The organism is Pseudocolwellia sp. AS88 (assembly GCF_030551755.1).
In the GTDB taxonomy this organism is placed as follows: domain Bacteria; phylum Pseudomonadota; class Gammaproteobacteria; order Enterobacterales; family Alteromonadaceae; genus Pseudocolwellia.
Genome location: NZ_JAUPEC010000009.1, coordinates 115344 through 155745, shown reverse-complemented (window position 1 = coordinate 155745; position 40402 = coordinate 115344). Strand labels below are relative to the sequence as shown.

The window sequence follows — 40402 nt, the reverse complement described above, 5'->3', positions numbered from 1 at the left end:
CAGGTGTGTAAGGGTTGTGAGGCCTTGAGCTAACTGATACTAATTGCCCGTGAGGCTTAACCATACAACACCTAAATGGTTTTGTATGAAGTTTGACACACTCTATGAGTGACACGTACACATGTGCGAATAAGAGATTAAATGTATTAAACAGCTTTCTAAGATTTTAAATCTTGTTAATTATTTACGTAGGTAAATAACATAATGACAAAGCCGCAATAGAGCGAGAAGTGGATTTGAGTTTACTCAATGAGCATCGCAGAGATTGCAGCAATGACGTCAGTATGAATTTAACAAGTACAATTTTTGTCTAGCGACAATAGCGCTGTGGCCCCACCTGATCCCATTCCGAACTCAGAAGTGAAACGCAGTAGCGCCGATGGTAGTGTGGGAGTTCCCATGTGAGAGTAGGACATTGCTAGGCTTCTATTTAAAGAAACCCGTAGCTTATGCTACGGGTTTTTTGCTATCTGGCGTTTGAAAATCCAAACATTCTATACGCGAAGATAGAACGCGTTTACTATTCGTATTCACCGAAAAGCCGTTCATTGATGCAGCATAGTCGGACGCCACTCCTGCACATCTCGACAACTGCTCCTGCGTTGTTCTAATTATTTACATCCATGTAAATCCATGCACACGCGGCATTCGTACATCCATGCATGTCATAAACCCGTAGGTTTTTCTAAAGGGGGGCTTTCTTATATTTAAGAAAGTTAGATGTTAGGTTAAATTTATAGTCTTAATTATACTGAAGAATAAAATTTGTTTTTATGGGATATATAATAGGTAATCAAGAGGTGTTTATTTTTTATCTCACGAGACCAAAAAAATGATATTTTGAATAGTGAATAGGTACAAAAATGGTTATTAATACGAGCTGACGTTTGATTCTGCAACCCTTACTCCTCTATTCTTTTGAATTAATCGCTGTGCTCACACTTTTAGTTTATTTATTTCATGATTTTTAAGGCTTTTGAATAATAAAGGGTAGTACGAACTAATTTTGTTCTTATCCGTTCTTAACTGGGAATGTTGTTTGATTTATTTAACACATGAAAATTAATGTAATAATGTATTAATTTTACCGGAAGGCAGGTGCTACTTATCCATTATCCTCATCATTATTAATAAAGATGGATAACCTTGTACTCTTTTTTACGTAACTCTCATATCTTTTTATTAAATAGCTAGGAAGCTTATCTGACTTTTCTTCAATAAAACCATTACTAATATATATACATTCCAGTTCTCTTTCAGCAAAACAAATAATATGCTTATGCTCTCTTATTACATTTTTTATTAGTAAGTTAGCGCAGCCTTTATTTCTAAAACTTGGTTCTATAAATAATCCATGTAGCAAAGCGTAGCGGTTATTTTCAGATTGATAAGAAATAATAACAGCACCTATTATTTTATCTTCTAATGTAAGTATGTAGGCGTGATCGTAACCTATAAAACTAGCCGAATAACTATTTTGTTTATAGAAACTTTTGATATCTTTTTTTCGATCTTTATTTAGTTTTTGTATTGTGAATTTTGAAAGAGGCATGAAGACTTTGGTCGTTAATAAGTTAAGTACATTTTACAGAGAAAATTAATAATATAAATATATCAATTATTTTTAATCTCGGCCGATACAAGTATTAAGAATATTTAAAGAGTATATTAATTGCTTGTAGATGATATAAAAAACGACATCTTAATAAATGAATTACAGTTAGGCGATAAGCTTAACCAATGTATTCATCATAAAGAGCGATCTCAATTCTCTTTGCTTTTAGCTATGTTAACTGATGATGTACGAGCACACTCTCAATTTACATTACCAATAACAGAAGATGTATCCTTCGCATCTGATGAAGAGAACTTAAGAAAGTTATTTAAATTACCTTTAGAACAAGCTTTAGCATTAGATGGCGTTGATAACATTCAAGCATTTAATCAAGCTGATCTTATCCAAGGTAATACCTTATCAGACCTTTATTTAACCAACGCACTTAAACCTGTTCCTTTAGCTTTTAGAAACGATATTAAATTTATATCTAGAGATGTTCTTGATAATACAAGTTTGTATTGCCAGAAAAAACATGAGAACAAAGATGAAGGTGATAAAAAAGTTAATTCAAGATTAAGTTTTAAAGCGGAAGAGTGGTTAAACACAGTGAACGAAAGCATGAAACACACTGTAGAGTTGAGAGTTTAGTTTTACTTATTAGTGATGACATCTTCTTGGAAAGGATTTGTAAACTATTTAAGGTATTTACTCGTTACCTATTAGATCCTGATCTGAGGCTTTATATATCCCATTTATATATGAAAATGTAAATAATCATAAATTATGGATATTCACTCACTAGATTTAAATTATATCTGTAATGTACATTAAACCTATTTACCACAACACTTTTTATATTTTTTTCCACTAGAGCAAAAACAAACATCATTTCTTTTAGGAGTGTTGAGTTCGTCAAAGGTGAGGTCACTTCCATCTACGTATCGCCAATGATCATTTTCTTTAACAAATAATGATTTCTCTCTCATTTTATAAAAGCTGCCATTATTTTTATAGATAGCTTCAAATGTAACTGTTGGCCTAGCGTTGTTTATATATTCACTACCGCCCAATACATATAAGTTTAACCATTGAGTATCTTTTGCCCAAGTATCTATCTCTTGTAAAGATTGCTTTTTCTGAGATGCGCTTGAATATGTGTTAAATATATACTGGCTATTTTTAATTGCATACGCAGTGTACCTTGAACGCATTAACTGCTCAGGCGATCTTGCCTTTTTTGCATTTGAAATAATTGTTTCACAACATTTATTGTATTCAATATTAGTTCCGCAAGGACAAAGCATATTTCGATTCGATAATATATTTAACAGGTATTTACTCAGTATTTTAGCCGTTAAACTATGTAATTAAAATCTGTGTTTGTCTCTAATGTATCAATTTTTTGTTATTCAAAATAATACACTGTGTATTACCTTCCTTCGCAGATGAATATAATTGGGCTAATTCAATATCTGTGAATGATGCATTGTTGATAATAACTGCTGAACAGTTTCCTTTGCGTAAGGCCGTTTCTATATTTTCTAGTCTTACATTAACTTTATTTGAATTAACTCTTAATATTTTAGAGAAAGATTTTTTGGAAATGTTTTCCATACTTTCTAATGAGCTGTTTTCAGGGTTTATCATTAATATCCATTTATTATTTACATGATGCTTTTGATAAATTGTTGAGTACTGCTCTGTTAATGAATCTACATTATTTATATCTTTTATGCTTAACCATTGCTTCGAATCATTAACTGCTTCTAATGTGGTTATATTTAACTTACTGATATTGTTGTTGTTTAGTGCAAACATATTTATAAACCTCGGTGTACTGTGTTTATATACAGTATATCGATAATGGTTATAGATCAAGCACTATTTTCATTTCTTTTATTGTGAGTGTTTTACATTAAAGAGGGAGTTAGACTTTGATTCAATAATCACATTTATCGGTCATGTGAGCCTTTGATATTGCGATCGATAAGGATGTTTATGTATTGGTGACTAATAGATAAGACTTAATAAATGATACAAATTTAAGTGTTTAATAATCGGCAGTCATGGGTTTGATATGTAAAATGGATGAACGTGACTTAAGGAATATGGTTAAGATAAACTAGTTTTAATAGCTAGTTTGTTCATGAGTTAACATTACATAAGATTTAGAAAATTTAAATGTATTGAGAAGTAGAAGCTGTGTGGCTATAAAATTAGATATGATTTAGAAGGTAACATGGTGGTGAATGGTAATCATTGTAGTTAAAACTTATCACTTAATTTTTAGCTAATACATGAGTGATAAGTCATAACTTAGGAAGATGTTCTATAATGAAATGTGTGTTTAGCTCTATTAGTTTATGGGTTATTTATTTAGTCTACTAAGTTCATTTATTCTATCTTTCGTCGTTAGAATGTAACATTCTTTAAAAGCTGGAGCTGAGTCATTTGATGGTAATTGAGCTAGAAATTGCCATTTACAATTGTTATCTCTGTAGGTTATGAAGTTTTTTTGTGCACGTTTAAACATGTTATACGCTGACTGCCTACCTGTAGTTTTCGCGATATCTTCTAATATAAATAATTGATTGTTTTCCCAAGTTTCTAATTCGCGATCTATTTTAATTTTTACAAGATCCAAGCATTGAGAATATTCGGCTCTTTCTGAGTTTTTGTCATCACACTGGCTGATAATAGAAGAGCTTTTGGCTGTACTGTTAAAAGATGAGAATAAAATGCACATAGAGCTAACGATTACTAATTTTTTCATAAGGTTTTATTCTCTTATTCAGTACTAAGTATTGATGATTATGCAGGAAGAACTTTTTTATATGGTTTAACAATTACCTTTTTATAAACACCTGCGTCTATATAAGGATCTACATCAGCCCAATCTTTCGCTTCTTTTAAGCTGTTAAATTCTGCCACAACTAGTGAGCCGGTAAATCCAGCATCTCCAGGGTTATCGCTATCAATTGCAGGGCATGGGCCTGCTACTAATAAACGACCTTCATCTTGTAAAGCTCTTAAGCGGTCTAAATGCTTTTCACGAACACTCATGCGCAAAGATAAACTGTTATCTACATCTTCACTATAGATTAAATAATACATTTTCACTCTCTATTTTAATTTGTTTTAAATTATTTTTCTTCATTCTCTTCTTTTGGTAAGTATTTATAAAGTGCGAATATCGACCCAATAGAAAAGGCTATCATTAAACCCGTTAAACCAAATACTTTGAAATTAACCCAAATTTCTTGTTCAAAGTTAAAAGCGATGTAAAGGTTTAACGCACCACAAAGTGCAAAGAATGTTGCCCAACTTAAATTTAAGTTATTCCAAATATGTTCAGGTAAGGTGAGTGATTCACCTAAAAATTGCTTGATAATATTCTTTTTGAAAACATATTGGCTAACAACAAGTGCTATAGCAAAAACACCGTTGATGACAGTAACCTTCCATTTCAAAAATGTATCATCATGCATGAATATTGTTAAACCACCAAAGACACTGATTAAGGCAAAAAAGATCCATGTTTTTGTAGGTACTTTTTTACCGCGTACAATATAAAATAACACTTGTAGTGCTGACATAGCGATGAGTGCGCCAGTTGCCCAATATATATCTGAAAACTTCCAAACAATATAAAATACAACGAGCGGGAGGAATTCTAAAAAAGATTGCATATACAGCCATTAAAAATTAAATAATAACTAATTCTAACGAATAGCCATTAATACGCCAACGTTAATCTGCGTTCTTTATATATTAAAATGTAGTCAGTTATGTATAAAACTCATCAGTGGTTAGCTAAAGCTACATTATTTAGATAACCTAAACTCGGGATCAGTGGGTTATGCCAAATATTGTTATTTAACCGCTTACCATCGTTGTTTGCATTGATGTAGGTATTTAGCTTCTATCAGGAATAATACGTCTTGCTATACAGAGTAAATAGCAACATTGGGAAAGTATGAAATCATTTAGATAAGTTAAATCCCCATTACTTTATGGCTAAGGTATTATAAACCAATGATTTAGAAAGCAGTTATCGAGTGTTCAGGTTTGATAGTATGATATCTGCTTAAAGTAATTGTTCCGACTTTAACTTTGCCTTTTCATATAGTTCAGGTGCTGTTGTAGCAAAGTGTTCTACTCTTTTAATCGCTTGTGAAAGTTCAAGATTAGCTGCGTTTATTAACCATGCTAAGCCTGTACATTGATCCTCATCAATTCCTTCACCTAGAAAGTATGATCTCCCCATAGCACCCATAGATTTTGCATGTCCAAGTTTTGCTGCTTTTTCGAAAAGCATAAAAGCTTGGCTATATTCACTTTCATTTCTTTTTTGTATCGCTTGATCAAAGAGTAAATCAGGGGTTAATTCATTATTAATAGTCTTTTCATCAGACACAATGCTAGTTGGTTCAAATTGTGTTTTAGTATTTTCATAGGTTATTTCAGAGGTGTTTGTACTTTTATAATCAATATCATCTGTAATTTCTTCATCGATAGGGCTGAGAAAGTCATGTTCTGAAAAAATATCTTTAATATTATTCGGTTGTTTGTTTGGTAGCATACATCTTAATACCGTATCGTAACGTGTATTAAGATCATCTATTGTTTGTTGTTGTTTTTCCAACTGTTGACGGTAGTAGTTAACGTCTTTATGGAGTTGTTCTATTTGTTTATTGTATAGAGCAGATTGCTTCTCATTCATGTTTTTTAAATGTTCAATTTCTGCTTTGTGCGAAGTATCTATTCGATCTTGTTGTTGTGAACTATAAGACTCAAACTTTGTTAACGTATTTTGAATAGATTGATCATAGCTTTCTTTCATACGCTCAAACCATCTAAATATTTGACTTGGTACCTTACGTGCTTCTTCCGACATGTTTCAATTCCTTTATTACTCACCTCATTAATCATAGACGAACAATTGATAATTTGTAGTTGCAAATTGTTTAATTCTGACCACCTTCTGTTTGTAACAATCATGACGTTTTTGTTAAAAAATAGTTAAATTATTAATAAATATAATTTTTTTATTAAAAACTTGCAGTATAGAGAATTTGTCCTAAATTTTAATTAGTCAATAACATTAACTTTAATCGAAGAGTCTTTATGTTTACGTTGCCAAAACAATTAACCATAACTCAGATAGAAGAGTGTAAAGCTTCTTTACTTTCTTATATCGATGACAACGCTACGGTATCAATCAATTCAGATGAAATTGAGAAAATAGACACTCTAGGTATTCAACTTTTACTCGCCACTATTATTTATATCTCAGCGCAGAATAAAGAATTGACCTGGTCTTCTAACTCTTCAGTTATTCAAAACAGTGTTAAGCAATTAGGGCTTAACGAAGCACTCTTAAATCAATACATAAATGTTTAACATTTGTAGTTTGTTGTTCACATAGATAAGGAAAGAAATATGACCAAAATATTGGTAGTTGATGACTCTAATTCAATTCGAGATATGGTGTGTTTTACATTAAAAAGTGCAGGTTATGACACAGTTGAAGCAAATGACGGACAACAAGGCTTAAACAAAGCCAAAATGGGATCGTTTGATTTAGTTATTTCTGATGTAAATATGCCAAACATGGACGGAATAACACTTTGTTCAGAATTACGAAAACTACCTAGTTTCAAATTTACACCTATTTTAATGCTAACCACAGAAAGTTCAGGTGATATGAAACAACGTGGCAAAGCGGCTGGCGCAACAGGTTGGTTAGTTAAACCTTTTAATCCTGAAAAATTAATAGCAACCATTAAACGTGTTGTGTAGGTAACTTACAATGAGCATAGATCTGTCTCAATTCATTCCCAGTTTTTTAGAAGAAAGCTTTGAAGGTCTTGAATTAATGGAATCAAGTTTACTCAGCTTAGAGCAAGGTGACACTGAAACTATTAATTCAATTTTTAGAGCCGCACATTCAATTAAAGGTGGGGCCGGTACATTTGGTTTTGATGCTGTAACTGAGTTTACTCACTTAGTTGAAACATTGCTTGATGAAATGCGAGATGGGCGAAGAGACATAGCTCAAGGCGATATTGAAATACTACTAGACTCTGTCGACTGTATGAGACTGCTTGTGATGTCGATTAAAGAAGACACAACATGCGAAGACGAAAAAATAATTGAAGTTACGGCTCAATTAGAAGCAACACTAAAAGGTAGTGATATTTCTAGCATTGCTGAAACATCAAATATTCAGGTAAATAATGAGACTGCATCAGATCAAACTACATGGTTAATAGAGTTTATTCCTGAGCATCATTTAGTTAAAACAGGTAACGACCCTCAATTTTTGTTTAATGCGTTAGCTGATTTAGGAGAAGTTAGCATTGAAGCTAATTCATCAGAATTGCCCGCTTTAAATGATATGGATCCTGAAGAGTTATATTTAAGTTGGAGTATAACTTTAGTTGCTGATATTGATATTGAGGAAATAAAAGAAGTTTTTGAATGGGTAGAAGATGAATGTCAGTTAACGATAACTAAAAAGCAAATTCCATCTTCGCAAGACAACAATAATACTCCTCAAGTAAAAACAGATAACCCTCTACTAATTAATGAACCGTCAACTGCTGAAAGCACCAATAACAAACAAAACAATGTTCAAGCAGACGAATCAGCTCCTCCAATAGCTAAAACAACTGAACCAGAGCTAAAAGTTAAACCAGCAGCCGCTACAGTTAAAACTACTAAGCCTAAAGCTGATGTAGGTTCTATAAGAGTTGGTGTAGACAAGGTTGATAGCTTAATTAACCTAATGGGTGAACTGGTTATTACACAATCTATGTTGTCAGAACTTGGTAATGATTTTGACTTATCAAAAGTTGAAAGGCTTAACCGAGGCTTAGAGCAACTATTACAAAACACGAAAGAATTACAAGAAAGCGTAATGCGCATACGTATGTTGCCTATTAGTTTTGCTTTTAATCGTTTTCCTCGTTTGATCCATGATTTATCGAAAAAAACGGGAAAACAGATTGAGCTCATCTTAAAAGGTGAACAAACCGAGCTTGATAAAACTGTTATGGAACAAATTGGTGATCCTTTGGTTCACTTAGTGAGAAATGCAGTTGATCACGGCATAGAATCTACAGATGTTCGTTTAGCCAACGGTAAACCAGAGCAAGGCACGATCATTCTTAATGCATATCATCAAGGTGGAAGTATTGTTATTGAAATTAGTGATGATGGTGGTGGGATTAATCGAGAAGCTGTATTCAACAAAGCTATAGAAAAAGGCATTGTTGATGGAAATACCTCATTAACCGATTCACAAGTATTTGATCTGATATTAGAACCTGGCTTTTCAACGGCTAAAGAGCTTAGTGATATTTCTGGGCGAGGCGTTGGTATGGATGTTGTTAAGAAGAACATTCAATCCCTCGGCGGACGTATACAAATAGAATCTACGGAAGGTAAAGGAAGTACCTTTAAAGTTCATCTCCCTTTAACGCTCGCTATTTTGGACGGACAACTCGTCAGAGTCGGTAGTGAAATATACATAATTCCACTTATTACTATTGTTGAATCGTTACAAGCACAAAGTGAATTAATCAATCGTGTTTCAGGTGACATGGTTGTTTATCGATTACGTGAAGATAACGTACCTGTTTTACCTATTTATCAGTTATTTAATCTGGAAGCAGAAACTAAAGAGGTTGAAGGTTCATTATTAGTTGTGGTTGAAGCCGAAGATCAAAAAATTGGTTTAATGGTTGATGACTTATTAGCCCAGCAACAAGTTGTGATCAAAAGCTTAAACGAAAACTATCAGCAAGTGGAAGGGATCTCAGGAGCCACAATACTAGGTGATGGCTCAGTTGCCATGATTTTGGATATTCCCGGTATTATCCAAATGGCTCAAAATAATGCACTAAAAAGCTTTAATCATAAAACCGATAAGCTTACGTATTCTGAAGAGGTAACACACTAATGGATATTCAATCTTTAGTTGATGAAATTCCTGTAGAAGGCGAGTACTCATTAGAAGGCATAGATTTTATAAGTAGTGGTGAACAATATTTAACTTTTCAATTAGGTAGTGAACAGTACGCCGTTAATATTTTGAGTGTAGAAGAGATAAGAAGCTGGGAAACACCAACAATCATTCCCAATTCACCCATAGATGTTAAAGGCGTTATCAACATGCGAGGCATCATAGTTCCCATTGTTGATTTACGTATTAAATTTAGTATTGGTGAAGTTAATTACTTAGAAACAACCGTAGTTGTTGTACTAAAAGTAGAGCTTGAAGATTCCACCCGCACCATAGGCTTTGTTGTAGATGCTGTGTCTGATGTATTAAATACAGAAGATGATGAAATTAAAAAATCTCCAGCTTTTGGAGGCTCTGTACCTCATTATTATATTGATGGCTTAGTTAATGTTGGAGACAACGTTGTTACCTTGTTAAACGTGCAAGCCCTTCAATCAATAAAACCTCACGAATAATATAAGAGAGATACTATGGAACAGGAACAAGAATATCTTACTTTTGTATTAAATGACCAAGAGTTTGGCGTAGATATTTTATGTGTACAGGAAATACGAGTATGTAGCTCAGTAACTCCATTACCTAATAAACCTAGTTATATCAAAGGGGTTATTAATTTACGTGGCATCATTATTCCAATAGTTGATCTTAGACAGCGTTTTGGTTTGGCTCCTTTAGAATACAACAAACAAACGGTTACGATAATTTTACGCACTCAAGATATACAAAAACCTATGGTGGTTGGCATTGTTGTTGATGCGGTATCAGAAGTTTATAAATTCAATAAAAAATCTGTTCGCAAAGCACCTGATTTTGGTAACGAAATTGATAACTGTTTCGTAAAAGGTTTAGTTGATGTTGATAACAAACTGATTATTTTGTTAGAGACGCAAACATTATTAAATCAAGATGAACTTTATAACTTTAAGCAGGCACAACCTTCCTCAGTTGTTTAGGTATTAAGTGTTTAAGTGTGAAATTAAGAGAATGATTCTATGACTGTAAAGCAATCAATTTTGGTGCAAGAAAGTTGGGCTAAATTAGAACCTCGTGCATGCGAAGCCATTAAAGTCTTCTATCAAAAATTAGCAGAAACAAACCTCTCATTTTTTTCTGCTATTGAACTAGCTAATAATACAACTTATTCAGCCTTGGTGTTGAGCCTTAATGAGGTTATTGATCTTTTATCTGAACCAGAAGTGCTCAAAGTTAAGATTGATAATCTACATTTTCAACATAGTAAATCGCAATTAGAACCAAGGTATTACGAAATAGTACAAGATGCTTTTATTCAGTCTATAGAAGTTTCTTCTGATAAAAAATTCACAATCACGCTTCGTAAAGCGTGGATTTCAGTGATTAAGAAATCATTAACTCATGTTCTTATAAATCCGTTTATCGACGAATCTATTGTAAACGATACAGTTCAAAGCAAAGGGGATACAGACAAAATGAACCAAGATAAAAATTCAACAGAAATTCAAGTTAACGAAGCTGAATATAAAGAGTTGTTAGCGAAGATTGATGCAATAGGTAAATCACAGGCGGTCATTGAATTTAACATGGACGGTACCATCATCACCGCTAATGATAATTTTTTGAACGCAATGGGCTATTCACTTGAAGAAATTCAAGGGCAACATCATAGTCTTTTCGTTGAACCTAATTATAAAACGAGCTCTGAGTATAAGGCTTTTTGGGAAGGTTTAAACAGAGGTCAGTATGAGACTGCTGAATACAAGCGTCTTGGTAAAGGTGGGCAAGAAATATGGATACAGGCTTCTTACAATCCTATTTTAGATGAAGATGGTAAACCCGTTAAAGTTATCAAGTACGCAACAGATGTCACAGAACAAAAGTTAACAAATGCTGATTTTGCAGGCCAAATAAGCGCAATCAGTAAATCACAAGCTGTTATCGAATTTAACATGGATGGAACAATCATTACCGCTAATGATAATTTCTTAAATGCTGTTGGTTATACACTTCAAGAAGTACAAGGCCAACATCATAGTATGTTTATAGAGCATGAATACAAAGCCAGCCATGAGTATTCTGCTTTTTGGGAAAGCCTGAACCGAGGTCAGTACGACAGTAATGAATACAAACGAATAGGTAAAGCAGGTAAGGAAGTATGGATACAAGCTTCATACAATCCTATTTTAGATTTAAATGGTAAACCTTTTAAAGTTGTGAAATATGCCACTGATATAACCGGTAGAAAAAATGCAATCGCTCAAATTAAAGAAACACTAATAACTATTTCTAAAGGTGATTTATCGCAAGGGATAGATACAGAACTTGTGGGTGAATTTAATATTATCGGTGGTTCTATTAATGAAGTGATTGATGTACTTAATTCAATGGTGGATGAAATTAGAAAAGCTTCTACTAATGTATTTGATTCAGCAAGAGAAATTGCGGCAGGAAACAATGAATTAAGTCATAGAACAGAGTCACAAGCTTCTAGTCTTGAAGAAACAGCATCTGCCATGGAAGAATTAACCAGTACGGTTCAACAGAATGCTGAAAATGCGACGGAAGCGAGTAAATTATCTACTTCCGTTATGCTTAAGGCAACTAATGGCGGTGAAGTAGTTAAAAATGCAATAACCGCCATGAGTGATATAAACAAATCGAGTAAGAAAATTGCCGATATTATCAGTGTTATTGACGAAATAGCTTTTCAAACCAATTTACTTGCATTAAATGCGGCTGTTGAAGCTGCTCGAGCAGGAGAACAAGGTCGTGGTTTTGCGGTTGTTGCAGCAGAGGTGCGTAATTTAGCTCAACGTTCAGCAGGAGCTGCAAAAGAAATAAAAGGATTGATTAATGATAGTGTGGAAGCTGTAGGGCAAGGTACTAAACTTGTTGATGAAACAGGTCAAACATTCTCCGAACTTGTTAGCTCGATTGAAGAAGTTAGTAAGATGATCAGCGATATTGATAGTGCAGGTAAAGAGCAATCAGCAGGAATAGGTGAAGTAAGCGCAGCTGTTAGCCAAATGGACGAAATGACTCAGCAAAATGCGGCTCTTGTTGAAGAAGCTGCAGCTTCAAGTAAATCAATGGAAGAACAATCACAATCTTTATTAGATCAAGTTGCTTTCTTCAATACAGGAGAAGGACAGTCATATAATTCAAATCCTAATCAAGTCGTAAATCTTCAGTCAGTAAGAGGAGGTTCACCACAAAATAAAGCAAGATCTCAGGCTCCATCGGCTTCTCGAGTAAACTCATCACGTGTGACAACACCTTCAGATCAAGAGTGGGAAGAGTTTTAGGCCATCACGATGACTGATTCAAGAGAGACTAAGCAAAAGCTCAGTGATGATGATTTTGATTTTGTTTGTAATTATGTTTATAAGAAATCTCGAATTGTCCTAAGCGATACAAAAAGGGAAATGGTGTACCGCCGTTTTACGCGAATAATACGAGACCGTCATCTTGAGTCATTTTCTGACTATTGTCAGTTATTGAGATCTGATCCAGATGGAGAAGAACGTTATTTTATTAATGCTGTTACGACTAATTTAACCAGTTTTTTTCGAGAGGAACACCATTTTGATTATTTAGCTCAGCATGAGTTGCCTAATTTAATCAAAAAAGGTTCAAAACGAATGCGCATTTGGTGCAGTGCTAGCTCTACAGGCGAAGAACCATACAGTATTGCAATGACTGTAAAAGAATCTTTAAAGTCATTGCTCAACAGCTGGGACGTTAAAATATTAGCAACAGATATAGACAGTAATGTTCTAAACACCGGTAAGGAAGGTATTTATGAATACAAAGGTGTTGAAGATATTCCAGAGCACCTTGTGAAAAAATACTTTTCGAGAGGTATGGGAATTAACAGTAATAAAGTTAAAACAACGCCAGATATTCAAAGTTTAATCACTTTTAAAGAACTCAACTTAATGAATGAATGGCCAATGAAAGGTCCATTTGATGTGATTTTCTGTCGTAATGTTCTCATTTATTTTGATAAGAAGACGCAACTCGAGCTTTTTGAGAGATTTCATAATTTGTTGGCGCCTAATGGATTGTTAATACTAGGTCATAGTGAAAATCTTGGAGTCTTTCAACAGCATTTTGAAAATGTTGGTCGTACAATTTTCAGAAAGTTAAATTAAAAAGTTCAGCAGAGTATATGTGATGAATATTTATAAAAAAACTAATGCTCAAGTAGATGAATGTATAAAAAGATGCTTACCCGAGTTTAAGCATATTAATCATTACTGGGACAAAGATAGAGAAATGGTTGTTGCTAAAATATTACCTGGAGAATTTTACATTACTCGAGAAAATGTTGGGATTGCAACAACTTTAGGCTCATGTGTTTCGGCATGTATTTGGGATAACAGAACGGGTATTGGTGGTATGAATCATTTTATGTTGCCATTAACTACACAGCAGGCACATGAAGTTGATTGGGGGCAAAGAGGTTTAACATCGGACGCAACGCGTTACGGTAATTTTGCCATGGAACATTTAATTAATCTTATTTTAAAAAATGGTGGCCGGCGCTTCAATTTACGCGCAAAGGTGTTTGGTGGTGGAAAGGTTTTAAAAGGAATGTCTGACGTTGGAGAGCGAAACATTGACTTTGTACTTTCGTACTTAGCAACAGAAAATATACTTATCGAAAGTTCTAACTTAGGCGAATTTCACCCACGTAAAGTCATGTTTTTCCCTGAAACAGGCCGTGCATTTGTTAAAGCAATCGAAAATATGCACAACGATACCATTGTAAATCGCGAAACAGCATACAGCAGTAGCCTCAATAAAGATGATGTTTCTGGTGATGTAGAATTATTTTAATTCATAATAAGGATTTTGAATTGGATAAAAGTAAAGTACTTATTATTGATGATTCATCAGTTATACGTAGCATTATAAAAGAAGTGCTCTTAGATGAAACAGAAATAGAAGTAGTAGGCGAAGCAAAAGATCCCTTTGTAGCGAGAGATTTAATCAAGAAATTAAATCCTGACGTGCTTACTTTAGATGTGGAAATGCCAAAAATGGACGGGATCACCTTTTTAGCAAATTTAATGCGCTTAAGGCCAATGCCCGTATTAATGCTATCTACATTAACAACTAAAGGTGCTGAAGTTACTCTTAAAGCTTTAGAGTTAGGCGCAATAGACTTTATTGCTAAGCCAAGTTTTCAAGAGCTACTTTCAACAAAAGGAAGCTTTAAAGAAACTCTAATCAGCAAAATTAAACACGCAGCCCAAATAAATCATAAAACTAGTCTATCCTCTAATGTATCAAGTGAGCAATTACCGTTTTCAGGTTGTGTACGTAGAAATCATTTAGTGGCAATAGGGGCTTCAACTGGTGGCACTGAAGCAATTAAAAAAGTGTTATCAGGGTTACCCCAAAATTGTCCGCCTATTTTGATTACTCTTCATATACCTAAAGTCTTTAGCGCGCATTTTGCCGCAAGAATGGATAAGAGTTGTAAAATGCAGGTGCAAGAGGCCAAACATGGACAAAAAATTAAAGAGGGGAATGTTTACATAGCTCCCGGAGATTTACACCTAAAAGTTGAGAGTAAAGGAGGGAGTCTGTTTTGCATTTTGGAGGATTCACCAGAGGTTAATCGACATAAACCTGCAGTAGATGTTTTATTTAATTCATTAATTCCTATAGCTGAAAATACTCATGCCATTTTATTAACTGGAATGGGGAGGGATGGTGCTAAGGGCTTACTTAACCTGAAAGAAAATAAAGGTATGACAACTATTCAAACAGAACAAAGTAGTTTGATTTGGGGGATGCCTGGCGCTGCATTTAAGTTAAACGCACATACAAGACAAACTGATTTATCCAATATAGCTACCGAGTTACTGAGTTATGCCTTATTAGATAGAACAGGGATGAAGGAATTAAAGAATGAAAATTAAAGCCATGACACTTTTATTGATAGGTTTTGTTATTTCGATTTGCCAATTAGCTCACGTATTATATAGTGGATTTGGTGTCATAAGCTTCTTGATGGCACTTACTGTCTCGTTAGTTTTATTATATTTTATTTTTGTATCGAGAAAAACTGCAATTTTTACCCGTATAAAAGATGAAAATGTTCCTAAATATACGGAAAGATCACAAAGTGATAGTGATAAACTTATCCACACAACCTTGGAACAGATCAGCGAATTAGTAGATCAGCAGGTATCTGTGATTGATAATGAGATAAACCGTACCAATACTCTTGTAAGGGATGCCACAGAGGGTTTATCACAAAGTTTTAAACATTTACAAAGCTTGAGTTGTGAACAACAGCAAATGATGAACCGCGTTATTAATAATCACCGGAATATTGGTGATGAAAAGGAAACTTCATTAGAAGACTTTGTTAATGATTCAAGTCGAACACTAGAAGAATTTGTAAATGTTATTATAACCACCAGTAAACAGAGCTTACAAGCTATGTCTTTCACTGAAGAAATGTCTAAACAACTTGATGGTATTTTTAATTTATTAGCAGAGGTTGAAAACCTAGCCAGTCAAACAAATTTATTAGCGTTGAATGCCGCTATTGAGGCAGCAAGAGCTGGCGATGCTGGGCGTGGCTTTGCTGTAGTAGCTTCTGAAGTAAGGTCTTTATCTGTTAATTCTACTGAATTAAATAACGATATTCGAAAAGAAATATTTAAGACACAAACTATAATAGGAAATCTGCGAGATTCTGTAGAAGTTATGGCCTCTGCTGATATGACTTCAACCTTAGAATCTAAAGAAAACGTTAGCAATATGGTCGTTAATGTAGCAAGAATTAATAAAGAAAGTAGTGAAATAATTGATAATCTAGCAGGGTTAACTCCTCAAATAAATGACACAGTATCAATAGGTGTGAGGTCATTACAATTTGAAGACCTGACGAATCAAACACTTACCTCATTAAAATATAATTTGGATAATTTAACTTCAATCAGTCATAAACTCTCAATGATTAATTTATCAGATAAAAATATTACTAATACCTTGCAAGACATTCTGTTAAATTGCCATGATGTAACTGATAAGACTAATAAAATTAATAATCAACGTTCTGTATCACAATCATCAATGGATGAAGGTGATATTGATCTTTTTTAAATAAATTTATAAATATTAAGGAATAAGAAATGGCTATAAAAGTTAATTTGTCAAAAGAAAATAATCAATTGATTATTAGGATAGAAGAGCGCTTTGACTTTTCATTACATCAAGCCTTTAGAGATGCCTACATTAATGTAAAAACTAATAATACAGAGTTTGTTCTAGATTTGTCATCAACATCATATATGGATAGCTCGGCTCTAGGCATGATTTTGCTATTGAAAGATCACGCGGAAGTACTTTCAGGTACTGTAACCATAAGAAAACCTAGCGATACAGTGAACAAAATACTAGAAATAGCTCAATTTCATCGGTTATTAAAGATAGAGTATTAAGCATGCCAAATGTTTCTACTATTCAAGAAACAAGAGTAGCGTTAGTTGTTGATGACTCTAAAATGCAATGTCGTGTATTGCAGAAGTATTTAGAAGAGGAAAGTTATCGCGTAATAATAGCTAATGATGGTTCTGAAGCTGTAAATATGTATATCCAACATAAGCCAGATTTGGTTTTAATGGATATTAACATGCCTGTCATGAATGGCTATGAAGCAACACTTAAGATAAAAAGTTTATCGAGTGATGCATTATGCCCATTAATATTTATAACCAGTGATGATACCGAAAAAGCTTTTATTGAGAGTGTTAAAGTCGGAGGCGATGGTATTCTTGTTAGACCATTTTCACCTGAGGTATTTAAAGCAAAGATACAATCTATACAAAGGATTATCGATTTATACGGCAATGTAAAATCACTTCAACAAGAACAGCAAAAAGATGCTGAATTAGCAGAGCAACTAATGTCTGGTGTGATTGAAGCTAGGAATTTTGCGTTAGATAAAATAGGTATTGTAAAGAAACCTGCTGCTTTATTTAGTGGTGATATTCAACTCACCGCATTATGTCCAAATGGCAATCTTAACGTCATGTTAGGTGATTTTACCGGTCATGGTCTTCGATCTTCTATTGGAGCTATTCCTTTAGCTTCGACTTTTAGAGCGATGACGCAGAAAGGTTTTTCTTTAATCGATATTATTACCCAAATTAATAAACAGCTTTATGATTTATTACCCTCAGACTTATTTCTTGGTGCAGTATTTGTCACTGTATCGGAACATGATAAATCTGTTTATATATTTAATGGTGGTCTTCCAGACGCTTATATATTATCTACTGAAGGTGAAATAAAACATAAGATCCCGTCATCACATCCTCCAATGGGAGTTATGCCCAGTTTATTACCTGATACAGGTTTAACTGTATTATCTGTAGATCCGACAGACAGAATTGAATTGATCAGTGACGGTATTGTAGAAGCGAGAAATATCGACGGCGAAATGTTCGAATTTGATCGTTTTGAACGCTCGTTAATTAAAGGTATCAAAGCAAAAAATGTCAGTAAGACGGTTTTAAAAGATGTTATGGACTTCTGTGAGGATATGCCTCAAGAAGATGACATCTCATTAATAGATATACCTTGTTCAAATTGGGATACAACAAAGAACGTTGAAGAGACTGCAACCACAGTTAATGTTGACGAAAAAATATTACCAGAGAAGGATTTAACTGAGTCGCTAAGCGCTTGGGATTGGCAATTAAAATTAGCCGGTTCAAGGTTAGGTAAAATAAATCCAATACCTATGGCGCTAAATCAAATTACTGAAATTGAAGGTCAATCTGAACATTGGCAGAATTTGTTTACTATACTAACTGAATTGTTTATTAATTCTTTAGACCACGGTGTTTTAGGATTAAGTTCTGATTTGAAAAGTACCGCTGAAGGTTTTGTTCTATATTTTAATGAACGAGAGTCAAGGTTATCTCAATTAAAAGACGGCTTTGTAGATATTAAGTTGAGCTTTCATCCACTTCCAAGTGGAGGTCGAATTAAAATTATTGTAAAAGATAGCGGTAGTGGTTTTGATGTTGAACTTTATAGAGAAAAGCTAAAAACTCGAGATGCTAGAAATCAATTAAGCGGGCGTGGAATATACTTATTAGAGCAGCTTTGTGAAACCTTAGTTTATAAAAATAATGGCACACTAGTGGAAGTGACTTACGCTTGGTAGACGAGCAAAGTTCAAAGTGCGATCTTAATACCCATAATACTTTGTTGATAAGGTTAAATTATGAGTTTTAAACTTGTTAGGAATATGAGTGAAAACCGAAAGTAACTATAAAATTTTAGCAATTGATGATGCCAAAGACTCCTTAATGCTTTTAGACTTTGATCTTTCAGAAGAAGGCTATGGGGTCATAACAGCTGAATCGGCCAGTGATGCATTTCAGTTGCTCGAAAATAATAATATTAATCTAATACTCTTAAATATGTATATGCCTGGAATATCAGGCTTAGAAATGCTTAAAAAGTTAAAATCAATACCTGAATATAAACACATTCCTATTATCATGTTGTCGTCTTCAGATGATGAAGATCAGATTGTTTCAGCACTTGACTTAGGGGCTGATGATTATGTTACTAAACCTTATATTTCAAAAGTATTACTAGCACGTATAAAAACATCGTTACGTTTATTTGAAAAAACTAAAGCTTTAGAATCACTTGCCAATACAGATTTTTTAACCGGTTTGCCAAATAAAGGTTCTTTTGAGTCACAAGCCATTAATATTGTTGAGCAAGCGAATAGGGAAGGTAAAAATATTATTATAGGTATGCTTGATATTGATTTCTTTAAAAGTATTAATGATACCTATGGGCATGAAGCTGGTGATAAAGTATTAGTTGAGTTTTCACAAATATTAGACGACTGCTTTAGAGGCTATGACGCTTTAGGTCGTGTAGGTGGCGAAGAGTTTTCAGTGTGTATGTCAAACATTTCTGTAGATGATGCATTTAGCGCATTTGAACGATTCAGGAATATTATTGAAAAGCATACTATATTTATTAATTGTGATGATAATCAAGATATCCCACTTAAAATAACCGTAAGTATTGGTTTAGCCGAGAATAAGGGAGCCCATTTAGTTTTTGAAGATATATTACGAGAAGCTGATAGGCATTTATATATAGCAAAAGAATCAGGTCGAAATTGTATTGAAATAGATAAAACGTCAGATATAACAATAAAAGCCACATTAAAAAATCTCGAAATATCTATAAACAAAGCGAACGATGCTATAAAAATTAATAATAGTGAGGACGAGTTATTGAATGTTCAAAGCACGGAAAACCAACAATCTCCATTTCCAGGTATTGATTACGACATTGGTGTCGGAAATGTATTAGGTGATAAAGATTTATACAAAGAGATCCTGTTAATGTTTTATGAAGATCATGCAAAAGATGCAGATAATATTCAAAAAGCATTAACTGAGTTTGATAAAGATAACTGCAAGCGCTTAGTTCATACACTAAAAGGCGTTTCATGTTCTATTGGTGCTATGGATCTTTTTGAGAGAGTTAAGCTTTTAGATATTGCTATAAATGAGTCTAATGAAGGTCAGTATCAGATGTTGTTTGATGCGTTTAAGCCTGAATTTTTGAAAGTAGTAAACGGTATTGAAACGGTGCTAGCTGATGATATATAGCTTTATTATCTACCTATCCTAATCTTGGTTTACTAACAAACCTTAAAGTAAGGTGATATCTATGTCACCTTTAGGTTTGCAGTAGCATGCAAGTATTTCACCTTCCCCCACGTATGCTAGTGGCTCACCTTTGAAATAGTCTATGTCACCACTGTTTAATGTTATTCGGCAGGCACCACAATATCCATCTCGACAATGATAATGAATTTCATGGTTTTCACCTTCTAAACACTCTAAAAGTGTCTGATCATTATTTTTATAATGAACCGTTGAGCCTTCAACAGAAATTTTTATAAGATTATCATCAGAGCAGGAGATAGATGGACTAGCATTAGCATCTTTCATTCTTGGTAGTACCTATTAATCAGCATGCTAATGCTATGTTTGACATGAATAAATTATAGATCGAAGTCATCAAAATCGTCAGATGAAACTGAAGAGTCCACTTGACCTACAAGATAACTTGAAATTTCAGTTTCTTGAGGAGCTACTTGAACATTATCGCTTGATAAATATGAATTAATCCAAGGTAATGGATTAGTTTTAATGGCAAAAGGAGCATCTAAACCAATAGCACTCATTCTTTGGTTACTAATATATTCAATGTACTGCTTTAAAATTTCAGCATTAACACCAATCATTGAACCATCTTTAAATAAGTATTCAGCCCATTCTTTTTCTTGTTCTACAACATCTAAGAATATTTGACGACCTTCTTCTTTTAACGTTTGGCAAATCTCTTTCATTTCAGGATCGTCTTGCCCATTACTCCATAAATTAAGAATGGTTTGTGTTCCTGTTAAATGTAAAGCTTCATCACGCGCAATTAATTTGATGATTTTCGCATTACCTTCAAGTAATTCTCGTTCTGCAAAAGCAAAAGAACATGCAAAGCTTACATAAAAACGAATTGCTTCTAATGCATTAACCGAACATACAGCAAGATATAAACGTTCTTTAAGTTTACGTGTAGAAACTTCAATACTGTTACCATTTACCTCATAAGTACCTTCCCCTTGAGATTGTAGTAATTGTGTTGTCAGTATTACATCATCAAAGTATTTTGCGATGCTGGCGGCTCTATTTAATATGGCAGGGTTAACTACAATATCGTCAAACACTTCACCAGGATCTGTAAATAAGTTTCTTAAAATATGAGTATAAGAACGCGAATGAATTGTTTCACTAAATGCCCAAGTCTCAACCCAAGTTTCAAGTTCAGGTATAGATACCAATGGAAGTAAAACCGCGTTAACAGAGCGTGCAGCTATGCTATCAAGTAATGTCTGATACTTTAGATTAGAAATAAAAATATGTTTTTCTGAATCTGTAAGGCCTTGCCAATCAGAGCGATCTTTAGAAACATCAATTTCCTCAGGTCGCCAAAAAAAACTTAATTGCTTTTCTATCAATCGTTCGAAATTTACAAACTTTTGTTGATCGTAACGGCTCACATTTACACTTTGCCCGAAAAACATTGGCTCTAATAAAGCGTTATGAGCCGATTGATTAAAAGTTGTATATGTCATTTATTTTTCCTAAAGATATCAAATTATAGTTTGATATAAATACATTACGAGCACACTTTGTTACAGCTATGTTAGTAACAAGTACTCATTAAATCTTACACGCGCCGCCTTCACAGTCTTCGCTTTCTACTTCAACTTGGCTATCGTCAGCACCGTCTCGTGTATTATGGTAGTACATTGTTTTAACACCTAGTTTATAGGCGGTTAAAATATCTTTCAGTACTTGTTTGATCGGTACTTTTCCTCCTTCGAATCGAGAAGGATCATAGTTAGTATTTGCTGAAATTGTTTGGTCAACAAACTTTTGCATGATACCAACTAGCTCTAGGTAACCTTGGTTACTAGGAATATTCCAAAGTAATTCGTAGTTATCTTTTAATCTTGCATACTCAGGTACAACTTGTTTTAAAATGCCATCTTTACTGGCTTTAATACTAATAAGGCCACGTGGCGGTTCAATACCGTTAGTTGCATTAGATATTTGAGAAGACGTTTCTGAAGGCATTAATGCTGAAACAGTAGAGTTTCTTACACCAAACTCCATAATGTCTTTACGTAATGTTTCCCAATCTAAATGTAGTGATTCATTAACAATGTTATCGATTTCTTTTTTGTAGGTATCAATTGGTAAGATGCCTTTTGATAATCGAGTTTCATTAAACTTAGGACAAGCACCAACTTCTTTCGCTAAGTTGTTACTTGCTTTTAATAAGTAATATTGAATTGCTTCAAAAGTCTTATGAGTTAAGTTGTTCGCACTACCATTAGAATAATACAATCCATTTTTAGCTAAGTAATAAGCGTAGTTGATAACACCTATCCCTAATGTACGTCTTCCAACCGTTGCATTTTTAGCTGCAGGCATTGGGTAATCTTGATAATCAAGTAAGTTATCTAAAGCACGTACAGCTAAATCAGCTAAGCTTTCAAGTTCGTCTAAGCTTTCAATCGCACCTAAGTTAAATGCAGAAAGGGTACAAAGGGCGATTTCACCATTTGGATCATTAATGTCATTCATTGGTTGCGTTGGTAAAGCAATTTCTAAACAAAGGTTACTTTGTCTAATCGGTGCTTGCTTCGGATCAAATGGGCTGTGAGTATTACAGTGATCAACATTTTGTAGATAAATACGACCTGTACTCGCTCTTTCTTGAGCAAATAAAGTAAATAATTCAATTGCCTTTATGCACTTTTTACGAATAGTTGGATCAGCTTCGTATTTAGTATAAAGGGCTTCAAATTCATCTTGGTCTTCAAAAAACGCATCATATAAACCAGGTACATCACTTGGACTAAATAAAGTGATTGATTCACCTTTAATTAAGCGTTGGTACATTACTTTATTGAACTGCACACCATAATCTAAATGGCGAACACGGTTTTCTTCAACACCTCTGTTATTTTTTAATACTAATAAGCTTTCAACTTCTAAATGCCATAGTGGGTAAAATAACGTTGCTGCGCCACCACGTACACCACCTTGAGAACAACTTTTAACAGCTGTTTGAAAGTGTTTGAAGAATGGAATACAACCGGTATGAAAGGCTTCACCATTTCTAATTGAGCTACCTAATGCACGTATTCTACCAGCATTAATACCAATGCCGGCACGTTGCGACACATATTTAACGATTGAGCTTGAAGCTGCATTAATAGAGTCTAGGCTATCGCCACATTCAATCAGTACACACGATGAAAATTGGCGAGTAGGTGTTCTTACACCAGACATAATTGGTGTAGGTAACGATATTTTGAAAAGAGAAATCGCGTCGTAGAAACCTTCAATGTACTTTAAGCGAGTTTCTTGTGGATATTTTGCAAATAAACAAGCTGCAACAAGAACATATAAAAATTGAGCACTCTCGTAGATTTCACCCGTTACGCGGTTTTGAACAAGGTACTTACCTTCTAACTGCTTAACAGCGGCATAACTAAAGTTTAAATCTCGACGATGATCAATAAATTGCTCCATCGCTTCAAATTCATCTTTAGTGTAATCAGCAATTAAATGTTGATCATATTTACCTGAGGCAACAAGAGAAATTACGTGATCATAAAGTTTAGGTGGTTCAAACTTACCGTAAGCTTTCTTTCTTAAATGAAAGATAGCTAAACGCGCTGATAAGAATTGATAATCAGGTGTTTCTTCGGAAATTAAGTCAGCAGCCGACTTAATAATCGTTTCATGAATATCTTCTGTTTTAATACCATCGTAAAATTGAATATGTGATTTCAATTCAACTTGAGATACAGAAACGTTATCAAGACCTTCAGCTGCCCAGTCGATAACTTTATGGATTTTTTCTAGATCAATTGGTTCTTTTTCGCCATTGCGCTTGGTAACAAAAAGGTGGTTATTCATGAAAGACCTGTTAGTAATTTATAGTTCCATATGTTCAGTGTTGAACATTTACAATTATTATATTAACCACTAGTGCTGATGTGTAATAAATACACTACATCTTGGGGTTTTATAAAAACAGATCACAAGATAGTGAGGTTTCATGGCTAATGCAAGTGTTAAAATTTCATGTATTTAATCACTTTCTAAGCTATGAAAAATTGTGTTAGTAACAACTAACTTAGTAAGGCTTTTTATTTTTGATTTATAAAGAACGCAATGCTTTTTTTAAGTTTAATTACGCTCTTAATTTATTTTTAAAAAAGGTTTTGTTTGCTTGTATTTTCAACAACCGTTTGTGTTTAGCTTAAGTTGATTTTTTAGCAAATAATACATAAATTGAATACTTGTTTATTTTATCGTCGCCAGTATATCTAAAGGGTTAAGGGTTATTACATCAGCTTGCCAGTTTTTACATTCATCTTTATTTAAAATGTATCCCCATTGTGCGATAACTGTATGCATGTTTGCTCTGTTTCCAGACTCAATATCTCTGGGAGCATCGCCTACATAAATACAATCTGTTGGAGCACACTTTATTTTTTCAGCTGCAAATAATACAGGAGCAGGGTGAGGTTTACGTTCAGGTAAGGTATCGCCGCCTATTAAGGTTTTACATTGCTTAAATTGTGAGAATTGAGGTACTAAGATTTGAGCCAAATATTCTGGCTTATTTGTTACTATGCCCCAAGGGATATTTAGGTCATCTAATGACGATAGTAAATCTTCAATACCTGGATAGAGACATGTATGAATAGCGATGTTTTCTTGGTAATAGTTTAGAAATGCAACTCTTAGTTGTTCAAAATCAAATTCGCAAAGACGATCGCCAAAACCTAATTCTAATAAACCTTTTGAACCATCGGAAGCCACAGGTCGATAAATTTCCCTATCAACTGTTTTAAGGCCTTTAGACTTTAAGACATAATTTAATGCTTTACCTAGATCATTTGCTGTGTCTAATAGAGTGCCGTCTAAATCGAATAATACGCCTTTATGTTTCTTCATAAGTTATCTAGCTCACCTTTTGAAAACATAAGATGTAATTAACATCTAGGTTTGAAGTTAACTTATGGTTTTCTGTTATTGGGTTGTAATGAATACCAGCGGTATCAATGCACTTTAAGTTATTTTCTTCAGCCCATGCAATTAATGTAGAAGGGCGAATGAATGATTTGTGATCATGTGTGCCATCAGGAACTATCTTAAGCACTTTTTCAGCTGCTATTATAGCCATTAGGTAAGACATAATTGATTTGTTCAATGTTGAAAAGAAAACAAAGCCATTGGGTTTAACCATACTTGCACATGCAGCAATTATCGAAGCTGGGTCAGGAACGTGTTCTAACATCTCCATACAAGTAACAACATCAAATGTTTCTGGACATTGTAAAGCTTTTTCTTCAGCAGTAATTTTTTGATAGTCAACTTTAACATTAGATTCTAGTGAATGAAGCTTAGCAATATTAAGAGGCTCTTCCCCCATATCAATACCTGTAACATTAGCACCTAATTTGGCCAAGCTCTCACTTAGTATGCCGCCGCCACAACCTACATCTATCATTTTTTTATCAAAAACATTTTCTATATGTTGGATAATAAACTGAAGACGAAGAGGGTTTATTTGATGAAGTGGTTTAAAGTCACCTGTTAGATCCCACCATTGACTTGCAACTTTTTCAAACTTCTCAATTTCATCAAAATTTACATTAACATTATCAGACATTTTATTAGGCTCTAGCTAAATATTTTTATTAAGATGATTCTAAATCAAAATCATATGCAAACCTAGTTGATTAGCCGTTTAATTGTTTCAATTTGTCATTTTTATATTTATCTATACGATTAGCTTTAATTGATTGGATGAAATATAAACGAGGCTATTTATGTTCAATTTATTGTTCAAATATACTACATTTTTAGACGTTAATTTTTATATTATAAAACATTGAGTTATCACTATTTAACCGATAATTTTATTGGAATAAAATCTAGGTTGATAAAGCAGTATTGTCTTGTGAAATTTTATGTTAGTATGCCGTGTTAATTATAACTATAATTTCGAAAATTCTGATTTTGTTCTAAGTTAAGGGAACCATCGATTTATGACCGATTTGGCTAACAATATTTCTCCAATAAATATTGAAGATGAATTAAAAAGCTCCTATTTAGATTACGCAATGAGCGTAATCGTAGGCCGTGCATTACCTGATGTTCGTGATGGATTAAAACCAGTGCATCGTCGCGTTTTATTCGCTATGAACGTACTAGGTAATGACTTCAATAAACCATATAAAAAATCAGCTCGTGTTGTTGGTGACGTAATTGGTAAATATCACCCTCATGGTGATACTGCTGTATACGATACCATTGTACGTATGGCGCAACCTTTTTCACTAAGGTATATGCTGGTAGATGGGCAAGGTAACTTCGGTTCTGTAGATGGCGATTCAGCTGCTGCAATGCGTTATACCGAAATTAGAATGTCGAAAATTGCACATTCTATTCTTGCTGATTTAGATAAAGAAACCGTCGATTTTGTTCCAAACTATGACGGTACTGAACATATCCCTGCGGTAATGCCTACGCGTATCCCTAACTTATTAGTTAACGGTACTTCAGGTATTGCGGTAGGTATGGCAACCAACATTCCTCCTCATAATTTAACTGAGGTTATTAATGCTTGTTTGGCGCTTATCGAAAATAGCGACTTATCAGTAGAAGAATTGATTGAATATGTTCCAGGGCCAGATTTTCCAACTGCAGGTATTATCAGTGGTCGTGCGGGTATTCAAGAAGCTTATAGAACAGGTCGCGGAAAAATAAAAATCCGTGCTCGTGCTGAAATAGAAGTTGATGAAAACTCTGGTAAAGAAACTATCATCGTTCATGAGTTACCTTACCAAGTTAACAAAGCCCGCTTAATTGAAAAAATGGCAGAGCTTGTTAAAGAAAAACGTTTAGAAGGTATTTCTGCTTTACGTGATGAGTCTGATAAAGACGGCATGCGCATGGTTATAGAAATTAAACGTGGTGAGGTAGGAGAGGTTGTTTTAAATAACCTATTCAAACTAACTCAAATGCAGGTGTCTTTTGGTTTAAATATGGTGGCATTGACTAATGGTCAGCCTAAATTATTCAACCTAAAAGAAATGCTTGAAGCATTTATACTACATCGCCGTGAAGTGGTAACTCGTCGTACTATATTCGAGCTACGTAAAGCACGCGAAAGAGCACATATTCTTGAAGGTTTATCGATTGCACTAGCGAATATCGATCCTATCATAGAATTAATCAAGCAATCTCCTACACCAAGTGAAGCAAAAGAAAAGCTTGTTTCTCAAGGATGGGAATTAGGCAATGTGGCAGAAATGCTTTCAGCTGCCGGTTATGATGCTGCTCGCCCTGAATGGGTTGAAGATGAATTTGGTATTAGAGATAACAAGTACTTCTTAACAGTTCCTCAAGCTCAAGCTATTTTAGATTTACGTTTACATAAATTAACGGGTCTAGAACACGAGAAGATCTTAAGTGAATATAAAGAGTTACTTGACCTTATTGCTGAGTTATTACACATCTTAGCGACTCCGGCACGTTTGATGGAAGTTATTCGTGAAGAATTAGAAGTTATCCGTGATGATTTTGGTGATGAGCGTAGAACAGAAATTTCTGATGCTTCTCATGATTTATCAATGGAAGACTTAATCACTGAAGAAGATGTTGTTGTAACACTTTCTCACGAAGGTTATGTTAAGTACCAAGTTTTAGCTGATTACGATGCACAGCGTCGTGGTGGTAAAGGTAAAGCTGCTACTAAGATGAAAGAAGAAGATTTCATTGAAAGGCTTCTTGTTGCTAACACGCATGACACTATTCTTTGTTTCTCAGACAAAGGCAGAATGTATTGGCTTAAAGTATTCCAATTACCATTAGCAAGCAGAACGGCTAGAGGACGTCCAATTGTTAATATTCTTCCTTTAGAATCTGATGAAAGAATTACCGCTATTTTACCTGTACGCGAATATGAAGAAGACAAGTTTATCTTTATGGCTACTGCATCAGGTACTGTTAAGAAAACACGTTTAACAGAATACTCTCGTCCTAGAGCTAATGGTATTATTGCTATTAATTTACGTGAAGACGATACGTTAATCGGTGTTAATATTACCAATGGCGATAACGACATCATGCTATTTTCTGATGCTGGTAAAGTGGTACGCTTTACTGAAGGTAAGAAAAAGCCTGAAGATGAAAACTTTGTTGTTAAACCTGTAGGTCGTAACGCAACAGGTGTTCGTGGAATGAAGTTAGAAAATGACGAAAAAGTTGTTTCTCTTATTGTTCCAAACAATGAAGGTCCAATCTTAACTATTACTGAAAATGGTTTTGGTAAGCGAACTGCATTAGAAGAATACCCAGCTAAGAGTCGTGCAACTAAAGGTGTTGTATCAATCAAAGTGAGTGAGCGTAACGGTAAAGTTGTTGGTGCTGTTCAAGTTGAAGAGCAAGACGAAATTATGTTGATCACAGATAACGGCACTCTAGTACGAACTCGTGTAAACGAAGTTAGTGTTATTGGACGTAACACTCAAGGTGTTCGTATTATTCGTACTTCTGAAACTGAATTAGTTGTTGCATTACAACGTATTGATGAGATTCAGTCTGACGAATCTGACGATGTTATTGATGGAACGGTTGCAGAAGGAACTCCAGCAGCAGAAGTTAATACTGATGTAGTTGTAGACTCACCTGAAAGTGAGGCAACTGACGAAGTGGGTGAAGATACAGAATAACAACTGTCATACAATAAAATAAAAGGGCGGTTTAACCGCTCTTTTTTATGTTTAAGTTGGCAATAAAAATAAAGTGTATAGGTATGTTTAATTTATTCATTCTGCATACCTATTAATATAACGAAATTTCAAAAGGTTAATTTTATAATGTCTGGTGTTTATAACTTTTGTGCTGGTCCTGCAATGCTGCCTGTCGATGTAATGACGAAAGCACAGCAAGAATTTATTAATTGGAACGATATGGGTAGTTCTGTAATGGAACTGAGTCATCGCAGCCCTGAATATATTGCTGTTGCAGCCAAAGCTGAAGCGACACTGCGAAAATTAATGCATATTCCAACTAACTATAAAGTATTGTTTTGTCATGGTGGTGGTAGAGGGCAGTTTTCTGCAGTTCCTTTAAACTTATTACCTGCAGGTAAAAAAGCTGATTATATCGTTTCAGGTTCATGGTCAAAATCAGCAGCAGCAGAAGCGGCTAATTTTGGTGAAGTTAATGTTATCGATGTAACTCATGAAACCGAAGATGAAAAAACAATTCTTCCTTTGAAGGAATGGCCTTTATCATCTGATGCAGCTTATGTACATTATTGCCCGAATGAGACAGTTGATGGCGTAGAAATTTTTGATCTTCCTGAAACTAACGGTATACCTTTAGTTGCTGATTTATCGTCAACAATCCTTTCAAGAAAGTTTGATGTTTCTAAGTTTGGTCTCATTTACGCTGGCGCTCAAAAGAATATAGGTCCGTCAGGGTTAACTATCGTTATTGTAAGAGAAGATCTTCTAGGCAATGCTCCTAAAGCGACACCTTGCATCATGAATTATAAAACGTTAGCTGATAACGATTCTATGTATAACACGCCTCCTACGTATGCATGGTACTTAGCAGGTCTAGTTTTCGACTGGTTAACTGACTTAGGTGGTGTTGACGTTATTGAAAAAGTGAATGCCAAAAAAGCCCAGCTTTTATATAACTACATTGATGAAAGCGATTTCTATCAAAATAAAATTGCAAAAGAATTCCGTAGCACCATGAATGTTCCTTTTTGGTTAGTCAATGAAGAATTAGACAAGAAGTTTTTAACTGAATCAGCTGAGCAAGGCTTAACTGCTTTAAAAGGCCATCGTATGGTAGGTGGTATGCGTGCAAGTATATATAACGCTATGCCTTATGAAGGTGTAGAAGCATTAGTTACGTTCATGAAAAAGTTTGCACAGGAGAATGGATAGAATGGAGCAGTTAACATTAAATCCTATTGAAAAAATTAATGGTGAAATATTTTTACCAGGTTCAAAAAGCTTATCTAATCGCGCTTTATTAATCGCCGCATTAGCAAATGGTGTAACTAAAATTACTAACTTACTTGTTAGTGAAGACATTGAACATATGCTCAATGCTTTAACTACACTAGGCATTAAGTATACGCTAAGTGATTGCGGTACAGAATGTACTGTAGTGGGTAATAATGGTTTTTTCAAAACGGATAAGCCACTAGAATTATATTTAGGTAACGCGGGTACAGCAATGCGTCCTTTATGTGCAGCACTTGCTGCAAGTGAAGGAGAATTTGTATTAACTGGCGAACCAAGAATGAAAGAAAGACCTATTGGCCATTTAGTTGATGCATTAGCTCAATTAGATGCTGATATCGAATACCTTGAAAATAAAGACTATCCACCAGTAAAAATATCTGGCAAAGCTTTAACAGGTAATACAGTAAGCATTGATGGTTCAATATCTAGCCAGTTTTTAACTGCAATATTAATGGTTGCACCTTTATTGAAAAGTGATACCAATATCGATATTAAGGGTGACTTAGTTTCAAAACCATATATTGATATTACACTTGATATTATGTCTAGATTTGGTATTAAAGTGCAAAATAATGATTATCAGTCGTTTACAGTTCAAGGTAATCAAACTTACCAAGCCCTAGATAGATATATGGTAGAAGGGGATGCTTCATCAGCATCGTACTTTTTAGCTGCTGGTGCGATTAAAGGCGGAGAAATTACGGTACATGGTGTAGGTCGATTAAGCGTTCAAGGTGATAAGCATTTTGCTGATGTTCTCGAAAAAATGGGCGCAGAGGTTAAATGGAATGATGAATCAATTACTGTTATAGGTAAACCACTTACTGCTGTAGACATGGATATGAATCATATCCCTGATGCTGCAATGACAATTGCAACAACAGCATTGTTTGCCAAAGGTACCACAAGTATTCGTAACATTTATAACTGGCGTGTTAAAGAAACAGACCGTCTTACTGCTATGGCAACAGAGCTTAGAAAAGTAGGAGCAGAAGTAATAGAAGGTGAAGATTTTATTACTATAACTCCACCAGCTTCATTAAAGCATGCTGAAATAGATACTTATAATGATCATCGCGTTGCTATGTGCTTTTCTCTTATTGCATTGAGTGACACACCTGTAACGATTAATGATCCTAAATGTACAGCAAAAACATTCCCTGACTATTTTGATAAGTTAGCACAAGTTTCTTGCTAGAAACGTTAAAAAATAAAATTTTATGCGATTTAGAGGGTGAAATCCCGTATAATCACGCCGATTTTTGACATTAGGAGAAAGATGTATGCAGCAAAACGTTCCAGTAATCACTATTGACGGACCTAGTGGCGCTGGTAAAGGCACTGTAGCTCGTATAGTTGCAGAAAAGCTTGGATGGCACTTACTTGATAGTGGTGCAATTTACCGCGTTTTGGCTTTAGCGACTCATTATCATCAAGTTGATGTAACTGAAGAAGAACCGCTGATCCCTATGGCAGCACATTTAGATGTGCAATTTGAAATAAGTAGTGATGGAGAAAGTAAAGTTATCCTTGAAGGGGAGAATGTTACTGACACTATTCGTACCGAAGAAATAGGTAAGCTTGCTTCTAAGGTTGCTGCTTTTCCTCGAGTAAGAGAAGCTTTATTAAGAAGACAACGTGCATTTAAAGTTTCTCCTGGCTTAGTTGCTGATGGACGAGATATGGGGACTATCGTCTTTGCTGACGCTGCAGTTAAAATATTCTTGACGGCAAGTGCCGAAGAAAGAGCAGAGCGAAGATTTAAACAGTTGAAAGATAAAGGGCAAGATGTTAAAATCGGGCGCCTTTTAGATGACATACGTCAGCGTGATGAGCGAGATCAGAACAGAGATGTTGCACCATTAATCGCAGCTAAAGGGGCATTAGTTATTGATTCTACAGATATTTCTGTAGATGCCGTGGTCGATAAAATATTGTCTTTTGCAGTAAATTTAACTAAAAAAACAACGTAATACTACTTTAAGCCTAATGTAAGGATACGCTGGGCATTATTAACAACCCCATGAAACATGTATGTTGATTGGATTACAAGCTGAGTTCATATAATTATTATGACTGAAAATTTTGCACAACTTTTTGAAGAAAGTTTAAAAGAAATCGAAACACGTCCAGGTTCTATTATCAAAGGAACCGTGGTTGCTATCAATAAAGACAACGTTTTAGTTGACGCAGGTTTAAAATCTGAAAGCGTTATCTCAATCGACCAATTCAAAAACACTGCTGGTGAGATTGAAATTAGTGTTGGTGACGAGATTGACGTAGCGTTAGATGCGACTGATGATGGTTTTGGTGAAACAATACTTTCTCGTGAAAAAGCAAAACGTCACGAAGCATGGCAAGTGCTTGAAAAAGCATACGAAGAAAAAGAAACTGTTATCGGTGTTATCAACGGTAAAGTTAAAGGTGGCTTCACAGTTGAAGTTAGCAACATTCGTGCTTTCTTACCTGGCTCATTAGTAGATGTTCGTCCAATCCGCGATACAGCTCACCTTGAAGGTAAAGATTTAGAATTTAAAGTTATTAAGCTTGATCAAAAGCGTAATAACGTTGTTGTTTCTCGTCGTGCTGTTATCGAATCTGAAAGCAGTGTTGAACGTGATGCATTATTAGAGTCATTAGCTGAAGGCCTAGAAGTTAAAGGTATCGTTAAGAACCTTACTGATTACGGTGCATTCGTAGATTTAGGCGGCATTGACGGTTTACTACACATTACAGATATGGCTTGGAAACGCGTTAAGCACCCAGGCGAAATCGTAAATGTTGGTGACGAAATCCAAGTTAAAGTACTTAAATTTGACCGTGAACGTACACGTGTTTCATTAGGTATGAAGCAGTTAGGCGAAGATCCATGGGTAGCTATTGCTAAGCGTTACCCTGAAGGTGCTAAACTTTCTGGTCGCGTAACTAACTTAACTGACTACGGTTGTTTTGTTGAAATCCAAGAAGGCGTTGAAGGTTTAGTTCACGTTTCTGAAATGGATTGGACTAACAAAAACATCCACCCATCTAAAGTTGTTAACTTAGGTGATACTGTTGAAGTAATGGTATTAGAAATTGACGAAGAACGTCGTCGTATTTCTCTAGGTCTTAAGCAATGTATCCCGAACCCTTGGGAAGAGTTTGCTAAGAACTTCAACAAAGGTGATAAAGTATCAGGTAAGATCAAGTCAATCACTGACTTTGGTATCTTCATTGGTCTTGACGGCGGCATTGACGGTTTAGTTCACTTATCTGATATTTCATGGGCTGGCGGTGAAGAAGCTGTTCGTGAATACAAGAAAGGTGATGAAATCTCAGCTGTTGTATTACAAGTAGACCCTGAGCGTGAGCGTATTTCTTTAGGCGTTAAGCAAACTGAAGACGATCCGTTTAACCAGTATCTGACAGACACCAAAAAAGGTGCTATTGTTAATGGTAAGGTTGTTGAAGTAGATGCTAAAGGCGCTAAGATTGAACTAGCTGAAGGCGTTGAAGGTTACTTACGTGTAGCTGATATTTCACGTGAACGTATCGAAGATGCGACAACTGAATTATCTGTAGGTGATAGTGTTGAAACTAAGTTTGTTGGTGTAGATCGTAAGAACCGCACAATCAGCTTATCAATCAAAGCTAAAGACCAAGCAGACGAGCGTGAAGCTATGGATTCATTGAACCAATCTGCTGAAGATACTTCTGGTTTAAGTGCTATGGCAGAAGCGTTTAAAAACGCTAAAAGCTAATAACAACTAAAATAAGCATTAAAGGAAAGTATAGTCTATACTTTCCTTTATCTAATCCAATGGCGCATAAGCTAAATCATAACTGGAGGTTAATATGACCAAATCAGAACTGATTGAGAAATTAACTGATAAATTAAGTCATTTATCAGCTAAAGATGTAGAACAATCGATTAAAGAAATTCTTGAAATGATGGCGCAAACTCTATCAAAGGGTGATCGTATTGAAATAAGAGGTTTTGGTAGTTTTTCATTACATTATCGTGCACCGCGTGTTGGTCGTAATCCTAAAACAGGTGAATCTGTTGAACTTGAGGGTAAATATGTACCTCATTTCAAACCTGGTAAAGAGTTACGTGAAAGAGTTAATCTTTCAATTGCTTAAGAAGTTGTAAGAGTTTTGAACTCTTTGCTTTCAAATGAAATGGCATGCTACTTAGCGTGCCTTTTTTTTATATTAAATCGACTAGAAATATAAGAGTTTATTGTGCGTTTATATTTAACTGTTATTTTATTCCTCATTTTTTTAGCTATCGCCTTTGTGTTTGGCAGTCAAAATGATCAAACATTCACACTCAATTACTTAATCGCAAGAATTGATATATCGGTAGCTGCCGCTGTTAGTTTATTTACTATTGTTGGTTTCATACTTGGCTTATTATTTTGCTTCTTATGGAAATTAATCAATGTAGTTTCTCCTAAAAAAAATTCAAAAAATAGCTCGTAGGATTCATTATATATGGAATGGCTTTTTCTATTATTACCCGTAGCTGTAGCTTATGGTTGGTTCATGCGAGGCAACAACCTCAAACAAAATGTACACGCCGAAAAAGAAGAATTATCGATAAAATATTCTACAGGCTTAAATTACCTCTTTTCAAATCAACAAGATAAAGCGATTGACTATTTACTTGAAGCTTTAAAAGTAGAGGATGACTCTGTTGAAGCACATTTTGCTATGGCAAATTTATTTAGACGACGCGGCGAACTCGACCGTGCGTTGAAAGTACATGAACATTTAGTAAGACAAAAACATTTACCTAACAGCGCTCAGCAACAAGCTGTTTTTGAGTTAGGTAAAGACTTTTTAAGTGCCGGTCTATACGACCGTGCTGAAAACATGTTTGATCAATTGTTAAAATCTAAAGTTTATGGTTTGAAATCATTAAGCTTTTTAATGCAAATTTTTCAATCGACTAAAGATTGGGATAGAGGTATTAATTTAAAAAAAGCAATTATTAAAACTAAAGATAAAAAGCTTAAACACAATCTGGCTAACTTTTATTGTGAGCTAGCAACAGTTGCATTGAAAAAAGATGAGTTTATCGAAGTTATCGAACTGTTAGAGCAAGCATTAACACTGGATCCTGATTCGTGTCGTGCTAATTGGTTGATGGCTCAAATATACGAGAATCATCAACAATATGCTGAAGCTTGTCAGTGTTATCGTGATATTTATAAACAAGATAAAGAATTTTTCCCTGATGTTATCACTAAAATGCATCACTGTTACAGTGAACTTGGTGAAGAAGAAGAGTTTTATAAATTTATCCGAAAAGTTTATGAAGAGACTGGTAGTTCTACCGCATTGATTGCATACCTTAGCTATCTTGAAAAACATCATAGTTTAACCAAGGCAAAAGAGTTTATTTTACTTGCTTTGAAACGTAGACCTACAATTCGTGGCTTCAATCATTTTGTTGAAATGCAAATGACGGAATCAGAACTAGAAAAATCTACTGAGCATTTAGATGTGATCAAAGAGTTGGTTTCTGAATATTTGAAACTTAAGCATAGATATAGTTGTAGAACCTGTGGTTTCAATAGCAGCACGCATTATTGGTCTTGTCCGTCTTGTCATGACTGGGAACAATTGAAACCAGTGCGTGGGCTTGAAGGCGAATAAAGAATAGTTTCTTTGCTATTTTCATCAATATTATTGTCAACCGTACTCACTGACTAGCGTCAGCTCCGTGCGATTTCCTCAATCTTGAAGAAACTAGCTTCGAACCTAGTCTTTATTAAGCTAATTTATTATTGTAAATTGACTAGCCCTTATAGTTAGTTTGAAGAAAGAATTAAAGAATAGGGAACTCCATGTTAGATCCAAAAGTTGTTGTTGCATTAGATTTCGATAAAAAAGCAGATGCTTTATCATTCGTTGATAAAGTACAGCCAAGTGATTGTCGTCTAAAAGTAGGCAAAGAGATGTTTACTTATTTCGGTCCTGAATTTGTTAAATCATTAACAGGTAAAGGTTTTGATGTTTTTTTAGACTTAAAATTTCATGATATACCTAATACGGTAGCAAAGGCAGTTAGTGCTTCTGCTGATTTAGGTGTGTGGATGGTAAATGTTCATGCCAGTGGTGGTACAAAAATGATGGTGGCGGCTAAAGATGCATTAGCTTCGTACAAGCAAGATGCGCCATTATTGATTGGTGTTACGGTGTTAACTAGCATGGGTCAAGATGATTTATTAGGTTTAGGTATTACTAAAACACCAGCAGAACAAGTGATGGCATTAGCTACTTTAGCAAATAATAGTGGCTTAGATGGCGTTGTGTGTTCTGCATGGGAAGCTGAAGCATTAAAGCAAACTCAAGGTAAAGAGTTTAAATTAGTCACACCAGGTATTAGACCTGCTGGTGCATCTGCGGATGATCAAAAGAGAATAATGACACCGAGAGAAGCGATTGATGTTGGTGTTGATTATTTAGTGATAGGGCGCCCAATTACTAAAGCTGATGACCCTCATAGTGTTTTACAAAGTATTAATGCTTCACTTCTTTAATTAGGAAGTCGAGTATACTCTTTAGCTTTAATCTAATTGAGTAAGTAACAATCTTAATGTTACTTACTCAATCCTCCAGATGTCTTCTCTTTTTTATTAATAAAACTCACAGCCTTTAAATAAAACAAATCGCTGCTAAAATTACTGCCGCAATCCATAAAGTCTCCACCATCATTAATACAATGGGTTTAAAACCTACAGATTTAAGCTTAGCAAAATTTGATTTCATGCCTATCGCAGTGATCGATATAACTAAAGCAAAGCGTGAAAAACTTGTTGCTGGTTCCACTATCAATTCTGGAAGCGTAAAACATGAATTGATTATCATAAGAATAACAAAAGCAATTAGAAATCCCGGTACTTTAGCTGCTTTAGCTCCTTTATGATCGCCACTTGTATTGAGTTTAATAACAAACAACATGGCTAATACTACAGGCATTAATAAACTTACACGCACTAATTTTACTAATGTTGACATATCACCAGTGTCTTCGCTAATCGAATAACCAGCTCCAACGACTTGAGCCACATCGTGTATTGTTCCACCTAAGAAGAAACCTGAATCGATATCATTTAATCCTAAATAGGTAACTAGGATAGGGTATACAACCATAGCTATGGTTGATAAAGAAGTGACACCTATAATGGTAACTAAAGTATCTCTTTCCTTGTTTTTATGTTCAGGCAGTATTGCTGTGATTGCCATTGCTGCTGAAGCTCCACAAATAGCAACAGAACCACCAGTAAGTGCGCCAAAGCTTTTACTTAACTTCATTTGCTTTGACAAGATGATACCTAAGCAAATGGTGCTTGCTATAGCTACAATTAAAATGATAATCGCTTCCCAGCCTAAAGATACAAGATCGTTGAGTGCAATCCTCAACCCAAGTAAGGCTACTCCAACTCTTAATATAAACGTTGCAGCAAACTCAATTCCTTTTGTACAAGGTGAATCTTCGTAAAGAAATGACATAGCTATACCTAGCAGTAAGGCAAATAGCATGGCTGGAGCACCATAATGTTCACTTAAAAACAAAGCCGCTAACCCAGTAATAGTTGTTACACTTATACCAGGTAATAGCGCTTTAATATTGATAGCCATAACTCTATTTTTGGCCTAAAACTACAAGAACTTTACGTTTGGTTTCGCCTGAATATGGACGTCTACCATGCATAGCTAAATTGTTATCTACTAAAGCCACATCACCATTCTGCCAGTCAATGTTATAAGAAACAGATTCAGAGATAGAAACAACTTTATCTAAATAGCTTTTAGTAAAAAATGTATTATCGCCAAAACATAAGGCTACTGATGGATCTTCGTTAACACCTTGCCAACCTTTATATGCTGCAATTATTTGGTTAAAGAATACTTTTCTATCACCCTGTAAGGTTCTAATAGCAGGTAAAGCAGCAGTTTGAGCTTTTAAAGATCCGTCTTCTAACCATTGCCATGTATATCCTAATTCTTTAAGCTTTTCTTCTGCTCTAGCTACGTCAGATACACTTAAAGTACTACGCCAGCTTCTACCTTGACCTGATTCTGGTCTATCTTCACCTGGCATTATTGTTGTGTATTTAATACCAACTTGTTCTAATTTATTAGTTGTTTCTGGGTCAAATTCAACCAATTGTTTATATATCTCGTCAGAGCGACATATAACGGTAGCGCCGCCATGGTCAGCTGCTTCCTCACAGAAAAGAGATATCCTTTCTGGATAAATAGGCGTTTGAGCCATTTCATTATGAAGATATATCTCTACGTCTTTAGGAGCTTCATTAGCTGTAAACACATACTCAGTATAATTAATGCGTACCGCGTTCGATAAAGATTCTTTATAAGTAAAGTTTGGATAACCAAAAGCAGAAAAGAAATCATCGTAAGTTTGTGCATTTGTTACAGGGAAGCCTCTGAAAAGAATTGCTCCTGTGCAATTTAATTCAGTTTGTAATGTTAATAGGTTGCTTGATATCCATGATGTCGCTTCTTCAATAGTTTTAATTGAACCATCATTAACGATAATAGCAGGGAACTCTTCAGCGGAATTTCTCAAATCGTCGAGCATATTACTAATGTAAGCCATAAGATTTCCTTAATCGTAGATAGGATAAAATTTATTGAAAGCTGCTTCGCAGAAGTCACCTGGATCGTTAAAACGTTTGTTGATGTTAAGTGCCGAAATAGCCGTCATTTCATCTTCAGATAAACTAAAGTCGAAAATACTAATATTTTCTTTTAAGCGATTAAGGTTACTGCTTTTAGGAATAATTGAACAACCGCGTTGCACACCCCAGCGTAAAACTATTTGTGCAGGAGTTTTGTTTAAACGTTCTGCGGCTTTAATAACAACATCTTTCTCTAATACAGATTCACTTTGCTTGGCCATATCTAATTCAAGATAAGATAACGCACCTAAAGGAGAAAAAGCCGTGACACTAATGTTGTAGCTTTTTGCTAACTTAATTAATTTTTCTTGAGTGAGATAAGGGTGCGATTCTATTTGCAGTTGCGCTGGTTTTATTTTCGCGTAAGCCATCAAGTCGTTTAATAAACCAGAGTTGTAATTACAAATACCAATTTCTTTTACTAAACCTTTTTCACTTAACGACTCCATAGCCTGCCAAGTTTCTTGTAAAGGCACTGGTGCTATAACCATTTCTGGAGAGTCTGATTCCGTATCAAAAATCCATTCGGGTGGGTAGCGTGTTTCAAATGGCACAAATGGTTGAGCGATAGGGAAATGTATTAAATAAGTATCTAAATATGTTAAACCTAAATCCGTTAACGATTTTTGAAGCGCAAGTTCTACATGTTCTTTAGCGTGATACGTATTCCAAAGCTTTGAAGTGATTTTTAAGTCTGCACGAGTACAAATACCTTCTTCTATTGCACGTGCAATACCTTTACCTACTTCAACTTCATTACCGTAGTCACACGCACTGTCTAAATGTCTATAACCAATTTTTATAGCGTTATATACAATATCTGCACAATCTGATTCTGGAAGTTTCCATAATCCTAAGCCAACCTTATAAATATCTATGCTTTCCATCTGTACACCTTTGTCTTATAAAATAACTAATGTTATGTATCTTATATAAGACTGTGTTTTTGTCAAACAGTTATTTGATTAAATATTGACTTTATTTAAAAAGAGGAGGGTGTTTGAGCAATAAAAGAAGGTAGGAGACGATAACATGTCACCTCAATATAAAATTGAAATTTACATTGAGGTGTATAGATATAAATTACATGATGTCAGCTAAATAGTGATATTTATCAGACAAACAACGGGTTTTTCTATACTCAATAAGTTTACCTTCTAATGAGTGTGCTATACGAGTAAAAGTTAGTAGCGGTTCGTTAACCGAAATATTCAATTGCTTTGCGTCACTTTCATTTGCCAGAACTGCTTTAATACGGTCAGAAATATTATGAACTGTATGATGATAATTGGTTTGATAGAAGTGATATAAGGTATGCGGGATATCCGCTTCTTCTATTAAGCCTTCAAAATATTTTTTAGGCAGATAAATGTCTTCTAATATACAAAGTTCACCATCAATCTTTCTTTTGCGAGATAAAACAA

The 40402-nt window shown here is 34.7% G+C and carries 39 protein-coding genes and 1 rRNA gene (1 of these 40 running past the window's edge); 24 read left to right on the top strand and 16 right to left on the bottom strand.

The window, feature by feature from the left end; all coding sequences use genetic code 11:
• The first annotated feature begins 309 nt into the window (after nt 1–309).
• Nucleotides 310–424: ribosomal RNA gene (rrf, locus tag Q5N69_RS08810) — 5S ribosomal RNA — on the top strand.
• A gap of 681 nt (nt 425–1105) precedes the next feature.
• Here the strand turns inward: rrf and Q5N69_RS08805 are convergent.
• Nucleotides 1106–1552 carry a GNAT family N-acetyltransferase gene (locus tag Q5N69_RS08805; protein ID WP_304368511.1) on the bottom strand — a complete coding sequence of 149 codons (447 nt, stop codon included), beginning with the start codon at nt 1550–1552 and terminating at the stop codon, nt 1106–1108.
• Between the two features lie 120 nt (nt 1553–1672).
• Between Q5N69_RS08805 and Q5N69_RS08800 the strand changes: the two genes are divergently transcribed.
• Entirely contained in the window at nt 1673–2206 is a 534-nt protein-coding gene (locus tag Q5N69_RS08800) for a VC2046/SO_2500 family protein (RefSeq protein WP_304368510.1), read from the top strand.
• A gap of 185 nt (nt 2207–2391) precedes the next feature.
• Here Q5N69_RS08800 and Q5N69_RS08795 read toward each other — a convergent pair whose 3' ends face one another.
• From Q5N69_RS08795 to Q5N69_RS08770, 6 genes are all read right to left on the bottom strand, one after another.
• A complete protein-coding gene (locus tag Q5N69_RS08795; protein WP_304368509.1) occupies nt 2392–2862 on the bottom strand; it encodes a YchJ family protein in 471 nt (156 codons plus the stop codon).
• 82 nt (nt 2863–2944) lie between these two features.
• Nucleotides 2945–3376 carry a hypothetical protein gene (locus Q5N69_RS08790; RefSeq protein ID WP_304368508.1) on the bottom strand — a complete coding sequence of 144 codons (432 nt, stop codon included), beginning with the start codon at nt 3374–3376 and terminating at the stop codon, nt 2945–2947.
• 550 nt (nt 3377–3926) lie between these two features.
• Nucleotides 3927–4331 carry a lysozyme inhibitor LprI family protein gene (locus Q5N69_RS08785; protein WP_304368507.1) on the bottom strand — a complete coding sequence of 135 codons (405 nt, stop codon included), beginning with the start codon at nt 4329–4331 and terminating at the stop codon, nt 3927–3929.
• 38 nt (nt 4332–4369) lie between these two features.
• Nucleotides 4370–4672, bottom strand: a complete 303-nt coding sequence (locus Q5N69_RS08780) for a YciI family protein (RefSeq protein WP_304368506.1) — start codon at nt 4670–4672, stop codon at nt 4370–4372.
• A 29-nt stretch (nt 4673–4701) separates the two neighbouring features.
• Entirely contained in the window at nt 4702–5247 is a 546-nt protein-coding gene (locus Q5N69_RS08775; RefSeq protein WP_304368505.1) for a septation protein A, read from the bottom strand.
• A gap of 398 nt (nt 5248–5645) precedes the next feature.
• Entirely contained in the window at nt 5646–6455 is an 810-nt protein-coding gene (locus tag Q5N69_RS08770) for a hypothetical protein (protein WP_304368504.1), read from the bottom strand.
• Nucleotides 6456–6661: 206 nt separating this feature from the next.
• Between Q5N69_RS08770 and Q5N69_RS08765 the strand changes: the two genes are divergently transcribed.
• From Q5N69_RS08765 to Q5N69_RS08705, 13 genes are all read left to right on the top strand, one after another.
• On the top strand, nt 6662–6961 hold the full coding sequence (locus Q5N69_RS08765; protein ID WP_342866554.1) for an STAS domain-containing protein: 300 nt from the start codon (nt 6662–6664) through the stop codon (nt 6959–6961).
• Nucleotides 6962–7000: 39 nt separating this feature from the next.
• Nucleotides 7001–7360, top strand: a complete 360-nt coding sequence (locus tag Q5N69_RS08760) for a response regulator (protein WP_304368502.1) — start codon at nt 7001–7003, stop codon at nt 7358–7360.
• Between the two features lie 10 nt (nt 7361–7370).
• A complete protein-coding gene (locus Q5N69_RS08755; RefSeq protein WP_304368501.1) occupies nt 7371–9524 on the top strand; it encodes a chemotaxis protein CheA in 2154 nt (717 codons plus the stop codon).
• Complete coding sequence (locus Q5N69_RS08750) at nt 9524–10042, top strand: chemotaxis protein CheW (protein WP_304368500.1); 519 nt, start codon at nt 9524–9526, stop codon at nt 10040–10042. Before Q5N69_RS08755 ends, Q5N69_RS08750 begins: the two co-directional genes overlap by 1 nt.
• A gap of 15 nt (nt 10043–10057) precedes the next feature.
• On the top strand, nt 10058–10540 hold the full coding sequence (locus Q5N69_RS08745) for a chemotaxis protein CheW (RefSeq protein WP_304368499.1): 483 nt from the start codon (nt 10058–10060) through the stop codon (nt 10538–10540).
• A gap of 39 nt (nt 10541–10579) precedes the next feature.
• A complete protein-coding gene (locus tag Q5N69_RS08740) occupies nt 10580–12868 on the top strand; it encodes a methyl-accepting chemotaxis protein (RefSeq protein WP_304368498.1) in 2289 nt (762 codons plus the stop codon).
• A 9-nt stretch (nt 12869–12877) separates the two neighbouring features.
• The gene (locus Q5N69_RS08735; RefSeq protein ID WP_304368496.1) at nt 12878–13717 is read left to right on the top strand and encodes a protein-glutamate O-methyltransferase CheR; all 840 of its coding nucleotides are present in this window, start codon (nt 12878–12880) and stop codon (nt 13715–13717) included.
• Nucleotides 13718–13739: 22 nt separating this feature from the next.
• Nucleotides 13740–14405, top strand: a complete 666-nt coding sequence (cheD, locus tag Q5N69_RS08730) for a chemoreceptor glutamine deamidase CheD (protein WP_304368495.1) — start codon at nt 13740–13742, stop codon at nt 14403–14405.
• A gap of 20 nt (nt 14406–14425) precedes the next feature.
• On the top strand, nt 14426–15496 hold the full coding sequence (locus Q5N69_RS08725) for a chemotaxis response regulator protein-glutamate methylesterase (RefSeq protein WP_304368494.1): 1071 nt from the start codon (nt 14426–14428) through the stop codon (nt 15494–15496).
• The gene (locus Q5N69_RS08720; protein WP_304368493.1) at nt 15486–16691 is read left to right on the top strand and encodes a methyl-accepting chemotaxis protein; all 1206 of its coding nucleotides are present in this window, start codon (nt 15486–15488) and stop codon (nt 16689–16691) included. The genes Q5N69_RS08725 and Q5N69_RS08720 overlap by 11 nt, the downstream gene beginning before the upstream one ends.
• A 29-nt stretch (nt 16692–16720) precedes the next feature.
• Nucleotides 16721–17029 carry an STAS domain-containing protein gene (locus Q5N69_RS08715; protein WP_304368492.1) on the top strand — a complete coding sequence of 103 codons (309 nt, stop codon included), beginning with the start codon at nt 16721–16723 and terminating at the stop codon, nt 17027–17029.
• Between the two features lie 2 nt (nt 17030–17031).
• Entirely contained in the window at nt 17032–18762 is a 1731-nt protein-coding gene (locus Q5N69_RS08710; protein ID WP_304368491.1) for a fused response regulator/phosphatase, read from the top strand.
• Between the two features lie 88 nt (nt 18763–18850).
• Complete coding sequence (locus Q5N69_RS08705) at nt 18851–20242, top strand: diguanylate cyclase (RefSeq protein WP_304368490.1); 1392 nt, start codon at nt 18851–18853, stop codon at nt 20240–20242.
• A gap of 42 nt (nt 20243–20284) precedes the next feature.
• Here the strand turns inward: Q5N69_RS08705 and yfaE are convergent, their stop codons facing one another.
• From yfaE to ubiG, 5 genes are all read right to left on the bottom strand, one after another.
• Nucleotides 20285–20587 carry a class I ribonucleotide reductase maintenance protein YfaE gene (gene yfaE, locus Q5N69_RS08700; RefSeq protein WP_304368489.1) on the bottom strand — a complete coding sequence of 101 codons (303 nt, stop codon included), beginning with the start codon at nt 20585–20587 and terminating at the stop codon, nt 20285–20287.
• A 53-nt stretch (nt 20588–20640) separates the two neighbouring features.
• Complete coding sequence (nrdB, locus tag Q5N69_RS08695; RefSeq protein ID WP_304368488.1) at nt 20641–21771, bottom strand: class Ia ribonucleoside-diphosphate reductase subunit beta; 1131 nt, start codon at nt 21769–21771, stop codon at nt 20641–20643.
• Nucleotides 21772–21859: 88 nt separating this feature from the next.
• A complete protein-coding gene (gene nrdA, locus Q5N69_RS08690) occupies nt 21860–24133 on the bottom strand; it encodes a class 1a ribonucleoside-diphosphate reductase subunit alpha (protein WP_304368487.1) in 2274 nt (757 codons plus the stop codon).
• Between the two features lie 390 nt (nt 24134–24523).
• The gene (locus tag Q5N69_RS08685; protein ID WP_304368486.1) at nt 24524–25180 is read right to left on the bottom strand and encodes an HAD-IA family hydrolase; all 657 of its coding nucleotides are present in this window, start codon (nt 25178–25180) and stop codon (nt 24524–24526) included.
• A 7-nt stretch (nt 25181–25187) separates the two neighbouring features.
• Nucleotides 25188–25898: a bifunctional 2-polyprenyl-6-hydroxyphenol methylase/3-demethylubiquinol 3-O-methyltransferase UbiG gene (gene ubiG / locus Q5N69_RS08680; protein WP_304368485.1), complete on the bottom strand. Its 711-nt coding sequence runs from the start codon at nt 25896–25898 to the stop codon at nt 25188–25190.
• Nucleotides 25899–26277: 379 nt separating this feature from the next.
• On the opposite strand from ubiG, the gene gyrA reads away from it, so the two are divergent.
• From gyrA to pyrF, 9 genes are all read left to right on the top strand, one after another.
• Nucleotides 26278–28965, top strand: a complete 2688-nt coding sequence (gene gyrA, locus Q5N69_RS08675; RefSeq protein WP_304368484.1) for a DNA topoisomerase (ATP-hydrolyzing) subunit A — start codon at nt 26278–26280, stop codon at nt 28963–28965.
• A 147-nt stretch (nt 28966–29112) separates the two neighbouring features.
• Nucleotides 29113–30198: a 3-phosphoserine/phosphohydroxythreonine transaminase gene (gene serC, locus Q5N69_RS08670; protein ID WP_304368483.1), complete on the top strand. Its 1086-nt coding sequence runs from the start codon at nt 29113–29115 to the stop codon at nt 30196–30198.
• Nucleotide 30199: 1 nt separating this feature from the next.
• Complete coding sequence (gene aroA, locus Q5N69_RS08665) at nt 30200–31480, top strand: 3-phosphoshikimate 1-carboxyvinyltransferase (protein WP_304368482.1); 1281 nt, start codon at nt 30200–30202, stop codon at nt 31478–31480.
• An 85-nt stretch (nt 31481–31565) separates the two neighbouring features.
• A complete protein-coding gene (cmk, locus tag Q5N69_RS08660) occupies nt 31566–32255 on the top strand; it encodes a (d)CMP kinase (RefSeq protein WP_304368481.1) in 690 nt (229 codons plus the stop codon).
• Between the two features lie 99 nt (nt 32256–32354).
• Nucleotides 32355–34022 (top strand): 30S ribosomal protein S1, encoded by a 1668-nt coding sequence (gene rpsA / locus Q5N69_RS08655; protein WP_304368480.1) that lies wholly within the window; start codon nt 32355–32357, stop codon nt 34020–34022.
• Nucleotides 34023–34116: 94 nt separating this feature from the next.
• Nucleotides 34117–34404, top strand: a complete 288-nt coding sequence (gene ihfB, locus Q5N69_RS08650; protein WP_304368479.1) for an integration host factor subunit beta — start codon at nt 34117–34119, stop codon at nt 34402–34404.
• A 102-nt stretch (nt 34405–34506) separates the two neighbouring features.
• On the top strand, nt 34507–34746 hold the full coding sequence (locus Q5N69_RS08645; RefSeq protein ID WP_304368477.1) for a lipopolysaccharide assembly protein LapA domain-containing protein: 240 nt from the start codon (nt 34507–34509) through the stop codon (nt 34744–34746).
• Between the two features lie 12 nt (nt 34747–34758).
• Nucleotides 34759–35925: a lipopolysaccharide assembly protein LapB gene (gene lapB, locus Q5N69_RS08640; RefSeq protein WP_304368476.1), complete on the top strand. Its 1167-nt coding sequence runs from the start codon at nt 34759–34761 to the stop codon at nt 35923–35925.
• 191 nt (nt 35926–36116) lie between these two features.
• A complete protein-coding gene (gene pyrF / locus Q5N69_RS08635; RefSeq protein WP_304368475.1) occupies nt 36117–36812 on the top strand; it encodes an orotidine-5'-phosphate decarboxylase in 696 nt (231 codons plus the stop codon).
• A gap of 115 nt (nt 36813–36927) precedes the next feature.
• On the opposite strand, the gene Q5N69_RS08630 is transcribed toward pyrF, so the two are convergent.
• The 4 genes from Q5N69_RS08630 to Q5N69_RS08615 all read right to left on the bottom strand — a co-directional run.
• Complete coding sequence (locus tag Q5N69_RS08630) at nt 36928–37914, bottom strand: YeiH family protein (protein ID WP_304368474.1); 987 nt, start codon at nt 37912–37914, stop codon at nt 36928–36930.
• A 4-nt stretch (nt 37915–37918) separates the two neighbouring features.
• Nucleotides 37919–38896, bottom strand: coding sequence for a TauD/TfdA family dioxygenase (locus tag Q5N69_RS08625; RefSeq protein ID WP_304368473.1), 978 nt, complete (start codon nt 38894–38896; stop codon nt 37919–37921).
• 9 nt (nt 38897–38905) lie between these two features.
• Nucleotides 38906–39865 carry an aldo/keto reductase gene (locus tag Q5N69_RS08620; RefSeq protein ID WP_304368472.1) on the bottom strand — a complete coding sequence of 320 codons (960 nt, stop codon included), beginning with the start codon at nt 39863–39865 and terminating at the stop codon, nt 38906–38908.
• Nucleotides 39866–40061: 196 nt separating this feature from the next.
• Nucleotides 40062–40402, bottom strand: partial view of a GntR family transcriptional regulator gene (locus tag Q5N69_RS08615; RefSeq protein WP_304368471.1) — the final stretch only. 409 nt of this gene lie beyond the right edge of the window; 341 of the gene's 750 nt are visible here — the last part of the coding sequence; the start codon falls outside the window, past its right edge; the stop codon is at nt 40062–40064.

Coding starts and splice junctions, on each gene's coding strand:
- Q5N69_RS08770 (WP_304368504.1), bottom strand. CDS start 6,455: ATGTCGGAAGAAGCACGTAAGGTACCAAGTCAAATATTTAGATGGTTT.
- Q5N69_RS08740 (WP_304368498.1), top strand. CDS start 10,580: ATGACTGTAAAGCAATCAATTTTGGTGCAAGAAAGTTGGGCTAAATTA.
- Q5N69_RS08625 (WP_304368473.1), bottom strand. CDS start 38,896: ATGGCTTACATTAGTAATATGCTCGACGATTTGAGAAATTCCGCTGAA.
- Q5N69_RS08620 (WP_304368472.1), bottom strand. CDS start 39,865: ATGGAAAGCATAGATATTTATAAGGTTGGCTTAGGATTATGGAAACTT.
- cmk (WP_304368481.1), top strand. CDS start 31,566: ATGCAGCAAAACGTTCCAGTAATCACTATTGACGGACCTAGTGGCGCT.
- Q5N69_RS08685 (WP_304368486.1), bottom strand. CDS start 25,180: ATGAAGAAACATAAAGGCGTATTATTCGATTTAGACGGCACTCTATTA.
- gyrA (WP_304368484.1), top strand. CDS start 26,278: ATGACCGATTTGGCTAACAATATTTCTCCAATAAATATTGAAGATGAA.
- rpsA (WP_304368480.1), top strand. CDS start 32,355: ATGACTGAAAATTTTGCACAACTTTTTGAAGAAAGTTTAAAAGAAATC.
- aroA (WP_304368482.1), top strand. CDS start 30,200: ATGGAGCAGTTAACATTAAATCCTATTGAAAAAATTAATGGTGAAATA.
- Q5N69_RS08760 (WP_304368502.1), top strand. CDS start 7,001: ATGACCAAAATATTGGTAGTTGATGACTCTAATTCAATTCGAGATATG.
- Q5N69_RS08755 (WP_304368501.1), top strand. CDS start 7,371: ATGAGCATAGATCTGTCTCAATTCATTCCCAGTTTTTTAGAAGAAAGC.
- serC (WP_304368483.1), top strand. CDS start 29,113: ATGTCTGGTGTTTATAACTTTTGTGCTGGTCCTGCAATGCTGCCTGTC.
- Q5N69_RS08750 (WP_304368500.1), top strand. CDS start 9,524: ATGGATATTCAATCTTTAGTTGATGAAATTCCTGTAGAAGGCGAGTAC.
- Q5N69_RS08715 (WP_304368492.1), top strand. CDS start 16,721: ATGGCTATAAAAGTTAATTTGTCAAAAGAAAATAATCAATTGATTATT.
- nrdA (WP_304368487.1), bottom strand. CDS start 24,133: ATGAATAACCACCTTTTTGTTACCAAGCGCAATGGCGAAAAAGAACCA.
- Q5N69_RS08785 (WP_304368507.1), bottom strand. CDS start 4,331: ATGAAAAAATTAGTAATCGTTAGCTCTATGTGCATTTTATTCTCATCT.
- Q5N69_RS08745 (WP_304368499.1), top strand. CDS start 10,058: ATGGAACAGGAACAAGAATATCTTACTTTTGTATTAAATGACCAAGAG.
- pyrF (WP_304368475.1), top strand. CDS start 36,117: ATGTTAGATCCAAAAGTTGTTGTTGCATTAGATTTCGATAAAAAAGCA.
- Q5N69_RS08735 (WP_304368496.1), top strand. CDS start 12,878: ATGACTGATTCAAGAGAGACTAAGCAAAAGCTCAGTGATGATGATTTT.
- Q5N69_RS08805 (WP_304368511.1), bottom strand. CDS start 1,552: ATGCCTCTTTCAAAATTCACAATACAAAAACTAAATAAAGATCGAAAA.
- lapB (WP_304368476.1), top strand. CDS start 34,759: ATGGAATGGCTTTTTCTATTATTACCCGTAGCTGTAGCTTATGGTTGG.
- Q5N69_RS08775 (WP_304368505.1), bottom strand. CDS start 5,247: ATGCAATCTTTTTTAGAATTCCTCCCGCTCGTTGTATTTTATATTGTT.
- yfaE (WP_304368489.1), bottom strand. CDS start 20,587: ATGAAAGATGCTAATGCTAGTCCATCTATCTCCTGCTCTGATGATAAT.
- cheD (WP_304368495.1), top strand. CDS start 13,740: ATGAATATTTATAAAAAAACTAATGCTCAAGTAGATGAATGTATAAAA.
- Q5N69_RS08630 (WP_304368474.1), bottom strand. CDS start 37,914: ATGGCTATCAATATTAAAGCGCTATTACCTGGTATAAGTGTAACAACT.
- Q5N69_RS08780 (WP_304368506.1), bottom strand. CDS start 4,672: ATGTATTATTTAATCTATAGTGAAGATGTAGATAACAGTTTATCTTTG.
- ubiG (WP_304368485.1), bottom strand. CDS start 25,898: ATGTCTGATAATGTTAATGTAAATTTTGATGAAATTGAGAAGTTTGAA.
- ihfB (WP_304368479.1), top strand. CDS start 34,117: ATGACCAAATCAGAACTGATTGAGAAATTAACTGATAAATTAAGTCAT.
- Q5N69_RS08720 (WP_304368493.1), top strand. CDS start 15,486: ATGAAAATTAAAGCCATGACACTTTTATTGATAGGTTTTGTTATTTCG.
- Q5N69_RS08790 (WP_304368508.1), bottom strand. CDS start 3,376: ATGTTTGCACTAAACAACAACAATATCAGTAAGTTAAATATAACCACA.
- Q5N69_RS08795 (WP_304368509.1), bottom strand. CDS start 2,862: ATGCTTTGTCCTTGCGGAACTAATATTGAATACAATAAATGTTGTGAA.
- nrdB (WP_304368488.1), bottom strand. CDS start 21,771: ATGACATATACAACTTTTAATCAATCGGCTCATAACGCTTTATTAGAG.
- Q5N69_RS08710 (WP_304368491.1), top strand. CDS start 17,032: ATGCCAAATGTTTCTACTATTCAAGAAACAAGAGTAGCGTTAGTTGTT.